A 57,671-nucleotide genomic window follows, 5' to 3' on the forward strand; every position below is an offset into this window, starting at 1 on the left:
GATCTACACCAGCGAGGTTTGCAATGGTTGCTACATCACGACCTTCGAGTAGGCCACCAGACTGAGCAACTTTTACAGCAAACACAGAAGCGGCATTACGCTTCGCTAAACGATAAGCTGTACTTGGACCCATCAATGACTCATCCGCCATAATGGCAATATCAAAACGACGAGTTAAACGCTCCATGGCATCAATATTGTCAATCGCACATGGCTGTTCAATTAGATCCACACCACCATCTTGCAGCAGTTGAATACCTTTGATCGCTTCTAACTCAGACCAAGCACGGTTCACATCGACACGGATAGAAATATCAGCGCCTAACGCTTTTTTGATGGTGAGAACATGCTCAACATCTGCTTCTACAGCACGAGAACCAATTTTTAATTTAAAGAAGTTATGACGCTTGGCTTCGATCATCTTTTTTGCTTCAGCGATATCTTTATCCGTATCACCAGAAGCCAACACCCAAAGTACAGGGACGCTGTCACGCAGACGGCCACCTAACACTTCAGACAGAGGCAAGCCTAAACGTTGAGCTTGAATATCGAGTAAAGCAGTTTGAATGGCACATTTTGCAAAACGGTTGCCATTAATATTCTTCTTCAACACTTGCATAATTTGAGCAACGTTGAGATCAGTAAAAGTTTTGAGTAGTGGAGCAAAATAAGTATCGATATTGGTCTTGATACTTTCAGGGCTTTCTTCACCATAGCCTAAGCCACCGATGGTGGTTGCTTCGCCCCAACCAATGAAACCATCCGAAGTTTCGATTTTAATGAGGACTAAGGTTTGAGTTTGCATCGTTGCGACCGCCATCTTGTGTGGGCGGATCGTCGGGATTTCAACGAGCAAGGTTTCAATATTTTTGTACATGCAGCAATATATTCCATTAATATATGCTAAATACCTTATTTGAAATAAAGTATTGAAAATAGAGGTTAAGTAGTATATTAAAATACTAAAAAAGTATGGATTGAGGAAATTTCAATGGAATTAAGAACATTAAAGTATTTTGCTACTGTGGTCGAAGAAAAAAGTATTACAAAAGCTGCTGAAAAATTATGTATCGCACAACCACCACTTACACGACAAATCAAAAACTTAGAGTCAGAGTTAGGTGTCGTATTATTTGAAAGAGGCATGAGACCGATCAAAACAACTGAAGTTGGAGAATTTTTTTACCAATATGCTGTACAGATACTGACCTTAACAGCACATGCTAAATCGATGGTAAATCGATATAAAGTGACAGATACTACGGTACGAATTGGGTATGTTGGTTCGCTTTTTTATTGGAAATTACCTGAGATCATTGATTATTTAAGAAAGCATATTGCAAATATAAAAGTTGAATTAGTGGAATGCGGAACCAGAGACCAGGTAGAAGCTTTGAAATTGGGAAAAATTGATATTGGGTTTGGTCGATTAGGAATTAGTGATCCTTCAATAAAAAGAATAGTGATCGAAAGAGAGCAACTTTTTTTAGCAGTGCACAAAGATCATACATTAGTGACCCAAAATGTTAAGGAAGTACATTTATCACAATTGGTCAACGAACATATTTATATATATCCAAATACTCCTAAACCAAACTTCTCAACTTTTGTTCAAGGAATATTCTCTGAACTTGACTTAATTCCCCAAAATCTGATCGAGACGAGAGAAATCCATATGGCATTGGGAATGGTGTCATCTGGTGAGGGGGGGTGTATTATTCCAAAGAGTGCATGCTCTATAGGTATGAAAAATTTGAAATTTATACCAATTCTAGATAATGAGGCTGAAAGTCCAATTACAGTTGCCTATAGAAGTATCGATAATAATGAATACATCAAACAAATATTAGATTATCTAGACGAATTGAAGAGCATGAAATAATTTTTATGATTAGATTAATATAAAATATCTATTTATATGTAATATTTAATGGAAAAATAAATAGAATAATAATGTTAAAAATGATATTAATTTTATAAATCAGCATAAATTGGCATGGATTTGTCATAGGGATAGCGCTGATCTATAAAATATTTAGGATGATTTCGATGGAAAAAATTTCCGAGTTAAAGAGTAATGATGCAAAAAAAAAGGATATTTATGCTTGGTATGTTGTAATACTTTGCATGGTTGCATATATATTTTCTTTTATCGATCGTCAAATTTTGGCTTTGATGATTGAACCGATAAAAGCAGATTTGAATTTAACAGACACGCAATTCAGTCTACTCCATGGACTAGCTTTTTCTTTATTTTACGCATTCATGGGTCTTCCATTGGCTTATATCGCAGATCGATTCTCAAGACCAAAATTAATTGCTGCCGGGATTGTATTTTGGAGCATTGCAACAGCTTTATGTGGTTTAAGTAAGAACTTTATCCAGTTGTTTTTGAGCAGAATGGGCGTAGGAATTGGTGAAGCTGCTTTGTCACCTGCAGCCTATTCAATGTTTAGTGATATGTTTGCAAAAGATAAATTGGGTCGAGCTGTCGCTATTTATTCGATTGGATCTTTTGTTGGTGGGGGAATCGCATTCTTAGTAGGTGGTTTTGTCATTGGATTACTCAAGGACATGTCTCTTATTGCTGTACCCTTATTTGGAATGTTAAAGGCATGGCAAGTGGCGTTTATTTTAGTAGGTTTACCAGGAGTCATTATTGGCATATTGGTACTTTTAACTGTTAAAGATCCTAAGCGTAAAGGGCAAATGGTCGATGCGCAGGGGAACGTGGTAAAAGTAAAGCTTAGTGATACTTTTAAATTTTTGAAAAAGCATAAAAAAACATTTACATGTCATTATTTGGGATTTACTTTTTATGCCATGGCATTGTTTTGCTTAATTAGCTGGACACCTGCATTTTACATACGACATTACAATATGACAGCTACTGAAGTGGGTTATATGTTGGGTGCCGTGTTGCTGATTTCAAATACTTTGGGTGTATTTTCGGCTGGTTGGATGAATGATTATTTTATTCAAAAAGGCAGAAAAGATTCGCCTATGTTTGTGGGGGTGATTGGAATTGTAGGTCTGATTATTCCAATGATTTTGTTTTCACAAGTTAATGCATTATGGCTATCAGTTACATTGTTGGTTGTTGCAATGTTTTTTGCTTCTTTCCCAATGCCGATCTCAACAACAGCAATGCAAATGCTTTCGCCAAATCAATTACGTGCCCAAATCTCATCTATCTTTTTACTCATCAGTAATTTGATTGCTTTAGGTATTGGTACCACATTAGTGGCTTTAATTACGGATCGTTTTTTTGAAAATCCTTTAATGGTCGGTTCATCGATATCTATTGTTGGTGCAATATCATGCATAATCTGCTTTGTATTATTGAAAGTGGGTTGTAAAGCCTTCGAAAATAGTTTGCAAGTTGAGTCTAAATAAATCATGTCTGAATAAAATAATGAGGGTACACCTATCATGTATTTATCGAATCTGAAACTTTTAAAGAAATTCAACTTATTGTCTTCAAAAGATTATTTTCAGATTAGAGATGTGATAGGACAATACTTGTGCCCTCATCAATTTGAAGTATTGAATGATGAATCTTTAGAAGTAAAATTAAGTGGGTTTTCATTTGGTCAAGTTGCACTATTTGAATTAAGTTACAACGCTCCAGTTCAAATTAGTTTTGGTGCTGAGTGTCAAAGTTATCTGTTTAGATTTAATTTGGAAGGGGAATGTAAAGTCAAATATGATCATTCAACTTATCAACAACGTCCTGGATTACTTACAGTTTCTCATCCTCATTTTGAAAATAGAATTGAACTCAAAGCCAAATGTAGAAATATTATATTAAAAATTGATCATGAGTTGATTAACACTGTTTTATATCGCTTGTTGGGATATATCCCTCAAAAAAATCTTATTTTCGATAGTGGCATTTCCTATACGTCTGAAGAAAGAATTTCAATTTTAGAAACACTGAACTACTTATGCTTTGCATATTCAAACATTGAAAACTGGTGGCAAATTTCTGATAGCTTTAGTTCATATTTGACTGAGTTATTATTGATCAAAATTCCACATAATTTCAGTGAACGAATCGCAGATAAAAAAAATCAACTCATCCCAAGTTATATTAAAAATGCAGCTCATTTGATTGAGCAACATTATATGGAAGCAATCTCGATTGAGGAAGTTGCGAGGCTTGTAAAAGTCTCGGTAAGAACGCTTCAAAAGGGATTTAATACTTATTTGAACCAAACGCCTCTCAGTTTCATGACATCAATCAAATTGGACCGAGTTCATCAAGAACTTAAACACACTCAGGTTGATCAGCCTATAATTGATATCTTCAATGCTCATGGTGTAAGAAGTTTTGGACACTTTACTCGGCTTTATAAAAAACGTTATGGATGCACGCCTTCAGAAACCGTGAAACAAAACAAATTAATAGAAATAAATTCGTAATTCGAATAGCAGCACCGCTTTTTGACGCGAGTAAAAGGAAGAATCTTTCCTACTATCACAATACACAATAAATATGTAAGGGAAGAAAATGAAAATCACAGTTCTTGGCGGTGGACATGGATGTTATGCATCAGCAGTGGAAATGGCGGAAAAAAATCACGAAGTTAAATTATGGCGAAGAGATCGAGATTCACTAAAAGAATTAGCGAAATATGGTGAGCTTACTGTAAAAGACTTTCGTGGCACTAGAACAGTATCTGTTGGGGATGAACATCAAAAAATCCAACTTGAAACTGATTTATCCAAAGCTATTGAAAACGCTGAATTGATTATTATTCCTTTACCCGCAACAAGCCATGAAGATTTATCGATTGAAATAGCACCCTACTTAACATCTGGTCAAGTCGTATTTTTACCCCCAGGTACTTTTGGAACATACCTATTTGCTCAAGCAATGCTTAAAGTTGGAAATAAGTCTGACGTGGCTTTTGCTGAAACGGGTACTTTGCCATATTTAGTAAGAAAACATAGTCCGAATTCTATCGTGATTAGTGTATATGCGACGCGATTGCCTACTGGGGTCTATCCAGCAAAATTAAAAGATCATGCTATTAGAGTATTAAAGCAAGCTTATGACAGCATCGAGCCTATAGAGGATGCTTTGAGTGGAGCTTTAATGAATGCAGGACCCATTATTCATCCTCCATTAATTATGCTCAATGCTGCACCTTTAGAACATTTTGATGTATGGGATATTCATAATGAAGGTACTCAACCTTCAGTGAGGAGAGTAACGAGCTTATTAGATCAAGAGCGAATGAATATTCGTGAAGCATTGGGATACTCGAAACAGCATTTCCCACTCGCAGATCATTACAATAAAGAGGGTGAAGGAGATGAGTGGATGTATGGTAGGGGGGCACATGGTAAGTTGACTGACAGTGGCGATTGGCGCGAGAAAATAGATTTACATTCACATCGGTATATGCTCGAAGACACACGATTAGGCCTGTCATTTATTGTATCGGTTGGTAAGTATGTTGGAGTCAAAACGCCGATTGCTGAAGGGCTTCTGAATATCGCATCATCAATTACTGATAGGGATTTGTATAGTGAGGGTCGCACTCTTGAAAATTTAGGGTTATTTGATTTAACACAGCAACAATTAAAACACCTGTTGAACTCCGGAGAGCAATCTGCATGATTAAAAATATTATTATTGTAGGTGCAGGCAGAATGGGTAATGCGATTGCGATCGCATTCGCATATGCAGGAATTGAGATTGCACTTGTAGACGTAAAAGATCGAAACCCAGCAGAAAAAAATGAATTTCTGCAAAAATGGAATGACAGCCTCGACCAAGAGTTGCATCTCTTAGAACATATCGGGATGTTAGTGAATGATCAATGTAAAGTATTAAAAGAAAGAATTCATTTCTATTTCAAAGATAATCAAACTATTGATTGGAAAAATTGTGAATTAATTATTGAAGGTGTACCTGAAATAATGACTCATAAACAACATTGTTTTCGGTGGTTGGAACCCTTAATTTCTAAAAACTGTATTGTGGCATCAACGACTTCGACCTTTTTGGTCACTGATATAGCAAAATTAATTTCTCATCCAGAACGTATTGTTAATGCGCATTGGCTTAATCCTGGATATTTAATGCCTTTAGTTGAGCTAAGCCGATCTGAGCATACTGCTGATATAGCAGTAGAAAAACTAAAAACATTACTTGAGGCAATTGGTAAAGTCCCTGTGATTTGTAATGCAGTTGCTGGATACATTGTTCCAAGAATTCAAGCATTGGCAATGAATGAAGCAGCGAGAATGGTTGAAGAAAACGTAGCAAGTGCTGAGGATATTGATAAAGCGATTCGTACAGGTTTTGGTTTGCGTTTTTCAGTGTTAGGTATGCTAGAGTTTATCGATTGGGGTGGAGGAGATATTTTGTATCATGCTTCTGAGTATTTGAGAGAAGAACTTGGTGAGCGTTACAAAGCCCCTGATATTATCAAAAAAAATATGAGGGAAAATAGAAATGGTATTAGAGAACTATCAGGTTTTTACAAATATGAAAGCATGGATATTTATCAATATAAACTAAATGTCATATCAAAATTCGCTGAAAATTTGCGATTTAATCAGCTTATTCCACAATATGAAATTATGAAATAAGCGTTAGTAGGTAAAAAGATTTTAGTCTTTTTACCTATTTGGCATTAAATTGAATATTTTCTTTAATTGTAAATTTAGTGACTCAAGTTCTTGTTCATCAAAAGAATTTAATATACCAGCTAAAGTAACACGATTGATCTGATTAATTTCATCCACAAGACCATATCCTTTTTCAGTGAGCTTCACCATAGAAATCCTTTCATCATGAGGGGATGAGAAAACTTCAACTATACCTTCTTCGACTAATCTATAGATTGCCTTAGTTGCAGTTGTTAATTTGATTGTTGCTAAATTTGCTATTTCAGTGATATTGGCTTCACCGAGAGCATTTGTACTCAAAATGATTTTTCTTTTTGTATTATCGAGACCTATTTTTTTTAAAGATTTATCAATCAATTGGGAATACTTACCATTAACTTGAGATATCCAAAAAAATGGGAAATTTTCCAAACTTTTGGGATCGTTATTTGGCAAATAATTTTCAAAATTTTTTAACATGAGCAGCAATTAAACTTAAAAAAATATAATTGATTATACAAGAAAAAAGACAAAGATTATTTTATTTCAAAATAACTTGACAAATACATTAATTTTTCAGATATTGATGTTGAGTATAAAAATACATGGAAAAGTGAATTGAATATTATATCTAGAAGTCTCTCTTTAGGAGATGGAAAAATTAGAGTCGTGGTTAAAGACTCAATTGATATACAAAATGAAGTGACGACACTTGGAACTCAGGCGCGCAGTGGAGCATGCCCTGCATTTTCACATGCTGAAATTATAAAAAATATACTCAGCAGTGATTGCAAAATTATTGGAAAAACTCATCTTCATGAACTTGCATTCGGTATAACTGGAATAAACAAAAACTTCGGAACACCATTAAATGTTAAATATCCGCAACTTATTCCAGGAGGCTCTTCCAGTGGTTCGGCTGCAGCTATTGCGGCAGGTCTAGCAGACTTCAGTATTGGTACGGATACTGGTGGCTCAATTCGTATGCCAGCCGCTTGCTGTGGAGTGTATGGATTAAAACCTTCATTTGGTCGTGTAAGTCGTGATGGTGTTTGGCCAAAAGATACCACTTTAGACTGCGTCGGACCATTCGCATCAGATATCAACAATCTGATTCTTGCTATGCAGATCATTGATCCTACATTTAACGAAATCCAAATCGATCTACAGCAGATTCAATTAGGAATATTACGTGTCGAAGCGGAATCTGAAATTTGGCGTGTCTTAGATGCTGAGTTAACAAAAATTGATTTACCTCAAAAAAATCTATTCATAGACAATATTGATGAGGCATATCAAGCAGGTATGTCGATCATTAATTACGAAACTTGGGGTGCATATCATGATCTTACTCAAACTGGACTTCTAGCCAATGATGTTCAGCAGCGTTTATTAAAAGCATCTGAAACCACTCAACAAGATGTAGAAAATGCTGAATTAATAAGAACTCAATTCACAGAGCAGATCAATGATTTACTCAACAATGTTGATGTTTTGATACTGCCGACACTACCTCAATTTCCACCTAAATTAGACGAAGCTGAAAATACTGTTGCTTTCCTCAATTTAACTAAGCTCGTGCGACCATTCAATCTATCGGGCCATCCAGCGCTTACGATTCCATATGAAACATCAAATGGCTTACCTGTCGGTATGCAATTAATTGCTAAGCATGGTGAAGATGAAAAATTGTGTGCTATTGCACAACACATTGTCGATATTACGAAGCATTCACAAGGAGGTGGCAAATGAGCAATTTAGCCAAAGATCAAACAGAGAGCTTGATTGATCTTGAAGAATTATGTCAAGAGATTAGACAGCGAGCGTGTTCAGGTGAATTTGACGAACAAGCATACGTGAGTCAAGACATTATTCAAAAACTGAAATCAATTGGGGTATATCGTGCTTTAGTTCCTAAACGTTTCGGTGGTGATGAGGTTTCACCGCGTACGTTTTGTGAACTTATTGAAAGGCTCTCTAAAGCAGATGGATCAGTAGGTTGGGTTGCAAGTTTTGGTATGAGCCCAGCTTATCTTGGGAGTTTACCTGAAGAGACACTTTCTGAACTTTATAAAAAAGGTCCAGATATCGTTTTTGCTGGTGGAATTTTTCCACCGCAAGCTGCTCAAGTGACCGATGAGGGTTTAGTTGTAAAAGGTCGTTGGAAATTCTCAAGTGGTTGTAAAGGTGCAGATATCGTTGGTGTAGGCATTGCCCCGATCAAAGATAATGAATCTCATGGCTTACCACGTATGGCTGTTTTACCAGCGCATAAAGCTAAAATTGAAATGACGTGGGATACAGTAGGTTTAAAAGGCACAGGTAGTCACGATCTCATTGTCGATAATGTACTTGTACCTGAGCATTGGACTTTTGTTCGGGGTGAGCCATCTAAACTCAGCGAACCATTTTTCAAATATCCATCCCTCTCTTTGGCGACTCAAGTCCTTACCGTAGTCGGAATTGGCGTAGCCTCGGCGTCATTGGAAGAATTTAGAAAATTAGCTCCAGGTAAGTCGTCGATTACTGGAGGTGCAGAAATTGCTAATCGACCTATCACTCAGTACGAATTTGCGAAAGCTGAAGCTGAGTTCCTAGCTGCAAGAACATGGTTCTACAACACCATGGATATTGTATGGGAAGAAGTACTCAACGGACGAAAACCTGAACCACATTTAATTAGTGATATGCGTCTATCTTGTACACATGCTGCAAGAGTCTGTGCAAAGGTCACACGCAAAATGCAAATGTTAGCTGGCATGACTGCCATTTATACCAACCATCCATTTAGTCGCTTTGTGAATGACACGAATGTCGTGACACAGCATGCATTTATGGGTGATGCAACTTTACAAAATGCTGGTGCGATGAGCTTTGGGCTTAATCCGACACCTGGATATTTATAAATGACCGAAAAGAAGGAAATCGAAATGGAAGCTAAAAAATCATTACGCGTATTGTTCTGTATGGGGATTAACCAAAACTTTTTTGATGCAGAGCCAGCAGAAGCAAAAGCAGTGTGGGCAGCATTTGGTGAAATGTGGAATGGTATCCATGATTTACCTGGCGTGCATGTATACGGCAACTTAGATGATGATCAAAGCATGGTAGGTGCAAGTACGGGTTGGCCTTGGACAACCTATTTATTGGCTGATGTACCTGATATTGAAACAGTTCATGCTGCATGTAACTTATTCCGTACGACTGTGGTCGGAGAAGGTCCATATAAACTTTGGAAGTATTGCAAAGTTGAAGCAAGAGTTGGTCGTGAATTAATTATTCAACGATAAGGATATCGATATGGTCGACTCTAATGAACTCAAAAGCATTCTTCAACGTCTTCAACAGTTGGAAGCGCAGAATCAAATTCGTAATTGCCTAAATCGCTATATGGAAATTTGTGATGAACTTAATCAAAACACAAATTTAGAAGCGCTGATGGATTTATTTGATCGTGAGTGTATTTGGGAGGGGGTAGGGAAAAAATACGCCCAGTCATTTGGTCGGCTTGAGTCTTGGCAGGCAGTATATGACATGTTTAAAACATACACGCTGAAGGACTCGCATTTTGTTATGAATGCACATTTTGTGAATTCTGAACAAATTTATATTGAGGGTGATGTGGCTGTTGGTCACTGGTTGATGTTGCAAACATCAACTTTCAAAACGGGTGCAAGCCACTTGAATGCAGCCAAACTGACAATCCGTTTTAAGCAACAAAATAATGGCATTTGGAAAATCAAACACTTCCAAACAGAAAATATTTTCAGTCGACCAGTAACGCATTGGACTAGTGATGATGAGTTACCAGTACCGCAATCAAATTAAGTCGGTTGAGTTGCATAAACAGTTATAAGGGAATACATGATGAATAGTGCAATACCAGTTCAAAATATTGAAATTGATTACAATGAATTAGTTCAAAGTGACCGAGTGCATACCTCTTTATATAAAGATGCACAAATCTTTGAAGATGAAATGGAAAAAATTTTCTACAGCACTTGGGTTTGGGTTGCTCATGCAAGTGAAATTCCAGATGCTGGTAGTTATAAAACGATTAATATTGGTAAACAACCTGTAGTTGCTGTACGAGATCGCAAGAAAAAAGTCCACGTTTTACTCAACCGCTGTCGCCATCGTGCTGCTACAGTTTGTGAGCATAAAAAAGGCAAAACAAATAGCTTTGTATGTCCATATCATGGTTGGAGTTACGCTTTGGATGGTACATTGCGTGGCGTTCCTTCACCTGAAAGTTATGGCGAATGTTTAGATAAATCTGAATTTCCACTGATCAGCTTACGTGTAGAAGAATATAACGGCATGATCTTTGCGACTTTCAAAGACGATATTGAGCCATTAGAAGACTTTTTAGGTGCTGCGAAAAAGTGGATTGATCTATTCATGAAGCAAGGCGCAGGTTATCCAGTCAAAGTATTAGGTGAACATCGTTTTACATTCCCAGGTAACTGGAAGATTCAGTTGGAAAATACAACTGACGCGTATCATTTCCCATTAGTTCATAAATCATTCTTAAGTTCTGTAGACGAAAAAACAGAAGAGCTTTTCAACTTTGAAAATCAACCAGGCTATGTTGAAGATCTAGGAAATGGTCACAGCGTGATGGTGATGATTCCAGAACTGGTAGATCTTGATGAAGAGTTGATGGAGCGACCAATCCAAGAGCGTTTTGAAGAACTTGCCCAAGCGCTACGTGAAGAAGGTCATGAGGAACTTGAAGTTCGTCGAATTTGCCGTGCTGTCGGTGGTTCGGGCTTTAACTTAAATATTTTCCCTAACATTGCATGTTCTATGGCGTTCTTCCGTGTAATGCAACCATTAGCGGTAGATAAAACTGAAATTCACCACTCAGTGATTACGATGGATGGTGGACCACAAATTGCCAACCAATATCGCCTACGTCTACATGAACATTTCCAAGGTCCTTTCGGTTTTGGTACGCCAGATGATGCGGAAGCTTGGGAGCGTGTACAGCATGGTGCAAATGCGGGCAATGATCTTTGGATCATGTTGAACCGTGGTTTACCAGGAGAAGTCAAAACTGAAGATGGTCTGAAGAGTGACGTGAGTGCTGAAACAGGCATGCGTGGCGCTTACCAACAATGGAAAAAGTTGATGACGGCTTAAGGGGAAGAGCATGAAAATTAATTTAAATCTTTTGAACGAAGTTACAGCATTCATTTGGGCTGAAGCTGACATGTTAGATCATTCAGAGTATCAAGCATGGTTAAGTTTATGGAATGAAAATGGTAAGTACATCATTCCAATAGACCCATCATTGACAGATTACGAAAACCATTTGAACTATGCATATGACAATCACCACATGCGTCAATTACGTGTAGAGCGTTTAGAAAATGGTGAAGCAATCTCGACAGCTCCCAAGGCCAATACTGTTCGCAGCCTGTCACGTGTGCGAATTATTGAAGAAACTGATCACAAGATAATTTTACGCTGTGCACAAAATTTAAGAGAGTTTCGCAAAGAAAATTTGCGTCATTACACTGCTGATGTGATTTATGAGCTAATACGTCAAGAGAATGGCGAACTCAAAATAGACCGTAAAATTATCAATCTAGTCAATTCGACAGATACCTTAGCTGGTATCAGTTACATTCTATAGGAGGTGACCATGTCACAAGTTGTTTTGGTTACTGGTGCTGCCTCTGGTTTAGGTAATGTGATTGCTGAATATTTTGCTGAACAAGGGCATCAAGTTATTTTAACTGCAAGTACCTTAGAAAAAGCGGAAAGTGCTAAAGCTGCGAGTCAGTATCCATCGCAAATGTATCCCTTAAAACTGGATATATCAGTAGAGCAGGACTTTAGAGAAGCAGTGAGTTGGATTGAAACTCATTTCAACAAGTTGGATGTTTTAATCAATAACGCCACAGTAACTAAAGCAACTCCTGTCCTTGAAATCACTGCGAGTGATTTTGATTGGGTGACACAAGTCAACCAACGAGGAACATTTCAGTCATGCCAAATTATTGGTCAATATATGGCATCTAAAGGATTTGGACGAATTATCAATATGGCTTCATTGGCTGGTCAGAATGGTGGTACTGCAACGGGAGCGCATTATGCAGCTTCAAAAGGGGCAATCGTAACTTTGACTAAAATTTTTGCAAAAGAATTTGCCGCTAAAGGTGTGACGGTAAATGCCGTAGCACCAGGACCAATGGAGTCTCCAATAGTACACAGCGTTGTTTCAGATGAAAAAATGGAAGCGTTTATCAATAACATTCCTGTTAAGGCTTTAGGCAGTATGAGTTTTATCGCTGAAACTTGTGCTTTGTTAGCATCCCCACAAGCAGCTTTTGTGACAGGAGCAACATGGGATATTAACGGAGGACTATTTATGCGCTAAGCATTGGCTTAGTCATAAAGGGGAAAACTATGAACGAAAAATACTCCGTAATAGTAAATAAAAGATCAGTAGAAGCGGAAAATGTTGTTGTATTAGATTTAATTTCAGCAACCGAGTCTCCATTACCTGAAATTGAAGCTGGATCACATATCGATCTATTCCTGCCTAATGGTTTAATCCGTCAGTATTCTCTATGTCAAGATCCTAGTTTAAAAGGTGTTTTTCGATTAGGGATCTTAAAAGACGAAGCATCAAGAGGGGGATCACTGTCGGCGTTTAATGACATCTCTGAAGGGATGCAACTACAAGTCAGCCATCCTAAAAATTTGTTCCAATTGTTAGATGCATCTCACAGCGTTTTAGTTGGTGGTGGTATTGGGATTACACCGTTAATTACCATGGCTTATGATTTATTGAATAAGAATAAGTCATTTGAATTGCATTATTGTGCAGCCTCTAAACAAACCGCTGCATTTGTAGATGAAATCAAGCAAGGTCCCTTAGCGAGTTATACAACTTTCCATTTTAAAGATGATGGTGCAAATCATCGTGAATTTTTTGATCACGCAATGAAAGATATTGCCAAAGATTCACATTTATATACCTGTGGTCCTAATGGATTTATGGATTGGATTATTAATCTTGCTGAGTCTAAGGGTTTTAGTTCCGATCAATTACATAAAGAATATTTTCAGGTAGATATTGATTTAGGTGGCGCTAGTTTTGAAGTTGTTGCACAACAAAGTGGTAAAACGATTCAAGTAGCTCCAGAGGAAACTATTCTGCAAGCTTTAGCGCGAGAAGGGATTAAAGTCGAGTTATCGTGCGAACAGGGCGTTTGTGGAACGTGTATGTGTGATGTGCTTGAAGGCGAACCCGATCATCGAGACGTCTACTTTACTGACGAAGAAAAAGAAAGTAATGAGCAGATTTTAGTGTGTTGTTCTCGATCAAAAACACCGAGATTAGTTTTAGATATTTAATAGTTGAATTGCCATCATGGAAGGTCATTTTGGGATTCAGGAGAAGGGAATGAATAGTTATCAAAAATCGGAAGAACAAGCTATTGATCCGATGAAATTCCGCAGAGCACTCGGTAATTTTGCAACTGGGGTTACTATTATTACAGCGCAAAATGCGCAAGGTGAAAAAGTGGGTGTAACTGCCAATAGTTTTAACTCAGTTTCATTAGACCCACCTTTAATCTTGTGGAGTATTGATAAAAAATCGACCAGTTTTGAAGTTTTTAAAAACTCTAGTCATTTTGCAGTCAATATTTTATCTGGATCACAAATCGAGGTATCGAATAAATTTGCTAAACGCAATATTGATAAATTCGAAGGAGCAAACTACCGTTTGGGTGTAGGTAATGCTCCAGTTCTGGAAAATTGCTCTGCTGTTTTTGAATGTGAATTATTTCAAATTGTAGAAGGCGGGGATCACTGGATTATTATTGGAAAGGTCGTTAATTTTCAAGATGAAGGTCGTAGTCCATTAGTATATCACCAGGGTGCGTACTCAGCAGTAACACCACACCCAATGTTAAGAATTAAAGATTCAAATCCGGTCCAAACTGATGATTTGGGTCAACTATATCAAGGTAACTTATATAATAATGTTGCCTATCTCATGAGTCGAGCATTCAAGTTTTATCAAAATGATTACATCCCAAAGCAATTAGTCACAGGTTTTAGAACGAGTGAAGCTCGAATGCTTTTAGTGCTAGGCAGTGGTGCAAGTTCATGCAAAGATGATTTACCACGTGATATAGCAATGCCTATGCGAGAAATAGAAAGAGCAGCGGAAATCCTTAAGAAGGATGAGCTACTAGTCGAAACAGAAGAATTCTACCAATTAACGGATAAAGGTAAAAAAACCGCACATTATTTATTTGATATAGCTGATGAGCATCAAAATGAAGTATTTGCAAAATACAGTGACCAAGAAAAGAATACCTTTATCACCATTCTAAAAGATATTGCGGGTATTCATTAAATCAAATTGGGCTAAATGTTAGATCATTTGGCCTTTTTTCAATCTATGAAGATTTAAAAGGGATTTAATTATTAATTAAGGTATATAAATATACTTAAAAGAAAATTGAATTTTCTATGGAATTGGAAAAGAATTGGGTTGAATATATGAAATTTCATATAGCTGAATAGAAAAAATTAAACAGGGTTGAGTGAGAAAATCAGTAAAAAACTAAGGGGAAGTTGAGTGAAAAAGTTACCTACATTTGCAATACTAGCAATTTGCTGTAATACAGCAGTTTATGCGGACTTGGTAAAAGATAGTCAAACGACAATAAATTTAAGAAATTTCTTTATTGATCGAAATAACACAACACAGCCTGATGTTGGTAGTTGGTCACAAGCATTAGGTCTAAAGTTTAGTTCAGGTTATACCAATACACCCGTTCAGGTGGGTTTTGACGTGACTTCAAGTTACGCACTAAGATTATCAAATCATAATGCTGAAAGGTCTGATTCGATCTTACCATTTGATCTCATAAAAAATGAGCAAGAACGTAGTTATAATAAATTTGGTGCAACCTTAAAGCTGAAATATAAAGATTCTGAGCTATTAGTTGGGGAACTTTCGCCAAGAACACCTGTTGCATTTATTGATGATTCACGTCAGTTGGTGACAACATATGCTGGTGCGGCATTTGAAACGAAAGCGATTCAAAATTTAAAATTTTCAGCTGGAAGAATCACTCATATAAACGCGCGTAATGATGATGAGTTTGAAAAACTAAGCTTGTTTGCACCAGGTAAAGCAAGAATAGAAAGTAATGGTTTAAGTTATGTTGGTTTAGACTATAATTTTAGCCCTAAAATTTCAGGCTCTTACTGGTTTGGTCAGCTCGAAGATATTTATAACCAACATTATTTAAATGCAGCATATAACACTCAAATTGGCGACTCTAAAATCAAATTAGATGCACGTTATTTCCATAACAGTGAAGCTGGTGACAAATACTATGGAAACATAGATAGCAAAACATTTGGCGTTCAGGCCAACATTCAAAATGGCTCACATAGTTTTGCTGCAGGTGTTCAAAAAAATTCCGGGGATACCAATTTTCCAACATTTGATGGATTCGCTCCTCAACCTTTCCTACATACTTGGTCAACTTTAGGTTTCATCAAACCTGAAGAACTTACTTATCATGCACTTTATTCTTATGACTTTAAAAATGTTGGTTTGCCGGGTTTAAGAACGACTTTGCGTTATTTATATGGTACGAACATAGAGCGTAATGGCCTACCAGATAATAAAGAAACTGAAGCTAATTTCATTGTCGGCTATACCGTTCCAGAAGGGTCTTTTAAAGGGTTGGGTATAGAATGGAGGTATATCGACACGACTACTAAATATGGTGCAGGAACAACCAATGGTAATGATTTTGTTGAAAATCGAATCATTACTACATATAGCTATAAATTCTAATTACATAAACAGTTAATGGACAAACTGGAGATTATATGATGTTTAAAAAATTATTATTATCAACAAGCTTAATCGCAATTGCCACTTATGCTCAAGCTGATATCACGATTGGAGTTGTGACATCATCATCCGGACCTGTAGCAATGGTAGGTATACCACAAAAAAATACAGTTGCTTTATTACCTAAAAAAATTGGTAATGAAAATGTTCGATATATTTCTCTTGATGATGCGAGTGATCCTACAGCATCTGTCAAAGCTGTCGAGAAACTAATTAAAGAAAATAAAGTTGATGCAATTATTGGTCCTTCTGGTTCACCAAATGCTTCTGCAGTGATAGGGACAATTGCTAAAGCGAAAGTACCTCTTCTTGCACCTGTTGGTACTTCCTCGATTGTAATGCCAATGACGGATCAAAAAAAATGGGTGTTTAAGACCACTCAGAATGATGAAATCATCGCAGAAGCGCTTGTGCAAGATATGGTGAAGCGAAAAATTACAACTCTAGGATTTATCGGTACTGCTGATCCGTATGGAGAAAACTGGGGAAAAGTCTTAGCGAATTTAGCAAAGAAAAATGGGATTAAAATCGTTGCTCAAGAATCATTTCAACGTCAAGACACCTCTCTAACTGGTCAAGCGTTAAAACTCATAAGTAAAAAAACACAGGCAATTCTAGTTGCAGCACCAGGCAGTTCAGCAGTGCCTCCACAAACTGCTTTATATGATCGAGGCTATCGAGGGCAAATTTATCAAACGCATGGTGCGGCTTTAGATCAATATTTAAAAATGGGTGGCAAGAAAGTAGAAAATACGATTTTAGCTGCCAGTTTAATGCTTGTTTTAAATGAAGTATCTAATACACATCCTTCTAAGAAAATTGCTACTAAATATATCAATGATTATAAAGCAAAATATAAACAAACACCTGCAACCTTCGGGGCAAATGTGTATGACGCAGGTATTTTGCTTGAAAAAGCTGTACCGACTGCTTTGAAAAAAGCAAAGCCTGGCACCGTGCAATTCCGTGAAGCTCTACGTGATGCATTGGAATCTACAAAAGAAGTCGCAGGAACTCAAGGCGTGTATAACATGAGCCCATCTGATCATAGTGGATTTGACAAGCGTGGGCGTGAAATGATCATTGTTAAAAATGGTCAGTGGAAACTACTGAAGTAAATTTAGCTTTTCATAAATGAACTCAGAGCGATATGCATATATCGCTCTAGGTAAATTCATCCTCAAAAAAGGGTAGGAAGATGTTATGGATTTAAATATCGCGTTAATTTTGGGGCAGGATGGTATTACCAGTGGTGCTATTTATGCATTATTAGCGCTATGTATCATTTTAGTTTTTACTGTCACTCGGATATTACTTATTCCATTGGGTGAATTTGCTGTATTTGGTGCATTGACTTTGGCATCCATTCAAGCAGGTATTCCAAGCTTAATAGTTTGGCTGGTCGTTGCGTTTTTTATTGTCAATACAAGTCTGGATTTATACGCTAAATTTTTTAAAAATCAAATATTTAATATCAAAATTTTTATTGCGTCATTGATTTATATTTCTTTGATCGTTATCGCGATGTACACACTACCTTTAGCGACGCTTCCAATGCCAATTCAAGTTTTATTGACTTTGGCTGTGATTACACCGCTTGGTCCTCAAATGTATCGCACTTTTTTTCAACCTTTAGTGGCAGCCAAACCTTTAGTTTTATTGATCGTGTCGATAGCGGTTCATGTGGCATTAGTCGGTTTAGGACTCGTGATATTCGGTCCAAATGGTGCTCAAACACAACCGTTTAGTGACAAAAGCTTTGAGATTGGGACTCTTGTTTTAAGCAGTCAAACTTTGATCATTATCGTTTCATTCTTTGTGATGATTTTAGTGCTTTGGTATTTCTTTGAAAAAACACTCTATGGTAAGGCTTTGCATGCAACTGCTGTCAATCGAGTCGGTGCACAGCTCATGGGTATTTCTCCAATCTTTGCGGGCAAACTGACTTTTGTTTTAGCTACATTTATCGGAACGTTATCAGGCATTTTAATTGCACCGATCACAACCCTGTATTACGACTCAGGATTTATTTTAAGTCTGAAGGGATTTGTAGGGGCAATCATTGGAGGACTAATCAGCTTCCCAGTCGCAGCAATTGGTGCCGTGATTGTTGGTGTTATTGAGTCTTTCTCCATGTTTTGGGCAAGTGATTACAAAGAAATCATCGTCTTTACATTAATTATTCCTTTCTTACTTTGGAAATCACTCACAACTCGTCATGTTGAGGAGGATGAAGAATGAAATCAAAAACTTATTTCTTTATATTTGCGCTAATTGTATTCATCAGCCCATTTTTTTTACCGACCTATCAAGTCACTTTATTGAACTATATTGGTCTAAATGCATTAGTCGTGTTAGGTCTTGTATTGGTGACAGGCGTTGGAGGCATGACTACATTTGGTCAAGCAGCCTTAGTTGGAATTGGCGCATACGCAACTGCTTACTTAACTGTGACTGAACAATTACCAAGTTTCCTCGCATGGACAGGAGGCAATCCTTGGTTTGGACTTCTGCTCGGAATAGTCATTACAGTCGCATCTGCGATTTTGGTGGGTGGCTTAACACTAAAACTTTCAGGGCATTATCTGCCTTTAGGTACGATCGCTTGGGGCATTTCACTTTATTATTTCTTTTCGACCATTGAAACTTTAGGTGGGCATTCTGGAATTTCGAATATTCCCTCTATCTCTATCGCAGGATTTGCCTTTGATAATGGCAATAAAATGTTCTACCTCATTTGGCTCATTGTATTTATTGCCATTATTTTGACAAAAAATCTTTTAAATTCTCGAGAGGGTCGAGCAATCCGCGCTTTGAAAGGCGGACAAGTAATGGCTGAGTCTATGGGAGTAAATACGTTTAGAGCAAAAATGATCATCTTTGTGATTGCTGCAATTTTTGCATCAATTTCAGGGTGGCTTTATGCACACACGCAAACTTTTATTAACCCGACACCTTTTGGACTCCAAATGGGTATCGACTACTTGTTTATGGCGTTGTTAGGCGGTGTCGGTAGTATTTGGGGTGCAATATTAGGTGCAGGCATATTCACCATGGTACGCCAATGGTTGCAAGATGCTTTGCCTATTATTTTTGGCGGACAAGGTCATTATGAAACAATCGTATTTGGATTAATCATTGTTGTATTGATGCAAAAAGCACCATCAGGGATTTGGTCATTTATTACTAAGTTGATCCCAAATAAATATAAGCCTGTAGATTTATATCCTTCAATCCACCCCATTCCTCAAATGGACAAAGCAGACAATCAAATCAACAAGGGTGAATTGATATTAGATGCGAAGAACATCACGAAAAAATTTGGTGGCTTAGTTGCGAACAATGAAATGAATCTGAAAATTCACGCTGGAGAGGTTCTCGCTTTAATTGGTCCGAATGGTGCTGGTAAAAGTACCATGTTCAATCAAATATCAGGTGTAGATGTTCCAACAAGCGGTGAAGTTTTATTTAAAGGTAAAAAAATAAATGGCATACCATCCAGAGAAATTGCCAAATTAGGATTAAGTCGCACATTCCAACACGTAAAAATCTTGCCTGAAATGACAGTATTAGAAAATACAGCCATAGGTGCTCATTTGCGCGGAGAAAAAAGTGTCATCTCATCCATGTTACTTCTTGATCGAGTTGAAGAAAATGAACTTCTCAATGAGGCTAAATATCAACTAGAACGTGTAGGGCTTGGAGAATATTTGTATGTCGAAGCTGGCAGTTTAGCACTCGGGCAGCAACGTATTTTAGAAATTGCACGTGCTTTATGTGCGAACCCAAGCTTATTACTACTTGATGAGCCCGCAGCAGGATTAAGATTTAAAGAGAAACAAGCCTTAGCTGAACTTCTAGCCAAATTACGTGCTGAAGGTATGGCGATTCTCTTGGTCGAGCATGATATGGACTTTGTCATGAATCTCGCAGACCGAATTGTGGTCATGGAGTTCGGTCAAAAAATTGCTGAAGGATTACCAGAAGAAATTCAAAAAAATGAAGCTGTATTGGAAGCTTATTTAGGAGGTGCTGCATGATCACAATGCTTGGAAATCAAGAGGGCACGCCTCTGCTAGAAGTAAATAATTTGAGTGTTGCTTACGGAAAAGTCGAAGCGCTTTCAAATTTTAATATGCGTGTTAATCAAGGCCAAATTGTTTCTGTTGTTGGTCCAAATGGTGCGGGTAAAACAACTTTATTGTCTGCAATTATGGGGGTGCTGGGTTCTAAAGGACACGTCGATTTCGATGGGCATGTGGAGCAATGTCCACAGGTTGAGCAAATGGTCATTCATGGGCTCGGATTAGTGCCTGAAAAACGGGAGTTATTTGGAACAATGTCTATTGAAGACAATCTTATGCTTGGCGCTTTTCAACGCTATCGCCAAAGAGACAAAGAAATTTTCAGCACTTTAGATGAAGTGTATGACATTTTTCCTCGTTTGAAAGAAAGACGATCTCAGCAAGCAGGAACACTTTCTGGTGGTGAACGACAAATGCTTGCAGTGGGTCGTGCACTCATGGCTAAACCTAAATTGTTGATGCTTGATGAGCCGAGTTTGGGATTAGCACCACTCATCACTCGAGAAATTTTTAAGGTCATTGACCAATTAAGAGGACATGGCGTGTCTATCTTGTTAGTTGAGCAGAATGCCAGAGCTGCTTTAAAACTTGCAGATTATGCTTATGTCCTTGAAATGGGAGAACTATCAATGGAAGGAAGGGGCTCTGATTTAGTTGAAGATCCAAGAATCATCGAAAGTTACTTAGGAATTAATAGTAAGCATCAAGACGTATTAGCTATATAGAACATAACAAATCATACGATTTTCAGGGATTTGAATGGATGTCAAAAAAAATTTTGGTATATGGTGCTGGAGCCATAGGCTGTGTAGTTGCTGCTAGATTAACGCTAGCAGGACACCAAGTCACTGTTCTAGCGCGAGGGGAAAAAGTCGAAAAGCTAAAGCAAAAAGGGATTCATTTAAAAGATGTACTGGGTGAATTTCAAGTACATCCATCTCGAATTGTGGATACTGAAGAATGCATTGAAAAACAGGATTTTATCTTTATAGCAACGAAGTTTAACGCTTTATATGAAATTTCAACTCAGCTGAAGCGTTATATGCATAACGCGACAGTCATCGTGCCGTTAATGAATGGAATACCCTTTTGGTATTTTTACGGTTTAGAGAATAACTCTGAACATTCAAGCATAAATTGTTTAGATCAACAGGGCGTTTTAAATGACCATTTTCCATTAGAACATTTAATTGGCGCTGTCGTATTTATTACAGCGCAAAGTGTCAATGGAAATGAGGTTAAATCAGACAATCCATATTTGTTGATCTTTGGTGAGCCGACTCATCAAATGACTGAACGATTAGATGCGCTTGTTGAATTGTTTGAAAATACAAGTATCGAAGCACGACGCGTAGAGAACATCCGAGATCAAATTTGGACCAAGGTTATGGCTAACTTGAGCTCCAATCCATTATCGGTTGTGGCTGATGCTCCGCTAAGTAAAATTTATGCTGATCACAATTTAACTCGAATTACGCAACAAATTTTATATGAAGTTCGAGCTGTTGCGGCTTGCTATGGCGCTCGTATCAATATCGACCCAAACACATTTTTAAAATTGGGTTCAGAGATGGGGGAAACATATACATCAATGTGGCATGACTACAAAAATCATCGCCCTTTAGAGTTAGCACCCATTGCAGAAGCTGTATTTGAATTGGCAGATGCTTATGAATGTCCGATGCCGACATCCAAACTTATATATGAATTAACGGTCTATTTAAGCGAACAAGCCAGAACAAGGAATAATGAAGATGAAAAATAATGTATTGAATGTCTCTGAAGCTGAATGGGCGCTCAGAGTTAAATTAGCGAATTGTTATCACCTTATTGATTATTTTGGTTGGACGGAAACAATTTTTAATCATGTCTCAGCGCGCTTACCAGGAGCTGAACACTATTATTTAGTAAATCCTTTCGGCTTGAACTATACGGAAATCACACCCGAAAATTTATTAAAAGTAGATTTAAACGGTAATAAAGTGATTCATTCTGAATATGATGCCAATCCTGCAGGATTTGCTTTACATAGTGCTGTTCATGGTGCTCGTGATGATATTCGATGTTTAATACATACACATACCACACCAATCAGTGCCATTGCACAAAAGAAAGATGGCTTTAAAAATGACAATTTTTATGGTGCGCAGTTATATGGGCGGGTAGGTTATCACGCCTTTGAAGGCATTACTCTATTCGAAGAAGAAAAACAAAGAATGATCAAAAGTTTAGGTGATCATCACATTCTGGTACTTAGAAATCATGGTGTAGCTGTGGGAGAGAGTACGATTGAAAAAGCTTTTTTCCTACTCTGGACAGTTCAACGAGCCGCAGAAATACAATGCCAAGCGGATTCAATGCGTGGTGACGATGTTGAATTAGATCATATCGTAAAACAGAAGTGTGCAGACTTAACTCAAATGTTAATTCAAGAAAGTGCTTTTGCAGATAAATTTTTTAATGCAATGGTTCGAAAAATGCAGGAAAATAAACACTAGTTCAGGGATAGATTGCGATGAATACGATATTAAAAGAAAAAATCAGTCATAAGTCGGCATGGGTGGGCAAAGACCTAAAAAATCAGACAGATTGGATTTATTATTTAAGCGAAGAAATGCTTCATGAATTAAGCCAAAATTTGCGATTGATAGAACAACAAGATCTAGAAATTGATCAATTGAATAACACGCATTTAACGATTAATAATTCACAAGTTTTATCTGAATTTAAAAAATATGCCGATGAGCTTGAGAATGGATATGGTTTCTTTCTATTAAAAGGTTTAGATGTCTCTAAATTTAGTGAACGCCAATTGGCGATTATTTACTATTTAATTGGCATGTATATGGGTCAACCCGTTACCCAAAATCCTAAAGGCGATTTATTGGGTAAAGTAGAAAACGTTGGTGATCTTAACAACAAATCAACGCGAGTTTATGAAACAAACGCATATCTCCCTTACCACACTGACTTATCTGACGTAGTTGGATTGCTATCAATTAGAAAAGCAAAGAGTGGAGGATTGAGTAGTCTCGTCAGTGCTGCCACAGTCTACAATAGAATTTTAGAAAATTATCCTGAATATCTTGGTTATTATTATCATCCAACATATTGTGATCATTTGGGAGATCTAGAACCTACCTTGACACCAATTTTTAGTTATTATGAAAACAAATTAAGCTGTCGCTATTTAAGAGCTTATATTGAACTTGGGCATGAGCGAAAAGGAATCCCTTTATCCAGAGTTCAAGTCGATGCACTTGATATTTTCGATCAGTACATACAAGATCCTGATCTCAGACTAGATATGATGCTTGAACCGGGTGATATGCAGTTCTGTAATAACTATTGTGTAATGCATTCACGATCGTCATTTGTAGATGATGAAGACATCTCAAAGCGAAGAAAATTATTAAGATTATGGTTAAAAATGCCTAATGCCCGATCTTTAGCCAAGGATTTCCCAGGTAGAAATGGTATTCAAAAAGTAAATCTTTCTTAAAAAATGTTCAATATTTGACTACAACCTGACTCGGACTTTTAAGGCCGAGTCTTTTTTTTGCGATTACTCAAAAGTTGTAAGACTGAATCTGATTCAGAGATGAGTATAAATAATAATTACGCACTCATCTGATTGATCACCTAAACAATATTCTTTTTTTGTTAGCGCTATATGGTTCGGCATCATATCTTCAAACAATAATCACACTTTGAATGAGTTAAGTTAAATCAGCTTCTGGAAGTGAGTTTTCCTTATTCAGCAGTCCTGAACGCATTTTAGTAAATTTGAGAGTGATTTTTATTCAAGTTGTTGAGGGAGAATAATCTGCTCTTCAAACGAAAAATGTTGAAAGCCTTGACCTGACACGGGGTACGTCATTTATTTTTATTTAATCGGGCATCGGACATGGGTAATCATCATAATGCGGCTTTGGCTTGCAAGAAGTAGACGTTGATTATTTTTTCTCGCCTTCTAATTAGTTTAATCATTACTGGCTTTCAGTTGTGAAAAAAGAACTCGAACAGATGTTCGAGTTCTTTTTCCAAAATAAACCAAATTTGAGCTTAGATTTAAGAAAATGGTTTTATGCTATTTTGCTCAAATCACGTCTTATCTGACCATTTCATCTTTTTCTACATCTAGACTTTTCACAAAATGTTTACATCCTGTTTTAAGTAAAATAATCGTCAATAGCGCTGAGAACCCACCTACGATTGAAATTGAATAACCCACCATGTTGGTATCTCCGAATACTTTATCGGTAATTAATGCGACTAAAGTTGTTCCAATACCTAAACCGATTAAGCTGCTGATTAACAAGAAAATTGCAGAAATTTGAGCTCGTAATTGATTTGGAGCTAAAATTTGCATAGCTGCTGTTGAGGTTGGCATTGGGAAAGATGCAAAGAACATAGCCACTGTAAAAATAGCAACAGATAACCACAGTGAGTCTACTAATGTATAGCTAATAATCGGTAAGATAATTCCTAAACCACCTAAATAACCAGCATACATTGCAGCATCACGTCGACCTTTACTTGTCAGATAATCAGTTAACCAGCCTGCAAAGAAAACGCCAGATGTGTTTGCGATAAGTAGAATCGTTCCTAACATATAACCTGTTTCAACAGGACTTAGACCAAAGTTACGCATATAAAATGCAGGTGACCAGCTCATGACACAAAACAATGCCATTGCATAGAATGTGAAGCCCATATAGTGACAAGTAAATGTCTTACTGTGCTTTTTTAAGAATTTAAACGAATCCGTAAATTTAACTTTTACGACATTGCCTGAGGCATCGAGTTTTTGTCCTGTTCGTTGCGGATCTCTTACTGTCAAAATAAATAAAAGACCAATAAAAATACCTGGCAATCCAACAAGAATAAAGGCAACTTGCCAAGCCTTCATCATGCCGAGTAGAGGAACATCAATAAACGCTGCATCTTTTAATAAGCTGATCACATAGCCGCCAACGAGAAAAGCCATCCCTCCACCGATAAAAGAACCAATGGAGTAAATACCAACGGCTTTACCTAATTTATCTTTACTGAACATATCACTAAACATGGAATATGCTGCGGGTGATAATGCTGCTTCACCAATGCCGATCCCCATTCTTGAAAGAAAAAGTTGAATGAAGTTTTTACTTAGACCACAAGCCGCTGTTGCTAAGCTCCAAAAAATAATGCCAATTGCAATAATTTTTGGTCGGGAAAATCGGTCTGCTAAATAAGCGATAGGCAATCCCATAAATGCGTAAAATAGGGAAAAAGCTAAACCGTGCAATAGACTAAACTGAGTATCAGTTAAATTTAAATCTGCTTTGATCGGTTCAATCATCAAGACTAAAATTTGTCGATCAATATAAGAAAATATATAAGCCAACATACATAGTGTGACTACGTACCAAGCGTATCTCGTATTTTTTTTGACCGAAGCGGGTTCTTCAGCATTAGAGTATTCTGCATTTTCGTATCCTATATCCTTAAGGGTTTGATTTTTATTCCATTATTTTTTTAGCTAAACTGTGACTAGGTATTCAAATTTCAGCAGCATTAGTCATATATAATGCAAAGTTAAACTCAAATACTTTTTATCAGCATACTGATAATATTTATGATTTTATAAAAGGGCAATAGGTATGTTTAAAAAAAATACGAATTCACCTGAAATATTTGATAATGAATCGGGTTACCTTGGATTTTTATTAAGAAAGACATCCCATGTATATCGTTTAAAAATGGAGCGTGTACTTGCTGAATATTCAATCACTCCACCACAGTTCACAATTTTGAAAATTATTTTGACTTACCCAGGTTTCACAAATGCGGAAATAGCACGTTTTGCTTCATTAACACCGCAAACAGTAAATTTGATGATCTCAAAATTAGAAAAACAAAATATTCTCTACAAAACTTCTCATTCTACGAATAAGAAAATTCAATTAATTGAGATAACAGATTTAGGGAAAAAACTTATGGAAGATTGTGGTGATGCTATTGATCGTTTAGAAGATTCTTTAGTCGATGGTTTTAGTGAAAGTGAAATAAGAATTGTAAGGAAATGGATGAAAAAAATTAATGAAGAATAATTTTCTAAATTATTTGGTTTTTGAACTTGCATAATTATCAGCACACTGATAATTTTTAAGTACATTAAAAAAACTGAATGGATTTAGAGGAAAACAAAATGATCAAACCTTATGGTGTAGTAGGATTAGTTCCAACAATATGGGGCACAAGTTGTAGAGCAGATATTATGAAAAATATCTCTCATTTAGAGGAACTTACATCCGGTGCATTATGGTTGAGTTCTTTAGATATTCCAGTAAGACTGTTGGTTCTCCCAGAGGGAGCATTACAGGGCTTCAACGATGAAGCACTCGATGTTGATATTCAAGAATTCTTGGATGATGGTGCGATCGATATACCAGGCCCTGAAACAGATCGTTTAGGTGAATTAGCTAAAAAGCATAATGTTTTTATCATGGCGCAAGCCAAAGCTAAAAATGAGGATTGGCCAGGCATTATGTTCAATGTCGGATTTATTATAAATCCTCAAGGCGAAATTATTTTAAAACACCACAAAATGTCTGCTTTATTGCCATGCGAGCGTTCAGCATCACCTCATGATTTGTATGATGAGTGGGTAAAAAAATATGGCGAAGAGCTTCAATCATTTTGGCCAGTAGTTGATACGGAAATTGGTCGATTGGGCATCATGATGGCAATGGAAGGTAATTTTCCAGAAAATGGTCGAGGCCTAGCGATGAATGGTGCTGAAGTGGTCTATCGTGCATCTTTACCAGCTTCATTTACTGAAAATGATGTATTTGAAATCTCCAATCGTGCTCGTGCTTTAGAAAATAATATGTATGTAGTAGCACCTAATATTGGTGGGATGTATCTTGATGAAAATACATTAGCACCGATCGATTGTGGTGGTGGTCTTTCTATGATTGTGGACCATAAGGGTAAAATTGTGGGTAAACAGCATGATACTAATGGATCTACCTATGTGACTGGTGTAGTCGATATTGAGGCACTTCGTTATCATCGTACACACGCTCAGGTGACCAATTGGATGAAAGATATACGTGCAGAATGCGCACAATTAATTTATAAAAATAATATATATCCTAAAAATTTGTATTTACAGCAAAAACAGGGACATCACGACGAATATAAAGCAGAAGTGATTGATAAGCAAATTCAGAAGCTTATTGATATGGGTGTCTGGAAAAAAAGCGCATATGATGAGTCTTAATCAATGCACTAGCTTAAAAACCCAATAATGTATTGGGTTTTTTTGGGTTTATATATTTTTTAAATGATCTTTTTTTACATAAATCAAAGCGCCAGAACCACCTGCTTTGATTTCAATACGATGTTGAATCGGAAACCTCATCCACGAACCGGCTGAATAATTTCGTTCATTCATCACCAATTTACCTTTGATAATGAAAATTTCAATACCGTTATGATATGTTGATTCGAAAAATTGTTGGCTTTCGAGTTTTTCGAGAAAGGTGTGTTCATGCTCAGATTGAAACAGTTGGCAAATCTTTCTGTTGTTAAAATAGGTCCAGTTTCGCTCGTCACGAGTATCAATTCGGGTAGCTACTTTTTCTTCTTCAGACATTTGCATGAGTTTCACCAAGATCAGACATCCATCTAAGCTCGAGACAATATGTTTAGAAAGGTGAGGATTTCGCATATACCATCCAGATGGATAGTGCTGATGATCATCTTCAGTAAAAGTCCCGTTTAACACTAGAACTTCTTCACCGAAGGGGTGTTGATGCTCTGGGAACTGAGAATTTGAAGGGAACTCAACTAGGCTGGTTGCTCTTGCTTGTTCTAAGCCAACACGATCAAACATCATTCGTTTAACTTCGCCTCTTGGGGATTGAATCCATTGATAATCCTCTGGAGTAATTATTACAGGTTGAGAGAAGTCAGCATTTAATCTCATGCTTTTAGCCTAAAAAAGAGCATTAAAGTAATTAATATTATCAAAAAAAGCGTGAATGTAAGATGAAAACCTGTTCAAGTTCGAGAGTGATTGCGCGTGGAGCAACTTTGACTTTGGTCGGCTAGCTTCTCTTTTCTCCTTCCAATAATTTAATCTAGGTCGACTTTATTTGAGAATCTAAGTCAATAAAAAAGCACTTTATAAGTGCTTAATTGCAACATAAGAATGAACTAGTTCGGGATATTTGATTGTTTTACGATACATGGATATTCAAACGTTCCAGCGGTAGTATCTTTTAATAAATTTGACCAAAGTTTATTTTTGGTATTAATCCAACCATAAATATCTTCATAGAACTCCGAGTTTAAATTAGCTTTTTCAATATAAGATTTATTGAGTAGAAATTTAGTCATTAAGCACATAGAGTTAAGCTCAACAGGATTACGATCTTTTTCTAGACTGAAGTTATTTTTGGCTTCTTTTTCATACTTACGAAGCAGAGTTGCTTTTAGAAGAGTAGATTCGAATAACTCCATTGTTAAATTATTTGGGGAGGTTTGATTAGCTAAAGCAAAAATATTTCCATCAATACGTAACATTGTAGGTAAAAAACTTGCTTGAATATCCACTTCTTGTTGAAGTGAAGGCGATGAATTACATCCAGTAGCAAACAATGCAGCAGTTAAAATAGTAACTATTAATAAATGTGAATTTTTAAGCATCAGGATAAATTCCTTGTTCAGCTAAAACCTTGAGCATTTTTGAATTATAATCTTGGTTGAAGAGTAATTTACACATTGCTCGGTTGATTTTTTCACCACTATTTTTTATCTATAATACTGCCGCACTAGCCATTACAACACTAATATTAAGATCATCTAAAGTCCCTTTGAGTCCAATCAGATCTTGAATAGCGAAAGTTTTCCAAACCTGGTTTTAAACTCATGACTTTTAAATTCTGCAAAGATTAATGTTGCTTCTTTCACAACACTTTTTTTAAATATTTCTGAAAGAGAACGTAAATTCTTGTGTGGTAGCTTATTGCAGATAATAGATTCTCATGTGGTGAACATCATGTTCTAATCCAAAACGAATTGCTAATGTGTATTCTAGCTTATTTGTATTTGCTACGTGTTTCCATATATGAGTAAGTATCACGGTTGAACTATTTAGTTGGTGATTAGACTTTAAAAAGAAAATGCTTGACTGACAGAACATTTCAGTTTCATTAGCGTAGCCCTCCCATGCATTAGCATTACTAAGAACTGATTCCGTGTTTGGACCTAATTTTTCAGTGCCTTAAAATTAATATGTGCAAGACTATTACTAACTATAATAGCTGAAACTATTGTTTTGCATTAATACAGTAATCGATTTCTAAATTTTTGGTTTCTAACCTTTCATTTAAATCTCATTTTTTAAAATAATTTGTCTGTTACCTGTATTGTTGAAGTGTTCAATTGACTCATTCAAATAATTTAATCTAGGTCGACTTTATTTGAGAATTTAAGTCAATAAAAAAAAGCCTCAATCTTTCGATTGAGGCTTTTAAAATTTTGGAGCGGGAAACGAGACTCGAACTCGCGACCCCAACCTTGGCAAGGTTGTGCTCTACCAACTGAGCTATTCCCGCAATATGGTGTGAATTATAGTGATTTTGCACACCCTGTCAACACTTCCAAAACTTAATTGATGAATTAATCAGCACGTCGCCATAAAGTTCCTTGACGCGTATCTTCAAGTACAATGCCTTGATCAAGAAGATTTTGGCGAATCTCATCTGCACGTGCAAAGTTTTTCTCTTTCTTGGCATCTTTGCGTTGTTGGATGAGATCTTCAATTTCATCATTACTCAAAGATGAGCTTTCTTGACCAATATCTGATTTTAGGAATTCATCAACATTATGTTGAACAAGACCTAAGATATTGGTCAGATGGCGCAAGGTGGCATAATATATGGCCGCCTGTTCAGCAAGTTCGTCTTTTACGGCACGATTTAATTCTTTATTGATTTCAAACAGTACCGCAATCGCTTCTGATGTGTTGAAATCATCCCGCATTGCTGCATTAAACTTTTCAACGAGTGCTTCATCGTATTGCGAATTAATTTCGGCACCATATATCTGTTGATATGCTTTAAATGAATGATAAAAACGACTTAATGTGTTTTTAGCTTCTTTAAGCGCAGTATCAGAAAAATTCACAGGGCTACGATAGTGTGATGAAACGATAAAGTAACGAATAACTTCAGGATGGAATTTTTCCATGACATCGCGAATCGTGAAAAAATTGCCTAAAGATTTAGACATTTTTTCACCATCGACATTGATAAAGCCTACGTGCATCCAATAGTTTACATATTGTTCGCCAGTTGCAGCTTCACTTTGTGCGATTTCATTTTCGTGATGGGGGAAGGTTAAGTCAGAACCACCACCATGGATATCAAAATGATTACCAAGGCAACATGTAGACATTGCTGAACATTCGATATGCCAACCTGGACGACCATTCCCCCAAGGAGATTTCCAAGAAGGTTCATTTTCTTTTGCATGCTTCCATAGCACAAAATCGAAAGGATGTTTCTTTTCAACTTCAACATCGACTCGTTCGGAAGCACCTGCTTGCATGTCTTCGAGTTTACGACCAGACAGACGCCCGTATTTTTTAAATTTTTCAACTTCGAAGTACACATCGCCGTTTGACGCAGGATATGCAGTGCCATTATTGACCAAAGTACCAATCATATTTTGCATTTGATCGATGTACTCTGTCGCACGTGGTGCTTCATCAGGTGCCAAGCATCCTAAATTGGCAGCATCTTCATTCATTGCCTGAATAAAGCGATCAGTGAGTGCTGTAATGCTTTCACCATTTTCATTTGCACGTGCAATGATTTTGTCATCAATGTCAGTAATATTGCGAATATATTTAACTTTCCAACCTTGGCTACGAAGAAAACGAATAATATAGTCAAATGCAACCATAACCCGAGCATGACCGATATGACAGTAGTCGTAAACTGTCATCCCACAGACATACATATCAATATGTCCTTCTTTGCGTGGTACAAACTCAACTTTTTTTCGTTGCTCTGAGTTATATAGAACAAATGGTTGCATAGGTCTTCAAAAAGCTAAAAAAATGGTGGTTCATCTTAACCTAAGGCTTATCTTTCACAAAGTTTTATGCGTAAAAAATCTATGCAAATGAAATTTATACATTTAAGAAAAAGATACTTGCATGCTTATGTTAATATATGAAGAATAATTTAATGATTGAAATTGTGGCTGAATCCAGCCTCAAGGTGCCCAGATTTGAATTCTGAAAATACTATATATCCAATTGATTTTCAAAAGGTTGCAAAAGAAACCTTGGAGATTGAGCGTCAAGCTTTATCGGTACTATCCAATCAGATTGATGATCGTTTTTCCCAAGCATGTCAAATTATCCTACAGTGTCAAGGTCGTTTAGTGGTCACTGGTATGGGGAAATCTGGTCATATCGGTCGAAAAATGGCTGCAACATTTGCATCAACAGGAACGCCGTCTTTCTTTATGCATCCAGGTGAAGCTGGCCATGGTGATCTAGGGATGTTAGTGCGTGGAGATGTACTGATCGCGATTTCGAACTCTGGTAAAAGTGACGAAATCATGATGTTAATGCCACTCATCAAACATTTGGGTGTGCCACTGATTACAATTTCAGGTGATGACCGTGGACCAATGCCACAGAACGCTGATGTTGCGCTCACACTTGGTCATATTCAAGAGGCATGCCCATTAGGTTTGGCACCAACTTCAAGCACGACAGCGACTTTAGCTTTAGGTGATGCTTTAGCGGTTGCTTTACTTGAAGCACGTGGATTTACTGCAAATGATTTTGCGATGTCGCATCCAGCTGGTGCACTCGGTAAACGATTACTGTTGCATGTTAAACATCTGATGCACGTGGGTGAATCTCTACCAAAAGTTTCACCAGATACACCAATGAATAAAGTTCTATACGAAATATCTAACAAACGTCTCGGATTAACCACAATTGTGGATGAAAATGATGTTTTGTTAGGTATATTTACGGATGGTGACTTGCGACGTCTCATTGATAAGCAACAAGGTTTTGATGTTAATCTTGCTGTATCAAAGGTTATGATTGAAAATCCTCTAACCATTTCACAAGAAGCAAGAGCGGTTGAAGCGCTAGAGCAAATGAATGCTAAAAAAATCAATCAATTTGTAGTAGTCAATGATGCCAAACAAGTGATTGGTGTGATTAGCATGCACGATTTAATTCAAGCTGGGGTAAATTAATTCATGGCATCTTATGTATTGTTAGAACAAGCACGACATATCGAAGCGTTGGTTTTGGATGTGGATGGTATTCTAAGTGATGGTTTTGTAACGTTGACGAACTCAGGTGATGAAATTAAGTCATTTGATATTCGTGATGGACTTGGGATGAAACTTGTTCAGCAAGCTGGAATTAAAGTTGTCATTATTACCGGTCGCCAAAGCAATATTGTGACAAAGCGTATGAATGATTTAGGTGTAGACTTAGTTTATCAGGGGCGTGAAGACAAAGGGACTGCCTTACAGCAAGCTTGTACGCAACTGGGTTTAAAACCAGAAGATTGCTTGTATATGGGGGATGATTGGCCAGATTTATCAGCTTTTGCGATTGCGGGAATGAAAGTAACAGTGCCAAATGGTCATGTTGAAGTTCGTCGTCGTGCAGACCTTGTAACCCAAGCTTATGGTGGTCGTGGCGCTGTGCGTGAAATTTGTGACATGTTATTGTTGTCAAAAGGGGTTTACCATGAACTTCTTGAAAAATATTTGGCTGTAACGCATTAATACACAGTTGATATGAACGCTGAATATAGTTGATGATTTATGGATACTAAAGTTTTATACATTACTGCTGTTATTGTCGCTGCTATAAGTGGTGGCTATTATTATTACAGCGGTAAAGGGAAAAAATTAGAGGGTTCATCCGCTCAATCGATGACATATTCAGCAAAGAATATTAATCTTTTGCAAACTGATGAAAAAGGCATGCTTTATGTTAAGGCTACAGTGGATGAGCTGAACCAAGATATGAAACAGAAAACATCAAGTTTGCAGAATTTAAATGCCAGCATGTTTACTGATAATGTAGAAGACGCTACGTTTTATGCTAAACAAGCACATGGTTTCAATGACAATGAGAAGATTGTGTTATCTGGAGATGTTGTTGCAACCAAGCAAGGAGAAATGGGCAAAATGGTTTTTCGAACCGATGCGCTTACAGGATATCCAAAAACAAGAAAGCTTGAAACATCTGAGCAAGTTACTGTACAAACACCAAATGCAGATTTTGTCAGCCAAGGCTTAGAAGCAGATTTGAATGAAGGTCAGTACGATTTTAAAAATATTCGAGGAAAGTATGCACCAAACTAAACCTTCTTATTTATCAGGTTCGAAAATGCTTAAAGCAATAGCAATGGTGGCACTCAGTTCTATTTCTGTTATGGCATTTGCATTGCCAAGTGATCGTAATCAACCCATCATGCTTTTAGCTGATCGTGCGACCTATAATGACAAAACAGGTATAACGACCTATGTGGGGAATGTTTCTGTTGAACAAGGTACTTTCAAGTTAAATGCAGCCTCTATAGTTGCTAATCTCAATGCCAATCGCCAAATTAGCTCGGTAAATGCGTCAGGTTCTCCTGCAAAGTTCCAACAACAATTAGAGTCTAAACGTGGCATTGCACGTGGTGAAGCCTCTAAAATTGTATATAACGCTGATACAGGCATTATTACTTTGTCGGGCAATGCATATTTGTATCAAGATGGCGCAAGTATTCGTGGGAACACTTTGCGTTACAGTATGAATAAGGGGGATATCGAAGTTGTAGGCGGTGGCAGTAGTGAAACGGGTAGTTCAAAAGGTCGCGTACAAATTATAATTCCTCCTTCTGCCTCAAAATCATTCTCTGGAGTACGTGATTAATGAGCGTCGATGAATCACCAATCCAAACATTAAAAATTAAACATCTTGCCAAAGTTTATAGTAAACGCTGGGTGGTGAAAGATGTTTCATTTAGTATGCAGAGTGGTCAAATTGTTGGTTTGCTTGGACCGAACGGGGCGGGAAAAACGACAAGCTTTTACATGGTAGTCGGACTGGTTCGAATGGACAAAGGTGAAATTCATTTAGATAATCTTGATCTTTCGGATCTTGCAATGCATGAGCGTGCTCGTCATGGAATTGGTTATTTGCCACAAGAGGCTTCAATTTTTCGTAAATTGAGTATTTCAGATAATATTATGGCGATTCTTGAAACGCGCAAGGATCTTAATAAGCAACAACGTAAAGAGAGACTTCAAGAGTTATTAGAAGACTTTAAAATTACACATATTAAAGATTCTTTGGGGATGAGTGTGTCAGGGGGGGAACGTCGCCGTGCTGAAATCGCTCGAGCATTAGCCGCAGATCCTAAGTTTATGCTCCTTGATGAGCCTTTTGCTGGGGTAGATCCAATTTCTGTAGGTGATATCAAAGATATCATTCGCAATTTAAAAGAACGAGGAATAGGTGTGCTTATTACAGATCATAACGTTCGCGAAACGCTCGCGATTTGTGAGCATGCTTATATTGTCAGCGAAGGATCTGTCATTGCGGAAGGAACACCAGATCAAGTACTTATGGATGAAACTGTCCGTAAAGTTTATTTAGGTGATGATTTCACAGTTTAAAAAAATAGTGTGATATCTATAAAATAATGTTGTTTTATAGATATTTAGACTGTAAATTAACTCAAACAAATCGTAAGTTTACAATTGACGCAGAAATAATATAAAAATCATTGTAGAATACGATTGATTTTATGTGACGTAGTTCACACTTTTTAATAGAGATTACAAGTGGCTAAACATCAATTAAGTCAGAAGGATATGGGGTATATCACGCTGTTTGCGATCAGTTTATGTGCGACACAAGTACATGCTGAAGATGCAATCGCTCCTCTAGCAATTGACGATACCCAACGTGCACTATCAGCAGAATTACAAAAACCCAAAATCAATTTTAGTTTGGAAAAAAAGACTGTTGAAGATATACCTGAACAGCTTGAAAAGCCACGTTTTAAATTATTCCAATCGAAATCCAAAATCTCGAAAGAGCAAGTGAAAGAACAGGTTCTTGTTCCTAAAGTTATTGAACAAGTTCCTGATTTAGACGACATAGTCGAAAATGAAATTGCTCAAGTTAACACTATACCTTTATCTAATTCGCAGTCTCAGAATGAGTCGAAGGTAAAGACTCAAAAGAAATCTTTCTTTGCATTTGTTAAGCGTGAAAAAGCGGCATCTGAACCAAAAGTATTGCTGCCAAAGGTAAAGCAGGATATTGAAGAGGCTTCAGCGCCAAATGTTCTAAAACCTACTATTTCATCTACTGTACAACCCGCTACTAAAGACACTCGTCAGGTTTTAAAACCGCTTAAACCAAAGATCCAAAATCAACTAACAGAATCTTTAATTGACGCGCAACACGCAAAATTACTAGAAAATGAAACATCGGTTTCAGAAGACAAAACAGAAAAACCAAAAAGTAAACTCTTTACATTTATTGGGAATATAGGCAAAGATAAAACTAAGTTGGATGAGGGTCATCACCAAGCTACTGGCAATGTTTCAAATACAAAAGTTTTGACACCGACTTTACAAAAATCGGTGAGTGAATCTTCATTGAAAGTGTCTAGTACACCAAAACCGAAGATTGTTAATGATCAACAAATTAACAGCCAAAACAACTTGCTACAAGCTCCACCTTCAACTGTAGCGAAAGTTGAACATCGTCAAAGTCTTGTATCTAAAGCCAAAGCTTTTTGGCCTTTTAAATCAGGTTCTCATAATAAGTTAGAAACACAGAATGTAATTGAGCGTCCAAACTTGATCGTTCAGCAACAGACTAGTGCTTTGGCTGTAAATAAACCTACAATTGTTTATTCAAAACCAATAGAGCAGAAAGCGAAAATATCTGAACAATCGCAGTCGATTAAGCCAGTTGTAAATATTAAGCCTAAAGCTGATCAAGTCGTCTCTGAACAAAAATACAATACGGTGAATGCTGAACCTCAAGCAAAGAAAAAATTCAGTTTAACTGCATTAAAATCAAATATGGATCAGTTTTTTAAACCTAAAGCTGATGATGACTTTAGACAAGTTAAGTTAAATGAACTGAGTGATTTTAGCTTTGATCCTAAACAGGTCGAACAATTGCCTGTGATAACGACACAGGCTTCGCCTAGTGCTCCAGTATCTTTGATGCCACTTGTGAATGGTACGGCTGATAAACAAACGTTAAGCTTATACGATGCGATTAAGATTGCAGTAGCTAGACATCCTGAAGTGACACAAAGTGTTTCTTCACTCGCATCACAAAATGCATTTATTGATGTTGCTAAAGCCGGTTATTACCCACAGTTGAGTGCAGGTGTTTCAACTGGAGATATGACTTCAGGAGAAAGAGGGCGTCAATTATTTAATGTCAATGCGACACAACTACTTTTTGACTTTGGTAAACAAAAATCACTAGTGAGTACAGAAGAAGCCAAGTTACAGTTGAGCCAAGCTCAAGTTCTTGTCACAATTGACCAAATTGCTCTTGAAGTGGCTTCTGCCATTGTGAATATTAAGCGATATGAAGAAATTACACGTATTGCACGTGAGCAAATTGCTGGTATATCACGAATCCGAGAAATTGCTAACTTACGTGCAGAGGCAGGTATCAGCAGTCAGGCCGATCCAATTCAAGCGCAATCATATTATGAATCTGCACAATCAAATTTAATTCTGCAAGAAACACAGCTCAATGTATTTAAACAACGACTTAGAACTTTGATGGGAACAGATATATCAAAATATAACTGGGAGATACCTGAGAGTTTAATTAAGGCTTCAGATATTTATTCAGAGCCAAAGTTTAACGAAATTCCGAAAATGATGGCTGCCAAAGCTGAAGTTGATGTTGCAGAATTAGAAAAAAAACAAACTCAATTGAGTCGTTATCCTACGTTAAATGTTAAAGGTACATTGAGTCAAGCAGTCAACGGACGTAATCCTAATAACAATCAAGACGATGGAACAGATAGTTCTATTATGCTTGAAGCAAATAGTACTTTCTTCCAAGGTGGTGCAATTAGTTCACGCAGTCGTGCGGCATCGTTTGCAGAAGAAGCTGCCAAAGCAAAAGTAAATGCAGTTTATTTAGAAACAATTGATGAAATTCGTCGTGCTCAAGAGCAAGTAGAAAGTAAACAGCGACAAATGAAAGTATTGATTGATCAACAAGCGACATCAGTCAGAACGAAAGAGTTATATCAAGAACAATATAAACTTGGCACTCGTACAGCTGTTGATCTTTTAAATGCTGAGCAAGCGATTCACCGTTCGAATTCAGATATTGAAACTGCACGTTATGATATTTATGAAAACTTAGTTCAATATATTGCCGCTTCTGGTAAGAGCCGCGATGTATATCAACTTAATAATTTGACCATTCAAGGGGTAGAATTGAAACCATGAATACAAGAATAAATTATCAACCATGGTTACAAGGTGTCCTGACGGTTGCACGTCATTATCGAATTGAAACCTCTGCTGAACGTATTCGCTTAGAACTAAATTGGAATCAGAACCAGTCAGTCGATGACATCTTGGCAATTATGACACGCCAAGTAGGTTTACATGTCCGTAAAGTGGATTTTAGCCCTGATATTTTAAATCCGTGGCGTTTACCGGTATTGGTCGGATTTAAAGATGGGCAAGTTGGCGTCATTGATCGTGCAGATGCACAAGGTAACGCAAGTGTTCAACTGAGCGGTGATGAAGGGTTAGCGCAGACATTTTCAGTAGATACATTATTAGATGTCATCGACTCAGTCTATATTTTAAGACCAGAAACCTCAGTACCTGATGCGCGTATTGACGAATACATTAAACCATATGAAAAAAACTGGTTTTGGGAAATTGTATTACGCGATTGGAAACGCTATATCGATATTATGTTTGCATCATTGCTTGCAAACGTATTAGCACTCGCGACAATCGTCTTCTCGATGAATGTGTATGACCGAGTTATTCCAGCACAATCTATTCCAACCTTGTGGGTGCTGGCAGGTGGTGTATTACTTGCTGCAATCTTTGAATTCGCATTGAAATACTCACGATTAATTCTTTCAGATATGATTGGTAAGCGTGCGGATTTAAGAGTCTCGGATCGGGTCTTTGGTCATGCTTTACGTATTAAAAATAGTGAACGATCTAAATCCACGGGAACGTTTATTTCACAAATTCGTGAACTAGAAGGTGTGCGTGAGCTTGTAACATCTACAACAATTACCGCCTTTGCTGATTTACCATTCTTCTTCCTGTTCCTTGGTATTTTTTGGCTTATTGGTGGCAATCTTTTCTGGGTAATTTTGGTGGTTGTACCGCTGATGATTATTCCAGGGCTTTTGGCGCAAAAAAAATTAGCGCAATTGGCTAAAGAGGGTATGCGTGAGTCATCAATACGAAATGCGATTCTCGTTGAAGCTGTTCAAGGTATTGAAGATATTAAACTGCTACGTGCAGAGTCCCGCTTTCAAAATCAGTGGAATCACATGAATGATGTTTCAGCTTCTATCAGCATGAAACAACGTAAAATTGTAGGCGTATTGAATCTTTGGACTCAAAAATTACAGGGATTGACCTTTGCAATTGTAGTATTGGTGGGTTGTTTTGCGGTAATGGATGGAGAAATGACCACTGGTGCGTTAGTGGCATGTTCGATTCTATCATCACGTATGTTAGCGCCAATTGCACAGGTAACTGGTGTTCTTGGTCGTTATCAGCAAGCCAAAACGGCGAAAGAAAGTCTTGATGAATTAATGAGTAAACAGGTTGACCATCCTGAGCGTTCACAATTGATTCAGCGATCAGTGCTCAATGGTCATTATGAATTAAATGGTGTGGTCTTTAAATACGGCGAAGAAGATCCTAAACCAAGTGTTGTGATTCCTAAACTTGAAATTAAACCAGGTGAAAAAATTGCGATTCTTGGGCGTAACGGTGCAGGTAAATCGACCATTCTTCAATTACTTTCAGGTATGCAAACCGCAGTTCAAGGTAAAGTTCAATTAGATAATATTGATATTACCTTGTTGGACCCATCGGACGTTCGTCGTGACGTAGGTTTGTTGAATCAAAATGCGCACCTATTCTTTGGTACAGTCAGAGAAAATTTAACGTTAGGTGCACCATTAGCTACCGATGATGATTTATTAAAAGCACTTGCTGTAACAGGTGCACTCAACTTCATTCAAGAAAAGAAAGAAGGACTAGATCATATTATTTTAGAAGGTGGTGTCGGCTTCTCAGGTGGACAGCGTCAGGCACTTTTATTGTCAAGACTCCTCATTTGTCAGCCAAATATTCTGTTGTTAGATGAGCCTACAGCTGCGATTGATGATGTATCTGAAAAACAATTAATTGATCATATGAAGAACTGGCTTGGACATCGCACATTGGTTGTGGCAACCCACCGCCGTGCAGTTTTAGAGTTAGTGGATCGTATTATTGTGGTGAATGATGGTCGTATCGTTATGGATGGCCCACGTGATCAAATTTTAAATAATTCTGGCCAGCAACAAGCAAATTCAGGGGCTAAATCATGAGCGAAGAATTAAAACAACAACGTTCATTAAAAGTGTCTCAGTTAGAGCCACCATTACCGAAGGTCAGTATTACGATTTGGATTATTGGTCTGGGTTTGCTTGCACTCATTATTTGGGCAGCTATTTTCAAACTTGAAGAAGTTTCTAATGGTACAGGTAAAGTGGTTCCAACTTCTAAGGAACAAGTGATTCAATCTTTAGAGGGCGGGATTCTAACCAAACTTGAAGTTAAAGAAGGTGATATTGTTGAAAAAGGGCAAACCCTTGCTCAACTTGATCCGACACGATTTGCTTCAAATGTGGGTGAATCAGAATCGTTACTACTGTCATCGCAAGCAACAGCTGCGCGTTTACGTGCGGAAGTGAATGGTGGTCCACTGGTATTTCCAGAATCAGTTCAAAAAATTCCAAAATTGGTTGCTGAAGAAACTCAGCTTTATCGTTCTAGACGTGCCAATATGGAAGAATCTATTGCTGGCTTAACGCAAGCACTTACGTTAGTTCAGCAAGAATTGAGAATGACAGAACCGCTTGTTGCCAAAGGTGCTGCGAGTGAAGTTGAAGTTTTACGTTTAAAACGTCAAGCAAATGAATTGACCAACCAAATTAACGATATTCGTAACCAGTACTATGTGCAGGCACGCGAAGAGTTATCTAAGGCGAGCACTGATGTCGAAACTCAACAACAAGTGATCAAAGGTAAATCTGATAGTCTGAATCGTACAATCTTTAAAGCACCAGTCCGCGGTGTAGTGAAAGAAATTGATGTGATGACTTTGGGTGGTGTTATTCCTCAGAATGGTAAGTTGATGACCATTGTCCCTTTAGATGAACAACTTTTAATTGAGGCGCGAATTTCACCGCGTGATATTGCATTTATTCATCCTGGACAGGAAGCTTTAGTTAAAATCACTGCTTACGATTATTCAATCTACGGTGGCTTGAAAGGAGAGGTAACAGTCATTTCTCCTGATACGCTACGTGATGAAGTTAAACAAGATCAATTCTATTATCGTGTGTATATTCGTACTGATTCAGACAAGCTTTATAACAAAGCTGGGCAAGCTTTCCCAATCACGCCGGGTATGGTATCAACGGTTGATATTAAGACAGGTCAAAAAACGATTCTTGAATACCTGTTGAAACCATTCAATAAGGCGAAAGAAGCGTTACGCGAACGATAATCTCTATTTTTTCAGTCTGTTTAAAACCCAATCAATGATGTTTTGATTGGGTTTTTTAATATGATTGAATCACGCATAATGTATTTGAGTTCAACCTTTGTAATTTACCATGCCATTTACTCTTGCTCAGACTTATATCTATGAAGAAGATATTAAGAAAAGCCGTTTTCAGGCGATCACCGCACCTGTGGAAAATGAACAGGATGTAAAAGAATTTTTAAACCAGTATTTTGATGCCTCGACGACCCATCAATGCTGGGCATGGAAAATTGGGCATCAAGTCCGTTTTAATGATGATGGAGAACCTACAGGAACAGCTGGAAGACCCATACTTGCAACGATTGAAGGGAATGAGCTCACTAATATTATTGTATTGGTAAACCGCTGGTATGGTGGTATCAAACTCGGAACTGGAGGCTTGGTACGAGCATACGGAGGTGTAGCAGGGCAATGCTTATTACAGGTCGAAAAAATTGAACTCATCGATAAGAAAACTGTAAATTTTAAATGCCAATTTAATGAGTGGTCTATTTTTCAATATGAGTTAAATCAACAAAAAATTGAATATATTGAAGAATATGTTGATTCTGGAGTATTGATTACTGCACGTATGCAAATTCATGAAATTGAGCCGTTTAAACTGAAAATCCAAGATGTGACTCGTGGACGTGAGCAATTGAATATAGAGGATGTCGAACGTGACGGAACATGATCCTTTACTCAAGTACCGAGAACAGCATAAACATCGTTTGAATTACATGCCTTGGTTATATTGGTCACTCAAGGCAAAGCATCGTGAATGGGCAGAAGCTTGGCAAAAAGATTATCAAGCCTATTTAATGGATATGGAGACTGTTGAAATTGGGAAAAATTGTTTCATTTCCCCTTTAGCCCATATTTTTGCTGAGCGTGGTCGGAAGATTATTATTGGGGATAATACTTTTATTGCCGCGGATTGTACCTTGCATGGTCCTTTAGAAATTGGGTCTGAAGTCGCCATTAATCATCATTGTATTTTAGATGGTGGACGCGTTGGGATTAAGATTCATGACCAAGTACGGATCGCAGCTTATTGTCATCTTTATGCCTTTGATCATGGCATGAGTTTAGATCAACCTATTTACCAGCAAGCAGTACGCTCAAAAGGCATTGAGATTCATCGTGATGTTTGGTTAGGGGCGCATGTGGGTATAAAAGATGGCGTGACCATATATGAACAGGTGATTGTAGGTATGAATAGTATGGTGACTCAAGATATTCAGGCAAGAGAAGTTGTTGCAGGGAATCCAGCTCAATTTATACGAATGCGTGAATAATTCGTAACGCGAAAGATTGAATTAAATTACATAAACCATGTTCATTTGCCCGAAAGCTATGATAGTTTAAAGAAAAGAACAATCAGACATCATGTCAAAGTGAGGCAATCATGAACCGTGTAATTGCGTGTATTGATTCATCCCCATGTATTCATGCCTTAGCTGAAGCAGCAGCCTGGATTGCGGATCGAACTAAACGTGAGTTAGTCCTTTTACAGGTTTTAGATTACTATCCTGCAAGTTATCATCTGGGTGAAATTAGTGGTGTGATTGGATTTGAAAGTAATGCGATGCTCTTAAAAGAACTCGCGGAATTAGAACAAAAACAAAGTGAATTAGCTTTAGATTATAGTAATAATCTTCTTTCACATATTTCAGAAGTGATTGAAGAAAAATATGGTATTACGCCGATAAAAATTCAAGAAAAAGGCGATTTCCTCGAACAGAGTTTCAATGTTTTAAATGAAAATGATATTGCGATTATTGGTCGAGTAGGTGAGCGCTCCGCGGAAAAACACAAAATTTTAGGGAGTAATGTAGAGAATTTTATTCGTGGTGCTCGTTGTACGGTTCTAACTGTTGGTGAAACCTTTAAGCCCCCAACACGTTTTATTTTCGCCTATGAAGATTCTCAGACTTGTAAAGAGATGATGCATCGTGTTGCTAAAAGTGATTTATTAAGAACACTTCAGTGTCATTTGCTTTATGTGGGTGATCATCCTGAAATTCTTGATATCCCAGCTCAGTATTTACGTGAAGCTGGATTGGATGTGGTTGTTGAATACCGTTTTGGAGATGTCGCTGAGAATATTTTAGATTATCAGCAACAACATCAAATTCAATTAATCGTGCTAGGCGCTTATAGTCGCAGTAAAGTAAAACAATTTTTCTTGGGCAGTATTACGACCAATATATTTAGAAATTCAGTCGTTCCATTGTTGGTCGCTAAATGATCAATCAGTTTTGATTAATCTTACTTGATAAATATCGGAAAAAATTTACTGATAGAAGGTGGATAAGTTTTTAGAATAGTAGGGTTATCTGGTTTGATTATTTTATAATCTTTTAATTAAAGTATATTAAAATCAAGTGTTTGTCATAATATTTTATTTTTATCCACAGGAATACAAACAGGAATCGGGGATAACTTTTTCAGGGTTTTAGCGCAAGAAAAAGGAGTATTCAAACTGATGAATACTCCTTTAAGTGATACTAATGACTGCTATTAAGATTTATTTGACAATCGCCAGTGCAAAACCATCATGTCCTTTACTGCCGACGGTTTGTAAGGCTGTACTCGACAGTAGTCGAGGATGATTCTGCATGAGGCGGTACATTTCACGGATACCTTCGATGCTTGGTTTGACATTTTTTTCATCCAGAATATCACCAGCGCGAATCACATTATCTAAAAAAATAATGGTACCTGAGCGTGAAAATTTAAGTGATAGTTCTAAATACTCTGGGTAACTTTGTTTATCAGCATCAATAAATATAAAGTCAAATGGCTCAAAATTTTCAGGTAAAGATTTGAGAATATCCGCAGCGCGACCGACTTTTAATTCAACCGTTTGCTTTAATTTCGCATTGTCGATATTTTCTTGACCGAGTGCTGCATGTGTATCACGACCCTCGATCGTGAGAATATATCCATCCTCAGGAAGAGCTCTTGCTAGCCACATGGTGCTATAAGCCGCAAAGGTTCCAAGCTCTAACACACGCTTACACTGATTCATTTGAATCAACATTTGTAATAACATGCCTTGGTTAGCAGCAACTGCTAGATGGTCAGGAAAACCCTTATCAGCTGTATTTTGTAGAGTCTGAGTTAAAATTGGATCTTCTGGCATCAGATGAGATTCAATATAAGCATCAATATCTGACCATTGTTGTTGCATAACTGAGTACCTGTAGGGAGTTCAGTGCATTGTAATCGTTTCGAGTGAATGTGCAAATTTCTGATGCTTTGATGCTGAAAAATCAGTCAAAAAAAAAGAGGTCAAAGACCTCTTAATTAAATGTGATCATCTAAAATTAGTAATGGCATAAAGATGTATTTCGAGTCAGATCGGGTCCCCAAGTTCGGTAACCTTGAGTATCAATATGTATTTGACCAGTCGCATACAAACCTAAGCCCATATTTAAGCTTTGACCATAATTTTGCCAAAATTGGCACAATTTAAATTTAGAATTTTCGATGAATGCATAATCTTCAGCCTGAGGAAATTCAGGACCGATTCTGAAATCAATGGCTGAGTTATACAAGTGTCGAGACGAACCTGCGCCACCAGCACACTGATTTAATGGAAGGTCACGATATACAGATGTAACCTCAAAATCAGTTAAAATCCTTGCTGCAACGAGATATTTAAATACTTTCAGTGTTGGTAACTGATTCGACCATAGCTCACGGTTTGGAACCATATATTCAGATTTACCACATTTCTGCCAAGCACGTGCTGATTTAAATAATTCAAAACTTGGGATAATATTGCCAACATTATTACGTTCTAAGTATTGTTCATATTCTCGTGCTTGAGCTTGGTTATTACCTTGTATCAGCCAAACACGATAAGAGTTCGGCATGACTTTTGGTCGCGCTGGACGTTCATAGGTTATTTTTTCTTGTGGAATATATATGCGTTGACCATCATTGGTGACGATTGTTCGTCCTTTTTGAGGGGAGGACGTACATCCAATCAATATCAACGATATTGCACTGATTGAGCACAAGCCCTTCAAAATTAATTTCATTATAAATAAATTTTACTAAAGCAAATAAGTTTCTATTTTATGCTAATTGATTATCAAGAATGCGTATAAATTGCAAATAAATGTACCAATTGGGTATAAAAAAGATCAGCCGAAGCTGATCTCTCATTGATTATTTTTCTAAATATTGCAATTTGTTTGGTTTGCCATTCCATTCTTCACGGTCAGCTGGTTGATCACCAATCTGAGTAATGTTTGGCCATTTTTCAGCAAGTTCAGCATTGAGTTCGATAAAGACTTCTTGACCTTCAGGCAGTTCATCTTCCGAGAAAATGGCATTAGCAGGGCATTCAGGCTCACATAACGCGCAGTCAATACACTCATCTGGATTAATGACTAGAAAGTTTGGACCTTCATAGAAACAGTCAACTGGGCAAACTTCTACGCAGTCTTGATACTTACATTTAATACAATTTTCAGTGACAACAAAGGTCATGGCGTCAGCTACCTAAAAAATATGGTTCTAATAACGAATGCTGTATTTTAGGCAAATTGAACGAAACTAACAATTCCTTTTCTTGATATTTAATATAGGGGATGCTACTAAATCAGTAATATTTATGATGAGATCGTACTAATTTGCAAATTCTCAGGCATTCTACCTCTGATTTCAAAAATCATGATTAAAAAAAGCCAGCAGATCGCTGGCTTATTGATTGAGTGTGCTTGAACTAAGATTTTTGGAGTAATTGTTTGAGTTGGTAGAGTTGGTCTAAAGCCTGTCTTGGACTTAAGTCATCTACAATAATTTCTGAAAGAAGTTGTTCAACTTGAGAAGGTTGATGAATTTCAACCACTTTTTCAACTTCAATAATTTTTTCTACAGGTTCACTATTTGAAAATAAATCTTGAGAGAACAAATCTTTTTGCACAGGTTGGGTTTGCAGTTGGAGTTTCTCTAGTTTTTTAAGTTTAGCTTGAGCCTCTTTAATCACGTTTTGAGGAATACCTGCTAGTTTAGCGACCTGTAAACCATGACTTTGACTTGCAGGACCTTTTTGAACCTTATGCAATAAGATGAGATGACCATTCACTTCTTGCGCAGTGACATGATAATTATCAATACACGGATCCATGCCTAATTCTGTTAATTCAAAATAGTGCGTTGCAAAAAGACATAAACATTTAATGCGATGCGTCAAATCAAGGACACAAGCCCAAGCTAATGACAAACCATCATAAGTACTTGTACCACGACCCACTTCGTCCATTAATACCAAAGATTGTTGAGTGGCATGATGTAAAATTTGAGAAGTTTCCGTCATTTCCACCATAAATGTAGATTTGCCTGAAGAAAGATCGTCTGCTGAACCGATACGCGTAAAGATCCGATCAATAGGTCCCAATTTGGCAGATTTCGCTGGAACGAAGCTACCGCAATATGCCAAGAGCGTAATTAACGCCGTCTGACGCATGAATGTGGATTTACCACCCATATTTGGGCCTGTAATAATCGACATACGATGCTGTACATCTAAATAAGTATCATTTGGGGTGTAAGGCGTTTTAATCAGTGATTCAACAACGGGATGGCGTCCTGCTTGAATGTGTATTCCAATTTCAGGGCTAAATTCCGGACGATTCCAATTATATAATCTTGATAGATGTGCGAAGTTTGTCAGTACATCCAGTTGAGCAATAGCGCTCGCCATCATTTGAAGATTGGCAATATCTTGACGTAATTCATCCAATAACATTTCAAACAAAAGTTTTTCACGAGCCAATGCACGTGATTCGCTTGAAAGCACTTTATCTTCGAAAGACTTCAACTCAGGGGTGATATAACGTTCAGCATTTTTTAATGTTTGACGACGAATATAATGGGCAGGAGCTTGTTCTGCTTGCGCTCTGGTTAATTCAATATAATACCCACTCACTCGGTTATAACCGATTTTTAGTGTGTTTACACCTGTTGTTTCTCTTTCTTTGATTTCTAAATCAATTAAAAATTGTCCTGCATGATCGCGTATTTGACGAAGTTCATCCAATTCATGATCAAAACCATTTGCAATGACATTGCCATCTCTGAGTAGAACAGGTGGGTTTTCCACAATGGCTGACATGAGGCGATGATGTAAACCATTAAAGTCACCCAATTCCTCATTCAATTGATTGATTAAAGCGGATTGCGGTGTTGAGGTCATCGGTGCTAATGCATGGCGTAAATACGGAATCTGAGCACAGGCTTGACGTAGTTGCACTAAATCACGTGGTCGCGCACTTCCTAATGCCACACGGCTGAGTACGCGTTCGATATCACTGATTTCTTTTAATACCAGACGAATTGGAGCTTCATGATAGCCAGAGAGTATTGTTTGTATCGCATCTAAACGCTGATCTAACAACGCAGTATCACGAATCGGTTGCATTAGGGTTCGACTAAGTAGTCGGCTACCCATAGCCGTTTGACATTGGTTGGTCAAATCAAATAATGAAGTGCCATGCTCAAACAAAGGATCAATGATCTCTAGATTTCGTCGCGTCACAGGATCAAGAGCGATAAAATCGGAGCTTTGTTCAAGTCGAATTGAACGAATATGTGGCAAAGCTGTTTTTTGGGTATCTTTAGCATAATGAATTAAAGCTGCCGCAGCTGCTTTCGCCAACTCAAGATGTTCAATTCCAAAACCAGATAAAGTACTTACGGCGAATTGATCACATAAAGTTTTTTGCGCATTATTCAGATTGAAGTCTACATTTGGGCGTTTTGTAACGGGACAATCAAGGATTTGCTTAATCTGTTCAACCACTTCTGGATGCTTGAAATCTTCATCAATCAAAACTTCACTTGGCATAAGACGTGCGAGTTCCAGAGGAAGTTGTTCAGCTTGAAAATTTTGTTGTTGGACTTTAAAAATACCTGCACTGAGATCTAATAGGGCGATACCAATTTCATCAGATTTAATACAGATGGATACTAAATTTGAACTCTGATAGTCATTCAGCAATGCATCGTCTGTCAATGTACCCGGTGTAATAATTCTGACTACACCACGTTCGACAGGTCCTTTACCAGTGACTTCCCCAAGTTGTTCACAAATAACAACGGTTTCACCTTTTTTAACTAAACGCGCTAAGTATCCTTCTGCTGCATGATACGGAACTCCAGCCATGGGTATCGGTTGTCCATTCGCTTTACCGCGGTGGGTTAACGTAATCCCTAAAATTTTGGCGGCTTTATGCGCATCGTCAAAAAATAACTCGTAGAAATCACCCATACGATAGAACATTAACGAATGCGGGTGCTGTAATTTCACCGTCATGTATTGCTGCATCATTGGCGTCAATGTTGAAAGATCGATATTGGATTGATCTAAAGTCATCTTTGAAAAAAACCTGTAGTTAAATTTTGAAACGAAGAAGTACTGCTCAAGCTTAGCATGAGAAAAAATGCGTAAATCGATTATAAGATCTATTTTTAGCAAAAAATAAATGAGTCGAACCAATATTATAACCAACGACTCAATTTCGTTCATTGAATAATTAAATTCGATATCCATTTATGCAAATTCTTTGTGTAAAGAATCAGCAGTCTCTGGATAGTCTCCGCATCTTTTGGACAGTTTGTTATCGCATTTCATTTCATGATCAGATCATATTCGATGTCTTAGGGAAGAAAAAATGACAGGTCAAACGATTGAGATCACTACCAAATCGGGGAATCGCTATTCAGGGTATTTGGCAGTCCCAGAAGCTAAGAAAGGTCCAGGGATTGTATTGTGTCATGAAATATTTGGTATCAATGCAGCGATGCGAGCAAAAGCTGACTTTCTCGCAGAGGAAGGCTATACCGTTTTAGTCCCTGATCTATTTTGGCGTACTGCACCAAACATTGATTTAGGTTATACACCTGAGGATTTTGAAAAAGCTTTTCAACTTTATCAGCAATATGATGAAGATCAGGGTGTAAATGATATTCGTGAAAGTTTAGATTTTTTAACGACTTTAGATGCGTGTGACACGACTACGGGTCAGTCAGTGGTTGGATATTGTCTTGGTGGAAAGCTTGCATATTTGGCTGCATGCCGTATTGATAACTTAGCGTGTTCGGTTGCTTACTACGGTGTAGGCATTGAAAAAGCGCTCGATGAACTCTCGAATGTGAAGGGTAAGCTTGTGCTACACATGGCTGAACTTGATCAATTCTGTCCAGCTGAAGCGCGAAATCAAATTACTGAAGCATGCGCACAATTTAAACATATTCATGCTTATGTTTATGAAGGTGTTGATCACGCATTTGCACGACCGAACAGCGATCATTATCACAAACCATCGGCGCGATTTGCCCATGAACGTACCGTAACAGCATTACATGAAACGGTTGGCCCTCACTATGACTTAGTTGCATTGTGGGAAGAGCATATCAGACATGAGTTCGACACGCGCGATGTACCAGCAACCATGGCAACGATGGTCGCTCAACCATATGTGAATCACATTCCAACATTGACAGGTGGTGTGGGATATAGCCAGTTAGCGCGATTCTATCGATATCATTTTGTACATCAAAACCCTCAAGATATGAAAATCACCTCAATTTCTAGAACTGTGGGATCTACTCAGGTTGTGGATGAATTCATCATGAGTTTCACTCACGACACTGAAATTGATTGGTTATTACCAGGTGTAAAACCGACTGGAAAATATGTCGAAATTCCAATGTTGGGGGTCATTCAGTTTAGAGGTCCAAAACTTTGTCACGAACATATTTATTGGGATCAAGCTTCTGTACTTGTCCAAATCGGATTACTTAATCCAGAAGGATTGCCTGTTGCAGGTGTAGAAACAGCGAAAAAACTTTTAGATGAAGATATTCCTTCAAATGGCTTGATGCCAAGTTGGGAGTCGAGTGCTGGTAAGCCAATCGAATAATCAAAATATATGGGGCAAAAAATGGAATTAAATATTAAAGATAAAGTTGCCATTGTCAGTGGTGGATCAACGTTGATTGGACAGGCTGTGGTTCAAAGTCTCGTGAATTTAGGGGCTAAAGTTGCCATTTTAGACATTGATGACTACGGAAAAACCATAGCTGCGCAACATCCTTATGAAGTGATGTTTATACAAACTGATCTAACTTCAGACATCGCAATTCATGAAGCGGTGAACAGCATTAGAAATCATCTAGGTGAAGTCAGTTATTTAGTGAACTTGGCATGTACCTATCTTGATGATGGTTTCAAATCACCACGATCAGATTGGTTAAAAGCATTAGATATCAATTTGGTGTCTATTGTTGAGCTAACGCGTGCCGTATATGAAGATTTGCAAAAAAATAAAGGGTCAGTGGTGAATTTCACCTCGATTTCAGCGCAATGCGCTCAAACGGGACGTTGGTTATATCCAGTTTCTAAAGCGGCAATTTTACAACTGACCAAATCGATGGCAATGGATTTTGCGCCAGATGGTATCCGTGTCAACTCAGTTTCACCAGGTTGGACTTGGTCGAGAGTGATTTCTGAAGTGAGTGGACAAAATCGTGCGAAAGCTGATGCTGTAGCAAGTGATTATCATCTCTTGGGACGTTTGGGTAATCCGGCAGAAGTGGCAAATGTAGTGACATTCTTATTGTCGGATGCTGCAAGTTTTGTGACTGGCGCAGACTATGCGGTAGATGGTGGGTATTCAGTCATGGGGCCTGAAACGAATCAACCCGCAATACCACGTTTAGCAGAATAAATTAAATATTGGAGAATAAAGATGAGAAAAATTGCAATTGTTGGTGCAGGTCAGTCAGGACTTCAACTTGGATTAGGACTGCTTGATAAGGGATATGACATCACGATTTTGTCGAATAAAACTCCTGATGAGATTCGTCAAGGTAAAGTCATGTCTAGTCAATGTATGTTCCATACTGCGTTACAGACTGAACGTGATTTAGGATTAAATTTTTGGGAAGAGCATTGTCCAGCGGTAGAAGGTATTAGTTTTGCTTTGGTTGATCCAGCAAGTGGTGAAAGAGCATTTAAATGGAGTGCGCGATTAGAGCGTTATGCTCAATCTGTTGATCAACGTGTCAAGATGCCTTATTGGCTTGAAGAGTTTCAGCGCCGTGGAGGCAAGTTTGTTCTCCAAGACGTCGGTCTAAACGAATTAGAACATTTGGCTGACGAGTATGAATTAGTGCTCTTGGCTGCGGGTAAAGGTGAAGTGGTTAAAGAGTTTGTACGTGACGCAGAACGTAGCACTTTTGACAAACCTCAGCGTGCATTGGCTTTGACTTATGTGAATGGAATGAAGCCAATTTCGCCATACTCGAGAGTGAGCTTTAATATTATTCCTGGGGTGGGTGAGTATTTTTGTTTTCCTGCGCTTACAGTAAATGGTCCATGTGACATTATGGTTTTTGAAGGGATTCCTAATGGTCCTATGGATTGCTGGGCTGAAGTTAAAACACCAGAAGAACATTTAAATAAAAGCTTAGAAATTCTGAAACAACATTTGCCGTGGGAATATGAGCGTTGTCAAGACGTGACGCTGACAGATCATGGAGGATATTTAGCAGGACGATTCCCGCCAACAGTACGTAAACCTGTCATGACATTGGCTTCTGGTAAAAAAATATTTGGTATGGCAGATGCATTGGTGGTGAATGATCCAATCACAGGTCAAGGATCAAATAATGCAGCTAAGTGTAGCAAGGTTTATTTCGATGCGATCTTAGCACACGGTAATCAAGCGTTTACTGAAGATTGGATGGAGTCAACGTTTGAGAAATATTGGTCATATGCTGAAAAAGTCGTGAGCTGGACAAATAGTTTATTGGTTCCACCTCGACCTCATGTTGTTGAGCTACTAGGTGCAGCCTCTCAAAATCACAATTTAGCTTCTCAGATCGTTAATAATTTTGATGATCCACGTAACTTTTCACCGTGGTGGTTTGACGAAAACGCAGCGAAAGAATTATTAGAAACAGATCAAGTTTCTCAAGTGGCTTGATGGAACTGAGGTGTTAAAAATGGATGTATTAGATAAAATTAATCTGCAAGAGATTGACATCAGTAATCCTCGCGAGATTCGTAATCTTCTTGGTCAGTTTGCCACAGGTGTTACCGTAATCACCACACGTGGAACGGATGGACGAAAAGTGGGTATGACAGCCAATTCATTTTCTTCGTTGTCATTAGATCCACCGCTTGTGTTGTGGAGCTTGTCGAAAACAGCACCAAGTTTGCCCGATTTTGTTGCAGCTGAGCACTTTGCAGTTCATATGTTAACGAAGGAGCAGCATCAGCTTTCTACCCATTTTGCCCGTGGTGCACAAGATAAGTTTGCCACAGTTGATCATGGTGAATGTGATACAGGTGTTCCATTACTGAACGAAGCACTTGCTACACTTGTCTGTAAAAATGTACAGCAATACGAAGGTGGCGATCACTTGATTTTTATCGGTGAAATTCAAAAATATCAACAAACTGCTGGTGAGCCCTTAGTGTTTCATGCTGGTCGTTACCAAATTGCAGCGAGCCATCCAGACCTTTAATCATTGCTTTAAAAACCACGATGAACAATCGTGGTTTTTTTATGGGAAATACACATGAAAAATAAAATTATATTAAGTACTTTAACCTTGTTTACTACAGCAAATTCATCACATGTTTTTGCTTATGATTTACCGACTGTGAATTTGGGTATGACCAGCTTTCTAGATGGTGGACTACCAGCTGGACCTGGTTGGTATTCGCAAACGTATTTTCAACATTATGACAGTGATAAGTTGAGAGATACGAGTGGACAAAAGCTTCCGCTGCCCAAAACAGATTTAAATTATCAAGTGATTGTCGAGCAATTAAGTTACATGTCGACCTATAAACCGACTGCTCATTCAAGTCTAGGTCTGAATTTACTTATCCCTTATTTAAGTAAAATAAGTGTTGACGATGGTTTAAATAATCAAGCCTTAAAAGCTAAAAGTGGATTTGGAGATTTGATGATTGGTCCATTTCTCCAGTTTGATCCAGTCATGGGTGAACAGGGACCAAAATTTGTCCATCGAATAGAATTACAGATAAATTTGCCAACAGGGGAATATCAGCAAAACCGTGATATTAATCCGGGTAATAATGCATTTTCCTTCAATCCATATTGGGCTGCAACGTATTGGTTTAATCCGAAATGGACAGCTTCGACACGCGCTCATTATTTGTATAATTTTAAAAATGATGATCCAACTTATGGTTTTGGTGCTGCTGATGACATCCAAGCGGGGCAAGCAGTACACATTAACCTAGCATCTGAATATGCTGTACATGATCAGATTCGATTGGGTTTAAGTGGGTACTATTTAAAACAGCTTACCGATACTAAAGTTGATGGTGTAAAAGTCGATGGTCGCAAAGAAAGTGTGTGGGCAGTTGGACCTGGACTTATGTATAGTCACTCGCCAAAAAATCATGTCATCGCAAATGCATATTTCGAGCATGATGCAAAAAATAGAACTGAAGGCGATCGATTTCAAATTCGATACATTCATCATTTCTAATCAAAAAAGCCTGTGATTTCACAGGCTTTTTTATTGACAGACATAAAATTAAGAGAAGAGTGAATTTTGTGTAATCTTACGCGTTGATGATGGCAGCTCGCCATAACGACGTTTGTACTCTTGTGAAAAACGACCTAAATGAGTAAAGCCCCACTTAAATGCAACATCAGTGACCGTGGCATGTTCATTATTCATCAGTTCAAGATGAGCTTGTTCAAAACGAAGCTCACGTAAATATGCCATAGGGGTAATGCCAAAATGGTTTTTGAATCCTGCAAAGAGTGTTCGTGCACTTACACCTGATTGTTCAGCCAAGACTTCTATGTTGAGTGGTTCATGTAAGTGGTGGTGAATGTATGCTTCAGCACGTTTGATAAAGTAGGGCGCTAATTTTTTCTCATGATGAGCATTTGCTTTAAAAAAAGCATTATTTGGTTGTCCATAAATAAGCGCATTAAATAGATTTGATTCAAACTGCTTAAATGCAAGTGGGTGGTGGAGAGGATGATGCTCACATTTAAGTGCATCCATCATGGTTCTCAAAAGTTGCAGAAAATAACCACCAGATTGGGTGGTAAAATCAAGTCGAGGATTAAAAATTACATTTTTTTGTTCAGATTTCACGATATGTTGCTGACAATGATGTGCAAAATCATCTTTTGAAATTTTGAGAATGAGTTGAGGGGAGTGAGCACGCCAGCGCATTCTGAGTGACTGGTCAGGTGAGATAATTGACGCTACTTCTGAGTATGAAATAAATTTATCTTGACCAAATTCAATTTCAGCATAGCCTCGAGTAGGAATCTGAATAAGATAAAACTTTTCAAGTTGATCTGGTTCGATCAATACATCTGCGCCATATTCCAAGCGGCTGATAGAAAGAGCCCCAGTTTGAACATGATGCATGCTTGCACTAAAATTTTTAGCTGATTTTAACACTTTTAGAGCATGAGGCTTAAAAATTTGCCCTACATTTTTACAAGTTTCGCTCAAATCTGCTTGATTGAAGACCAAGTTTTGACTGTTGAAAATTGATTCATTACTAAAATTTTGCCCAGTTAGCTGAGAGGAATGAAGCTGGTTCATTGTGAATCCTTTTGGCTCATTAGTAGTCCGTACCATGACAGTAGTGTTAAATTGATATCATGGAATGAGATTTACGATATAAATAAATGAAGCAATATTCAGACCAGAAATAATAATTTTAAAATTTAATAGCTATAGTGGTAATTGAAAAAAATTACATTTATTTATATCAGTCCTATCCTTAGGACGTTATTTAAAAATCTATCTCTATAATCGCTGAATGTCAAATAAAACCGAATTTTTTATCATTGTAATTTTATATAAGTTAATGAAAAATAATAAAAAATTAAAATACCTATTAAGTAATATAAGATACCAAATTAGTATTTTTTAATTTACTAATCTGTGTTCAAAAATATATTTAAATATTTAGTCGAAGCGAAGAGACTTTATTTCGACATTATTATTAAAAATGTTTTATAGTATTTATCATGATTCAAAATAGCTAGGTGAACAGGATGATCACACTCAGCCAACATAAGGATCTTAGTCACGCATCGCGTGAATTGAATGTTGCTCAACGATTAATGAGCCTTATTTGTGGTTCACATCAATTAGAAACTGCTCGTAAAGATCAGCTTGATTTTCATTATTCAGGTATACGCTTGCCGAGTAAAAAAATGGCAATTGGCTGTATCAGTTATGGCACAGATGTATCTATTCAAATTCAGCAGCTAGGTGCATACAGTATCAGTTTGCCTATTCATGGACAGCAAACATTGCGTATGAATGGAGAAACTCATTTATCACATAGTAATAATGGAATCATTGTTTCTAGTCAGGATCAGCAAGAACTCATCATTCACCGTAATTGTAAAAAATTTCAAGTGGTGATTCCTGAAGAAAGTGTCAAATCTGTACTTTCCAATTTGCTTTCTAAACCTGTTAAAGAGCGGGTGATTTTTGAGCCAGATATGCCATTTAGTGAAGATAACTTCCTAAGATTGTGGTGGAATAATATTCAACAATGTTTATCGCTCAGGCAAGATTATTCTCGTTTTGATGGTTTAAATCTGCTTTCTCAAGATTATGAAAGTTTTTTGATTAAGGCTTTGCTTTTAACCCAGCAGAATAATTATTCCAATGAATTAAGATCGCTCCAAGAGTATCAGCTTCCGAAGCCAGTCATGGTGGTCAGAGAGTTTATCCATCGTTTTGCTGATCAAGAGTTGGATGCATCAGATTTAGTCATGATATCGGGAACTTCAAAATCGACTTTATACCGTGAGTTTCAACAAGCGCTGCATATGAGTCCTATGGATTATTTAAAAAACTATAGACTTGAACAGATTCATCATGCTTTGCTGCAGAACAATGCAAATATTTCCATTTCGAGATTGGCTTATGACTGGGGATTCAGACATTTAGGACGATTTTCTCAAGAATACAAAGCCAAATATGGGGTTCTCCCGAGTGAAACACTTAAAATAATGGTTTAAAAAAAAGCCCCTTGATTGGGGCTTTTTAATGACTGAGTTGAGATTACTGCGTTACCTCTGCAGTTGCAGTATTGGCTGATTCAGGTTGTTTTAGTCCTTTTAATGCGAGCGCAATAAACGAAATAAATGTCGGAATTGCTAGGACATAGAAAATACCTGCAAGAGATAATTCAAAAGTAAAAATCAGTGATCCGTAGAACGCACCTAAGATCGCACCGATACGACCAATACCATGCATCCATGAAACACCTACACCGCGGCACACTGAAGGGTAGAACAGTGCTGTTAATGGAAGTAGTGATGATTGAGCACCCACTAATAATGCGCCAATTAAGAAAATTGCAATACCGAGTAAAACAATACTTTGGCTTACGAATGCTGCAACGAAGAACAATACAAATGCTGCGAGATAAGAATATTTAATCACAGTATTTGGATTAACTTTATCCATATACCACCCCATAAAGCATGCACCTATTACACCGCCGAATGGGAAAATCGCTGCAATTAAACTAAACTGCTCTGTTGTAAATCCAGCGGTTTTAAGAATAGTTGGCATCCAGCTGGTTAACAGATAAAACACCATTAGGCTGGTAAAGCAACACAGCCAAAGCATTGCCGAACCCCAAAAGTATTTGCTAAACAAAATTTTAACAGGGCTTTGTTTAGGATCTAATACTTCTGCTTCAGGTAGAACAAATACAGTACTTTGATCAAATGTTTGACCGTGAATCTTCTCAAGAATTGGTTTTGCTTTTTCTTGACGATTTTGTTTGATGAGGTATTGAGGTGATTCAGGTAACTTGGTAATCAAAAATACCAATACAATGAGTGGGATTACACCGCCGATAATAATGACATTTGCCCACCCTTGATTCTCTAATAAGAACGCAGATAAGACACCGCCACTTGAGATCCCTAACATAAATCCGCAACCTGCTAATCCGGTCAGGAATGCTTTACGTTTTAGAGGCATGTATTCGGATACCATTGTGCTGATATTCGGCATAGCCGCACCAAGTCCGACCCCTGTAATAAAACGATAGATCATAAGTTCTTGTGTGTTAGAAGCAAATCCACACATGATGGTGAAAATTGAA

General features: G+C 37.5%; 53 protein-coding genes and 1 tRNA gene (1 of these 54 running past the window's edge). 41 read left to right on the plus strand and 13 right to left on the minus strand.

Annotated features, from left to right (window positions below):
• On the minus strand, positions 1 to 877 hold an 877-nt coding region (locus AC1M87_RS10435; protein ID WP_481593647.1), incomplete at its 3' end, for a muconate/chloromuconate family cycloisomerase.
• A 114-nt stretch (positions 878 to 991) separates the two neighbouring features.
• Between AC1M87_RS10435 and AC1M87_RS10440 the strand changes: the two genes are divergently transcribed.
• From AC1M87_RS10440 to AC1M87_RS10460, 5 genes are all read left to right on the plus strand, one after another.
• Entirely contained in the window at positions 992 to 1,882 is an 891-nt protein-coding gene (locus tag AC1M87_RS10440; RefSeq protein WP_481593648.1) for a LysR substrate-binding domain-containing protein, read from the plus strand.
• Positions 1,883 to 2,049: 167 nt separating this feature from the next.
• On the plus strand, positions 2,050 to 3,396 hold the full coding sequence (locus AC1M87_RS10445; protein WP_481593649.1) for a spinster family MFS transporter: 1,347 nt from the start codon (positions 2,050 to 2,052) through the stop codon (positions 3,394 to 3,396).
• A gap of 36 nt (positions 3,397 to 3,432) precedes the next feature.
• Positions 3,433 to 4,425 carry a helix-turn-helix transcriptional regulator gene (locus AC1M87_RS10450; RefSeq protein ID WP_481593650.1) on the plus strand — a complete coding sequence of 331 codons (993 nt, stop codon included), beginning with the start codon at positions 3,433 to 3,435 and terminating at the stop codon, positions 4,423 to 4,425.
• Between the two features lie 88 nt (positions 4,426 to 4,513).
• Complete coding sequence (locus AC1M87_RS10455) at positions 4,514 to 5,629, plus strand: NAD/NADP octopine/nopaline dehydrogenase family protein (RefSeq protein WP_481593651.1); 1,116 nt, start codon at positions 4,514 to 4,516, stop codon at positions 5,627 to 5,629.
• On the plus strand, positions 5,620 to 6,606 hold the full coding sequence (locus AC1M87_RS10460; protein ID WP_481593705.1) for a 3-hydroxybutyryl-CoA dehydrogenase: 987 nt from the start codon (positions 5,620 to 5,622) through the stop codon (positions 6,604 to 6,606). Before AC1M87_RS10455 ends, AC1M87_RS10460 begins: the two co-directional genes overlap by 10 nt.
• A gap of 30 nt (positions 6,607 to 6,636) precedes the next feature.
• Here the strand turns inward: AC1M87_RS10460 and AC1M87_RS10465 are convergent, their stop codons facing one another.
• Entirely contained in the window at positions 6,637 to 7,104 is a 468-nt protein-coding gene (locus tag AC1M87_RS10465; protein ID WP_092767678.1) for a MarR family winged helix-turn-helix transcriptional regulator, read from the minus strand.
• Between the two features lie 138 nt (positions 7,105 to 7,242).
• Here AC1M87_RS10465 and AC1M87_RS10470 point away from each other — a divergent pair, with 138 nt between their 5' ends.
• The 17 genes from AC1M87_RS10470 to AC1M87_RS10550 all read left to right on the plus strand — a co-directional run bounded on the left by AC1M87_RS10470 (position 7,243) and on the right by AC1M87_RS10550 (position 24,115).
• Positions 7,243 to 8,376: an amidase gene (locus tag AC1M87_RS10470; protein WP_481593652.1), complete on the plus strand. Its 1,134-nt coding sequence runs from the start codon at positions 7,243 to 7,245 to the stop codon at positions 8,374 to 8,376.
• Complete coding sequence (locus AC1M87_RS10475; RefSeq protein WP_180000396.1) at positions 8,373 to 9,530, plus strand: acyl-CoA dehydrogenase family protein; 1,158 nt, start codon at positions 8,373 to 8,375, stop codon at positions 9,528 to 9,530. The genes AC1M87_RS10470 and AC1M87_RS10475 overlap by 4 nt, the downstream gene beginning before the upstream one ends.
• A 24-nt stretch (positions 9,531 to 9,554) precedes the next feature.
• Complete coding sequence (locus tag AC1M87_RS10480) at positions 9,555 to 9,914, plus strand: hypothetical protein (protein ID WP_035266405.1); 360 nt, start codon at positions 9,555 to 9,557, stop codon at positions 9,912 to 9,914.
• A gap of 10 nt (positions 9,915 to 9,924) precedes the next feature.
• Entirely contained in the window at positions 9,925 to 10,452 is a 528-nt protein-coding gene (locus tag AC1M87_RS10485) for a nuclear transport factor 2 family protein (protein WP_092767685.1), read from the plus strand.
• Between the two features lie 39 nt (positions 10,453 to 10,491).
• Positions 10,492 to 11,769: an aromatic ring-hydroxylating oxygenase subunit alpha gene (locus AC1M87_RS10490; protein WP_035266339.1), complete on the plus strand. Its 1,278-nt coding sequence runs from the start codon at positions 10,492 to 10,494 to the stop codon at positions 11,767 to 11,769.
• Positions 11,770 to 11,779: 10 nt separating this feature from the next.
• Complete coding sequence (locus AC1M87_RS10495) at positions 11,780 to 12,265, plus strand: aromatic-ring-hydroxylating dioxygenase subunit beta (protein ID WP_481590755.1); 486 nt, start codon at positions 11,780 to 11,782, stop codon at positions 12,263 to 12,265.
• A 9-nt stretch (positions 12,266 to 12,274) separates the two neighbouring features.
• The gene (locus AC1M87_RS10500; RefSeq protein ID WP_092767689.1) at positions 12,275 to 13,012 is read left to right on the plus strand and encodes an SDR family NAD(P)-dependent oxidoreductase; all 738 of its coding nucleotides are present in this window, start codon (positions 12,275 to 12,277) and stop codon (positions 13,010 to 13,012) included.
• Between the two features lie 29 nt (positions 13,013 to 13,041).
• Positions 13,042 to 13,995 (plus strand): PDR/VanB family oxidoreductase, encoded by a 954-nt coding sequence (locus tag AC1M87_RS10505; RefSeq protein ID WP_481593653.1) that lies wholly within the window; start codon positions 13,042 to 13,044, stop codon positions 13,993 to 13,995.
• Between the two features lie 49 nt (positions 13,996 to 14,044).
• Entirely contained in the window at positions 14,045 to 15,007 is a 963-nt protein-coding gene (locus AC1M87_RS10510; protein ID WP_180028234.1) for a p-hydroxyphenylacetate 3-hydroxylase reductase component, read from the plus strand.
• Positions 15,008 to 15,232: 225 nt separating this feature from the next.
• Positions 15,233 to 16,468 carry an OprD family outer membrane porin gene (locus tag AC1M87_RS10515; protein ID WP_481593654.1) on the plus strand — a complete coding sequence of 412 codons (1,236 nt, stop codon included), beginning with the start codon at positions 15,233 to 15,235 and terminating at the stop codon, positions 16,466 to 16,468.
• A gap of 35 nt (positions 16,469 to 16,503) precedes the next feature.
• Positions 16,504 to 17,646: an ABC transporter substrate-binding protein gene (locus AC1M87_RS10520; protein ID WP_481593655.1), complete on the plus strand. Its 1,143-nt coding sequence runs from the start codon at positions 16,504 to 16,506 to the stop codon at positions 17,644 to 17,646.
• Positions 17,647 to 17,731: 85 nt separating this feature from the next.
• On the plus strand, positions 17,732 to 18,769 hold the full coding sequence (locus tag AC1M87_RS10525; RefSeq protein ID WP_035266350.1) for a branched-chain amino acid ABC transporter permease: 1,038 nt from the start codon (positions 17,732 to 17,734) through the stop codon (positions 18,767 to 18,769).
• Positions 18,766 to 20,568, plus strand: a complete 1,803-nt coding sequence (locus tag AC1M87_RS10530; RefSeq protein ID WP_481593656.1) for a branched-chain amino acid ABC transporter ATP-binding protein/permease — start codon at positions 18,766 to 18,768, stop codon at positions 20,566 to 20,568. Before AC1M87_RS10525 ends, AC1M87_RS10530 begins: the two co-directional genes overlap by 4 nt.
• Positions 20,565 to 21,338: an ABC transporter ATP-binding protein gene (locus AC1M87_RS10535; protein ID WP_481593657.1), complete on the plus strand. Its 774-nt coding sequence runs from the start codon at positions 20,565 to 20,567 to the stop codon at positions 21,336 to 21,338. Before AC1M87_RS10530 ends, AC1M87_RS10535 begins: the two co-directional genes overlap by 4 nt.
• A gap of 38 nt (positions 21,339 to 21,376) precedes the next feature.
• On the plus strand, positions 21,377 to 22,378 hold the full coding sequence (locus tag AC1M87_RS10540; RefSeq protein WP_481593658.1) for a ketopantoate reductase family protein: 1,002 nt from the start codon (positions 21,377 to 21,379) through the stop codon (positions 22,376 to 22,378).
• Positions 22,368 to 23,111: a class II aldolase/adducin family protein gene (locus AC1M87_RS10545; RefSeq protein WP_228143120.1), complete on the plus strand. Its 744-nt coding sequence runs from the start codon at positions 22,368 to 22,370 to the stop codon at positions 23,109 to 23,111. Before AC1M87_RS10540 ends, AC1M87_RS10545 begins: the two co-directional genes overlap by 11 nt.
• A 17-nt stretch (positions 23,112 to 23,128) precedes the next feature.
• Positions 23,129 to 24,115 (plus strand): TauD/TfdA family dioxygenase, encoded by a 987-nt coding sequence (locus AC1M87_RS10550; RefSeq protein WP_481593659.1) that lies wholly within the window; start codon positions 23,129 to 23,131, stop codon positions 24,113 to 24,115.
• Between the two features lie 609 nt (positions 24,116 to 24,724).
• On the opposite strand, the gene AC1M87_RS10555 is transcribed toward AC1M87_RS10550, so the two are convergent.
• Positions 24,725 to 26,098 (minus strand): spinster family MFS transporter, encoded by a 1,374-nt coding sequence (locus AC1M87_RS10555; RefSeq protein ID WP_481593706.1) that lies wholly within the window; start codon positions 26,096 to 26,098, stop codon positions 24,725 to 24,727.
• Between the two features lie 160 nt (positions 26,099 to 26,258).
• Between AC1M87_RS10555 and AC1M87_RS10560 the strand changes: the two genes are divergently transcribed.
• Together AC1M87_RS10560 and AC1M87_RS10565 are read left to right on the plus strand one after the other, a co-directional pair.
• Complete coding sequence (locus AC1M87_RS10560) at positions 26,259 to 26,708, plus strand: MarR family winged helix-turn-helix transcriptional regulator (protein ID WP_481593660.1); 450 nt, start codon at positions 26,259 to 26,261, stop codon at positions 26,706 to 26,708.
• A 98-nt stretch (positions 26,709 to 26,806) separates the two neighbouring features.
• Positions 26,807 to 27,883, plus strand: a complete 1,077-nt coding sequence (locus AC1M87_RS10565; protein ID WP_180028226.1) for a nitrilase-related carbon-nitrogen hydrolase — start codon at positions 26,807 to 26,809, stop codon at positions 27,881 to 27,883.
• 48 nt (positions 27,884 to 27,931) lie between these two features.
• Here the strand turns inward: AC1M87_RS10565 and AC1M87_RS10570 are convergent, their stop codons facing one another.
• The 4 genes from AC1M87_RS10570 to cysS all read right to left on the minus strand — a co-directional run bounded on the left by AC1M87_RS10570 (position 27,932) and on the right by cysS (position 31,710).
• Complete coding sequence (locus AC1M87_RS10570) at positions 27,932 to 28,591, minus strand: cupin domain-containing protein (protein ID WP_481593661.1); 660 nt, start codon at positions 28,589 to 28,591, stop codon at positions 27,932 to 27,934.
• Positions 28,592 to 28,821: 230 nt separating this feature from the next.
• The gene (locus AC1M87_RS10575; RefSeq protein ID WP_481593662.1) at positions 28,822 to 29,313 is read right to left on the minus strand and encodes a hypothetical protein; all 492 of its coding nucleotides are present in this window, start codon (positions 29,311 to 29,313) and stop codon (positions 28,822 to 28,824) included.
• A gap of 835 nt (positions 29,314 to 30,148) precedes the next feature.
• A tRNA-Gly gene (locus AC1M87_RS10580) sits at positions 30,149 to 30,224 on the minus strand.
• 64 nt (positions 30,225 to 30,288) lie between these two features.
• On the minus strand, positions 30,289 to 31,710 hold the full coding sequence (cysS, locus tag AC1M87_RS10585) for a cysteine--tRNA ligase (RefSeq protein WP_481593663.1): 1,422 nt from the start codon (positions 31,708 to 31,710) through the stop codon (positions 30,289 to 30,291).
• 213 nt (positions 31,711 to 31,923) lie between these two features.
• On the opposite strand from cysS, the gene AC1M87_RS10590 reads away from it, so the two are divergent.
• The 11 genes from AC1M87_RS10590 (at position 31,924) to AC1M87_RS10640 (ending at position 43,745) form a co-directional block, all read left to right on the plus strand.
• Entirely contained in the window at positions 31,924 to 32,898 is a 975-nt protein-coding gene (locus tag AC1M87_RS10590) for a KpsF/GutQ family sugar-phosphate isomerase (RefSeq protein WP_179999591.1), read from the plus strand.
• A gap of 3 nt (positions 32,899 to 32,901) precedes the next feature.
• Positions 32,902 to 33,441 carry a KdsC family phosphatase gene (locus tag AC1M87_RS10595; protein WP_035266365.1) on the plus strand — a complete coding sequence of 180 codons (540 nt, stop codon included), beginning with the start codon at positions 32,902 to 32,904 and terminating at the stop codon, positions 33,439 to 33,441.
• A gap of 39 nt (positions 33,442 to 33,480) precedes the next feature.
• Positions 33,481 to 34,026, plus strand: a complete 546-nt coding sequence (gene lptC, locus AC1M87_RS10600) for an LPS export ABC transporter periplasmic protein LptC (RefSeq protein ID WP_481593664.1) — start codon at positions 33,481 to 33,483, stop codon at positions 34,024 to 34,026.
• 25 nt (positions 34,027 to 34,051) lie between these two features.
• Positions 34,052 to 34,582 carry a lipopolysaccharide transport periplasmic protein LptA gene (gene lptA / locus AC1M87_RS10605; protein ID WP_481593707.1) on the plus strand — a complete coding sequence of 177 codons (531 nt, stop codon included), beginning with the start codon at positions 34,052 to 34,054 and terminating at the stop codon, positions 34,580 to 34,582.
• The gene (gene lptB / locus AC1M87_RS10610) at positions 34,582 to 35,328 is read left to right on the plus strand and encodes an LPS export ABC transporter ATP-binding protein (RefSeq protein WP_481587670.1); all 747 of its coding nucleotides are present in this window, start codon (positions 34,582 to 34,584) and stop codon (positions 35,326 to 35,328) included. The genes lptA and lptB overlap by 1 nt, the downstream gene beginning before the upstream one ends.
• Before the next feature lie 1,425 nt (positions 35,329 to 36,753).
• On the plus strand, positions 36,754 to 38,160 hold the full coding sequence (locus tag AC1M87_RS10615; RefSeq protein ID WP_481593708.1) for a TolC family outer membrane protein: 1,407 nt from the start codon (positions 36,754 to 36,756) through the stop codon (positions 38,158 to 38,160).
• On the plus strand, positions 38,157 to 40,292 hold the full coding sequence (locus AC1M87_RS10620) for a type I secretion system permease/ATPase (protein WP_180028218.1): 2,136 nt from the start codon (positions 38,157 to 38,159) through the stop codon (positions 40,290 to 40,292). Before AC1M87_RS10615 ends, AC1M87_RS10620 begins: the two co-directional genes overlap by 4 nt.
• On the plus strand, positions 40,289 to 41,476 hold the full coding sequence (locus AC1M87_RS10625; RefSeq protein ID WP_035266373.1) for an HlyD family type I secretion periplasmic adaptor subunit: 1,188 nt from the start codon (positions 40,289 to 40,291) through the stop codon (positions 41,474 to 41,476). The genes AC1M87_RS10620 and AC1M87_RS10625 overlap by 4 nt, the downstream gene beginning before the upstream one ends.
• Positions 41,477 to 41,585: 109 nt before the next feature.
• Complete coding sequence (locus AC1M87_RS10630; protein ID WP_481593665.1) at positions 41,586 to 42,188, plus strand: IMPACT family protein; 603 nt, start codon at positions 41,586 to 41,588, stop codon at positions 42,186 to 42,188.
• The gene (locus tag AC1M87_RS10635; protein ID WP_481593666.1) at positions 42,166 to 42,792 is read left to right on the plus strand and encodes an acyltransferase; all 627 of its coding nucleotides are present in this window, start codon (positions 42,166 to 42,168) and stop codon (positions 42,790 to 42,792) included. The genes AC1M87_RS10630 and AC1M87_RS10635 overlap by 23 nt, the downstream gene beginning before the upstream one ends.
• Positions 42,793 to 42,902: 110 nt before the next feature.
• Complete coding sequence (locus tag AC1M87_RS10640) at positions 42,903 to 43,745, plus strand: universal stress protein (RefSeq protein ID WP_481593667.1); 843 nt, start codon at positions 42,903 to 42,905, stop codon at positions 43,743 to 43,745.
• A gap of 279 nt (positions 43,746 to 44,024) precedes the next feature.
• Here AC1M87_RS10640 and AC1M87_RS10645 read toward each other — a convergent pair whose 3' ends face one another.
• The 4 genes from AC1M87_RS10645 to mutS form a co-directional block, all read right to left on the minus strand.
• A complete protein-coding gene (locus AC1M87_RS10645; protein WP_035266381.1) occupies positions 44,025 to 44,690 on the minus strand; it encodes an O-methyltransferase in 666 nt (221 codons plus the stop codon).
• A gap of 136 nt (positions 44,691 to 44,826) precedes the next feature.
• On the minus strand, positions 44,827 to 45,546 hold the full coding sequence (locus AC1M87_RS10650; RefSeq protein ID WP_481593668.1) for a peptidase M15: 720 nt from the start codon (positions 45,544 to 45,546) through the stop codon (positions 44,827 to 44,829).
• A 130-nt stretch (positions 45,547 to 45,676) separates the two neighbouring features.
• A complete protein-coding gene (gene fdxA / locus AC1M87_RS10655; protein ID WP_035266386.1) occupies positions 45,677 to 46,000 on the minus strand; it encodes a ferredoxin FdxA in 324 nt (107 codons plus the stop codon).
• A 235-nt stretch (positions 46,001 to 46,235) separates the two neighbouring features.
• Entirely contained in the window at positions 46,236 to 48,887 is a 2,652-nt protein-coding gene (gene mutS, locus AC1M87_RS10660; RefSeq protein ID WP_481593669.1) for a DNA mismatch repair protein MutS, read from the minus strand.
• Between the two features lie 298 nt (positions 48,888 to 49,185).
• On the opposite strand from mutS, the gene AC1M87_RS10665 reads away from it, so the two are divergent.
• From AC1M87_RS10665 to AC1M87_RS10685, 5 genes are read left to right on the plus strand one after another with little or no spacing between them, the layout of a single operon-like run.
• A complete protein-coding gene (locus AC1M87_RS10665) occupies positions 49,186 to 50,436 on the plus strand; it encodes a dienelactone hydrolase family protein (protein ID WP_481593670.1) in 1,251 nt (416 codons plus the stop codon).
• A gap of 21 nt (positions 50,437 to 50,457) precedes the next feature.
• The gene (locus AC1M87_RS10670; protein WP_481590738.1) at positions 50,458 to 51,243 is read left to right on the plus strand and encodes an SDR family oxidoreductase; all 786 of its coding nucleotides are present in this window, start codon (positions 50,458 to 50,460) and stop codon (positions 51,241 to 51,243) included.
• Positions 51,244 to 51,264: 21 nt separating this feature from the next.
• On the plus strand, positions 51,265 to 52,503 hold the full coding sequence (locus AC1M87_RS10675; RefSeq protein WP_092767736.1) for a styrene monooxygenase/indole monooxygenase family protein: 1,239 nt from the start codon (positions 51,265 to 51,267) through the stop codon (positions 52,501 to 52,503).
• A gap of 19 nt (positions 52,504 to 52,522) precedes the next feature.
• On the plus strand, positions 52,523 to 53,047 hold the full coding sequence (locus tag AC1M87_RS10680) for a flavin reductase family protein (protein ID WP_180028210.1): 525 nt from the start codon (positions 52,523 to 52,525) through the stop codon (positions 53,045 to 53,047).
• A 54-nt stretch (positions 53,048 to 53,101) separates the two neighbouring features.
• Positions 53,102 to 54,046, plus strand: a complete 945-nt coding sequence (locus AC1M87_RS10685) for a SphA family protein (protein ID WP_481593671.1) — start codon at positions 53,102 to 53,104, stop codon at positions 54,044 to 54,046.
• A 48-nt stretch (positions 54,047 to 54,094) separates the two neighbouring features.
• Here AC1M87_RS10685 and AC1M87_RS10690 read toward each other — a convergent pair whose 3' ends face one another.
• Positions 54,095 to 55,132 carry an AraC family transcriptional regulator gene (locus AC1M87_RS10690; RefSeq protein WP_481593672.1) on the minus strand — a complete coding sequence of 346 codons (1,038 nt, stop codon included), beginning with the start codon at positions 55,130 to 55,132 and terminating at the stop codon, positions 54,095 to 54,097.
• 458 nt (positions 55,133 to 55,590) lie between these two features.
• Here AC1M87_RS10690 and AC1M87_RS10695 point away from each other — a divergent pair, with 458 nt between their 5' ends.
• The gene (locus tag AC1M87_RS10695) at positions 55,591 to 56,571 is read left to right on the plus strand and encodes an AraC family transcriptional regulator (protein ID WP_481593673.1); all 981 of its coding nucleotides are present in this window, start codon (positions 55,591 to 55,593) and stop codon (positions 56,569 to 56,571) included.
• 43 nt (positions 56,572 to 56,614) lie between these two features.
• Here AC1M87_RS10695 and AC1M87_RS10700 read toward each other — a convergent pair whose 3' ends face one another.
• Positions 56,615 to 57,671, minus strand: partial view of an MFS transporter gene (locus AC1M87_RS10700; RefSeq protein ID WP_092767747.1) — the 3' portion only. 287 nt of this gene lie beyond the right edge of the window; only the last 1,057 of its 1,344 coding nucleotides appear in the window; its start codon lies off the right edge, out of view — the gene reads right to left on this strand; the stop codon is at positions 56,615 to 56,617.

Source organism: Acinetobacter sp. 24-47-62, from assembly GCF_056779765.1.

What these genes read in the sequence shown, in the direction of transcription:
- AC1M87_RS10665 (WP_481593670.1), top strand. Translation starts at nt 49,186, where the DNA reads ATGACAGGTCAAACGATTGAGATCACTACCAAATCGGGGAATCGCTAT.
- AC1M87_RS10500 (WP_092767689.1), top strand. Translation starts at nt 12,275, where the DNA reads ATGTCACAAGTTGTTTTGGTTACTGGTGCTGCCTCTGGTTTAGGTAAT.
- AC1M87_RS10650 (WP_481593668.1), bottom strand. Translation starts at nt 45,546, where the DNA reads ATGAAATTAATTTTGAAGGGCTTGTGCTCAATCAGTGCAATATCGTTG.
- AC1M87_RS10645 (WP_035266381.1), bottom strand. Translation starts at nt 44,690, where the DNA reads ATGCAACAACAATGGTCAGATATTGATGCTTATATTGAATCTCATCTG.
- mutS (WP_481593669.1), bottom strand. Translation starts at nt 48,887, where the DNA reads ATGACTTTAGATCAATCCAATATCGATCTTTCAACATTGACGCCAATG.
- AC1M87_RS10445 (WP_481593649.1), top strand. Translation starts at nt 2,050, where the DNA reads ATGGAAAAAATTTCCGAGTTAAAGAGTAATGATGCAAAAAAAAAGGAT.
- AC1M87_RS10525 (WP_035266350.1), top strand. Translation starts at nt 17,732, where the DNA reads ATGGATTTAAATATCGCGTTAATTTTGGGGCAGGATGGTATTACCAGT.
- AC1M87_RS10560 (WP_481593660.1), top strand. Translation starts at nt 26,259, where the DNA reads ATGTTTAAAAAAAATACGAATTCACCTGAAATATTTGATAATGAATCG.
- AC1M87_RS10510 (WP_180028234.1), top strand. Translation starts at nt 14,045, where the DNA reads ATGAATAGTTATCAAAAATCGGAAGAACAAGCTATTGATCCGATGAAA.
- lptC (WP_481593664.1), top strand. Translation starts at nt 33,481, where the DNA reads ATGGATACTAAAGTTTTATACATTACTGCTGTTATTGTCGCTGCTATA.
- AC1M87_RS10615 (WP_481593708.1), top strand. Translation starts at nt 36,754, where the DNA reads ATGGATCAGTTTTTTAAACCTAAAGCTGATGATGACTTTAGACAAGTT.
- AC1M87_RS10490 (WP_035266339.1), top strand. Translation starts at nt 10,492, where the DNA reads ATGAATAGTGCAATACCAGTTCAAAATATTGAAATTGATTACAATGAA.
- AC1M87_RS10550 (WP_481593659.1), top strand. Translation starts at nt 23,129, where the DNA reads ATGAATACGATATTAAAAGAAAAAATCAGTCATAAGTCGGCATGGGTG.
- AC1M87_RS10570 (WP_481593661.1), bottom strand. Translation starts at nt 28,591, where the DNA reads ATGAGATTAAATGCTGACTTCTCTCAACCTGTAATAATTACTCCAGAG.
- AC1M87_RS10675 (WP_092767736.1), top strand. Translation starts at nt 51,265, where the DNA reads ATGAGAAAAATTGCAATTGTTGGTGCAGGTCAGTCAGGACTTCAACTT.
- AC1M87_RS10530 (WP_481593656.1), top strand. Translation starts at nt 18,766, where the DNA reads ATGAAATCAAAAACTTATTTCTTTATATTTGCGCTAATTGTATTCATC.
- AC1M87_RS10520 (WP_481593655.1), top strand. Translation starts at nt 16,504, where the DNA reads ATGATGTTTAAAAAATTATTATTATCAACAAGCTTAATCGCAATTGCC.
- AC1M87_RS10690 (WP_481593672.1), bottom strand. Translation starts at nt 55,132, where the DNA reads ATGAACCAGCTTCATTCCTCTCAGCTAACTGGGCAAAATTTTAGTAAT.
- AC1M87_RS10545 (WP_228143120.1), top strand. Translation starts at nt 22,368, where the DNA reads ATGAAAAATAATGTATTGAATGTCTCTGAAGCTGAATGGGCGCTCAGA.
- lptB (WP_481587670.1), top strand. Translation starts at nt 34,582, where the DNA reads ATGAGCGTCGATGAATCACCAATCCAAACATTAAAAATTAAACATCTT.
- AC1M87_RS10485 (WP_092767685.1), top strand. Translation starts at nt 9,925, where the DNA reads ATGGTCGACTCTAATGAACTCAAAAGCATTCTTCAACGTCTTCAACAG.
- AC1M87_RS10680 (WP_180028210.1), top strand. Translation starts at nt 52,523, where the DNA reads ATGGATGTATTAGATAAAATTAATCTGCAAGAGATTGACATCAGTAAT.
- AC1M87_RS10640 (WP_481593667.1), top strand. Translation starts at nt 42,903, where the DNA reads ATGAACCGTGTAATTGCGTGTATTGATTCATCCCCATGTATTCATGCC.
- AC1M87_RS10685 (WP_481593671.1), top strand. Translation starts at nt 53,102, where the DNA reads ATGAAAAATAAAATTATATTAAGTACTTTAACCTTGTTTACTACAGCA.
- AC1M87_RS10695 (WP_481593673.1), top strand. Translation starts at nt 55,591, where the DNA reads ATGATCACACTCAGCCAACATAAGGATCTTAGTCACGCATCGCGTGAA.
- AC1M87_RS10575 (WP_481593662.1), bottom strand. Translation starts at nt 29,313, where the DNA reads ATGCTTAAAAATTCACATTTATTAATAGTTACTATTTTAACTGCTGCA.
- AC1M87_RS10450 (WP_481593650.1), top strand. Translation starts at nt 3,433, where the DNA reads ATGTATTTATCGAATCTGAAACTTTTAAAGAAATTCAACTTATTGTCT.
- AC1M87_RS10480 (WP_035266405.1), top strand. Translation starts at nt 9,555, where the DNA reads ATGGAAGCTAAAAAATCATTACGCGTATTGTTCTGTATGGGGATTAAC.
- AC1M87_RS10440 (WP_481593648.1), top strand. Translation starts at nt 992, where the DNA reads ATGGAATTAAGAACATTAAAGTATTTTGCTACTGTGGTCGAAGAAAAA.
- AC1M87_RS10635 (WP_481593666.1), top strand. Translation starts at nt 42,166, where the DNA reads ATGTCGAACGTGACGGAACATGATCCTTTACTCAAGTACCGAGAACAG.
- AC1M87_RS10620 (WP_180028218.1), top strand. Translation starts at nt 38,157, where the DNA reads ATGAATACAAGAATAAATTATCAACCATGGTTACAAGGTGTCCTGACG.
- AC1M87_RS10505 (WP_481593653.1), top strand. Translation starts at nt 13,042, where the DNA reads ATGAACGAAAAATACTCCGTAATAGTAAATAAAAGATCAGTAGAAGCG.
- AC1M87_RS10630 (WP_481593665.1), top strand. Translation starts at nt 41,586, where the DNA reads ATGCCATTTACTCTTGCTCAGACTTATATCTATGAAGAAGATATTAAG.
- AC1M87_RS10495 (WP_481590755.1), top strand. Translation starts at nt 11,780, where the DNA reads ATGAAAATTAATTTAAATCTTTTGAACGAAGTTACAGCATTCATTTGG.
- AC1M87_RS10465 (WP_092767678.1), bottom strand. Translation starts at nt 7,104, where the DNA reads ATGTTAAAAAATTTTGAAAATTATTTGCCAAATAACGATCCCAAAAGT.
- lptA (WP_481593707.1), top strand. Translation starts at nt 34,052, where the DNA reads ATGCTTAAAGCAATAGCAATGGTGGCACTCAGTTCTATTTCTGTTATG.
- AC1M87_RS10670 (WP_481590738.1), top strand. Translation starts at nt 50,458, where the DNA reads ATGGAATTAAATATTAAAGATAAAGTTGCCATTGTCAGTGGTGGATCA.
- AC1M87_RS10475 (WP_180000396.1), top strand. Translation starts at nt 8,373, where the DNA reads ATGAGCAATTTAGCCAAAGATCAAACAGAGAGCTTGATTGATCTTGAA.
- AC1M87_RS10540 (WP_481593658.1), top strand. Translation starts at nt 21,377, where the DNA reads ATGTCAAAAAAAATTTTGGTATATGGTGCTGGAGCCATAGGCTGTGTA.
- cysS (WP_481593663.1), bottom strand. Translation starts at nt 31,710, where the DNA reads ATGCAACCATTTGTTCTATATAACTCAGAGCAACGAAAAAAAGTTGAG.
- AC1M87_RS10565 (WP_180028226.1), top strand. Translation starts at nt 26,807, where the DNA reads ATGATCAAACCTTATGGTGTAGTAGGATTAGTTCCAACAATATGGGGC.
- fdxA (WP_035266386.1), bottom strand. Translation starts at nt 46,000, where the DNA reads ATGACCTTTGTTGTCACTGAAAATTGTATTAAATGTAAGTATCAAGAC.
- AC1M87_RS10455 (WP_481593651.1), top strand. Translation starts at nt 4,514, where the DNA reads ATGAAAATCACAGTTCTTGGCGGTGGACATGGATGTTATGCATCAGCA.
- AC1M87_RS10535 (WP_481593657.1), top strand. Translation starts at nt 20,565, where the DNA reads ATGATCACAATGCTTGGAAATCAAGAGGGCACGCCTCTGCTAGAAGTA.
- AC1M87_RS10595 (WP_035266365.1), top strand. Translation starts at nt 32,902, where the DNA reads ATGGCATCTTATGTATTGTTAGAACAAGCACGACATATCGAAGCGTTG.
- AC1M87_RS10625 (WP_035266373.1), top strand. Translation starts at nt 40,289, where the DNA reads ATGAGCGAAGAATTAAAACAACAACGTTCATTAAAAGTGTCTCAGTTA.